Annotated in this window: 52 protein-coding genes, 1 pseudogene, 1 CRISPR repeat array and 1 riboswitch (2 of these 55 running past the window's edge); of the genes and pseudogenes, 24 read left to right on the plus strand and 29 right to left on the minus strand. The window is 60.4% G+C overall.

The window, feature by feature from the left end; all coding sequences use genetic code 11:
* On the minus strand, positions 1 to 840 hold the 5' portion of the coding sequence (gene lgt / locus CYA_RS05105) for a prolipoprotein diacylglyceryl transferase (RefSeq protein ID WP_011429964.1). The gene continues 15 nt to the left of window position 1, outside the view; the window shows 840 of its 855 coding nt (coding positions 1-840); its start codon is at positions 838 to 840; the stop codon falls past the left edge of the window.
* A 253-nt stretch (positions 841 to 1,093) separates the two neighbouring features.
* Here lgt and recA point away from each other — a divergent pair, with 253 nt between their 5' ends.
* Positions 1,094 to 2,218, plus strand: a complete 1,125-nt coding sequence (gene recA, locus CYA_RS05110) for a recombinase RecA (protein ID WP_049749737.1) — start codon at positions 1,094 to 1,096, stop codon at positions 2,216 to 2,218.
* Between the two features lie 15 nt (positions 2,219 to 2,233).
* Here the strand turns inward: recA and CYA_RS05115 are convergent, their stop codons facing one another.
* The 3 genes and pseudogenes from CYA_RS05115 to CYA_RS14675 form a co-directional block, all read right to left on the minus strand.
* Positions 2,234 to 3,046, minus strand: a complete 813-nt coding sequence (locus CYA_RS05115; RefSeq protein ID WP_011429966.1) for a TrmH family RNA methyltransferase — start codon at positions 3,044 to 3,046, stop codon at positions 2,234 to 2,236.
* A 33-nt stretch (positions 3,047 to 3,079) separates the two neighbouring features.
* Entirely contained in the window at positions 3,080 to 4,426 is a 1,347-nt protein-coding gene (locus CYA_RS05120; RefSeq protein WP_011429967.1) for a 16S rRNA (cytosine(967)-C(5))-methyltransferase, read from the minus strand.
* Between the two features lie 136 nt (positions 4,427 to 4,562).
* A pseudogene (locus CYA_RS14675) lies at positions 4,563 to 4,694 on the minus strand (IS200/IS605 family transposase); the annotation flags it as partial.
* A 349-nt stretch (positions 4,695 to 5,043) separates the two neighbouring features.
* Here CYA_RS14675 and CYA_RS15720 point away from each other — a divergent pair.
* Complete coding sequence (locus tag CYA_RS15720; protein WP_369781491.1) at positions 5,044 to 5,259, plus strand: hypothetical protein; 216 nt, start codon at positions 5,044 to 5,046, stop codon at positions 5,257 to 5,259.
* 400 nt (positions 5,260 to 5,659) lie between these two features.
* Here CYA_RS15720 and CYA_RS05125 read toward each other — a convergent pair whose 3' ends face one another.
* The 4 genes from CYA_RS05125 to CYA_RS05140 form a co-directional block, all read right to left on the minus strand.
* Positions 5,660 to 6,049 (minus strand): SOS response-associated peptidase, encoded by a 390-nt coding sequence (locus tag CYA_RS05125; protein ID WP_011429968.1) that lies wholly within the window; start codon positions 6,047 to 6,049, stop codon positions 5,660 to 5,662.
* 35 nt (positions 6,050 to 6,084) lie between these two features.
* Complete coding sequence (gene treS, locus CYA_RS05130; RefSeq protein WP_228375459.1) at positions 6,085 to 9,489, minus strand: maltose alpha-D-glucosyltransferase; 3,405 nt, start codon at positions 9,487 to 9,489, stop codon at positions 6,085 to 6,087.
* Between the two features lie 244 nt (positions 9,490 to 9,733).
* Positions 9,734 to 11,047 carry a DNA double-strand break repair nuclease NurA gene (locus CYA_RS05135; RefSeq protein WP_011429970.1) on the minus strand — a complete coding sequence of 438 codons (1,314 nt, stop codon included), beginning with the start codon at positions 11,045 to 11,047 and terminating at the stop codon, positions 9,734 to 9,736.
* Positions 11,031 to 11,984, minus strand: coding sequence for a 6-carboxytetrahydropterin synthase (locus CYA_RS05140; protein ID WP_011429971.1), 954 nt, complete (start codon positions 11,982 to 11,984; stop codon positions 11,031 to 11,033). Before CYA_RS05140 ends, CYA_RS05135 begins: the two co-directional genes overlap by 17 nt.
* 202 nt (positions 11,985 to 12,186) lie before the next feature.
* Here CYA_RS05140 and CYA_RS05145 point away from each other — a divergent pair, with 202 nt between their 5' ends.
* The 3 genes from CYA_RS05145 to CYA_RS05155 are packed head-to-tail and all read left to right on the plus strand — an operon-like array spanning position 12,187 to position 16,036.
* A complete protein-coding gene (locus CYA_RS05145; protein ID WP_041438218.1) occupies positions 12,187 to 13,482 on the plus strand; it encodes a homoserine dehydrogenase in 1,296 nt (431 codons plus the stop codon).
* A gap of 39 nt (positions 13,483 to 13,521) precedes the next feature.
* A complete protein-coding gene (hemG, locus tag CYA_RS05150; RefSeq protein WP_228375460.1) occupies positions 13,522 to 14,991 on the plus strand; it encodes a protoporphyrinogen oxidase in 1,470 nt (489 codons plus the stop codon).
* A 16-nt stretch (positions 14,992 to 15,007) separates the two neighbouring features.
* The gene (locus tag CYA_RS05155) at positions 15,008 to 16,036 is read left to right on the plus strand and encodes a DUF3326 domain-containing protein (protein ID WP_041438220.1); all 1,029 of its coding nucleotides are present in this window, start codon (positions 15,008 to 15,010) and stop codon (positions 16,034 to 16,036) included.
* On the opposite strand, the gene CYA_RS05160 is transcribed toward CYA_RS05155, so the two are convergent.
* The 7 genes from CYA_RS05160 to CYA_RS05190 form a co-directional block, all read right to left on the minus strand.
* Entirely contained in the window at positions 16,033 to 16,506 is a 474-nt protein-coding gene (locus CYA_RS05160) for an MAPEG family protein (protein WP_228375461.1), read from the minus strand. The genes CYA_RS05155 and CYA_RS05160 overlap by 4 nt on opposite strands.
* A 56-nt stretch (positions 16,507 to 16,562) precedes the next feature.
* The gene (locus tag CYA_RS05165; protein WP_228375462.1) at positions 16,563 to 18,599 is read right to left on the minus strand and encodes an ArsA family ATPase; all 2,037 of its coding nucleotides are present in this window, start codon (positions 18,597 to 18,599) and stop codon (positions 16,563 to 16,565) included.
* A gap of 48 nt (positions 18,600 to 18,647) precedes the next feature.
* The gene (locus tag CYA_RS05170) at positions 18,648 to 19,301 is read right to left on the minus strand and encodes a hypothetical protein (RefSeq protein ID WP_011429977.1); all 654 of its coding nucleotides are present in this window, start codon (positions 19,299 to 19,301) and stop codon (positions 18,648 to 18,650) included.
* Positions 19,302 to 19,304: 3 nt separating this feature from the next.
* Positions 19,305 to 20,174, minus strand: coding sequence for a (2Fe-2S) ferredoxin domain-containing protein (locus CYA_RS05175; RefSeq protein ID WP_011429978.1), 870 nt, complete (start codon positions 20,172 to 20,174; stop codon positions 19,305 to 19,307).
* 9 nt (positions 20,175 to 20,183) lie between these two features.
* Positions 20,184 to 20,600, minus strand: a complete 417-nt coding sequence (locus CYA_RS05180; protein ID WP_011429979.1) for a DUF1636 domain-containing protein — start codon at positions 20,598 to 20,600, stop codon at positions 20,184 to 20,186.
* Positions 20,601 to 20,697: 97 nt separating this feature from the next.
* The gene (locus CYA_RS05185) at positions 20,698 to 22,641 is read right to left on the minus strand and encodes a TonB-dependent receptor (protein ID WP_011429980.1); all 1,944 of its coding nucleotides are present in this window, start codon (positions 22,639 to 22,641) and stop codon (positions 20,698 to 20,700) included.
* Between the two features lie 39 nt (positions 22,642 to 22,680).
* A riboswitch (cobalamin riboswitch) is annotated at positions 22,681 to 22,822 on the minus strand.
* Between the two features lie 91 nt (positions 22,823 to 22,913).
* Entirely contained in the window at positions 22,914 to 24,704 is a 1,791-nt protein-coding gene (locus CYA_RS05190; protein WP_228375463.1) for a DUF1565 domain-containing protein, read from the minus strand.
* Between the two features lie 163 nt (positions 24,705 to 24,867).
* Between CYA_RS05190 and CYA_RS05195 the strand changes: the two genes are divergently transcribed.
* The 3 genes from CYA_RS05195 (at position 24,868) to ald (ending at position 29,529) form a co-directional block, all read left to right on the plus strand.
* Positions 24,868 to 26,085: a pentapeptide repeat-containing protein gene (locus tag CYA_RS05195; RefSeq protein WP_011429982.1), complete on the plus strand. Its 1,218-nt coding sequence runs from the start codon at positions 24,868 to 24,870 to the stop codon at positions 26,083 to 26,085.
* A 188-nt stretch (positions 26,086 to 26,273) separates the two neighbouring features.
* A complete protein-coding gene (locus CYA_RS05200; RefSeq protein ID WP_011429983.1) occupies positions 26,274 to 27,404 on the plus strand; it encodes an LptF/LptG family permease in 1,131 nt (376 codons plus the stop codon).
* A gap of 58 nt (positions 27,405 to 27,462) precedes the next feature.
* Positions 27,463 to 28,102: direct repeats of the CRISPR family, unit length 37 nt; unit sequence GTTTCCGTCCCCTTGCGGGGAAAAGGTAGGGATCAAC.
* Between the two features lie 335 nt (positions 28,103 to 28,437).
* Entirely contained in the window at positions 28,438 to 29,529 is a 1,092-nt protein-coding gene (ald, locus tag CYA_RS05205; RefSeq protein ID WP_011429984.1) for an alanine dehydrogenase, read from the plus strand.
* Between the two features lie 9 nt (positions 29,530 to 29,538).
* On the opposite strand, the gene CYA_RS05210 is transcribed toward ald, so the two are convergent.
* The gene (locus CYA_RS05210) at positions 29,539 to 30,171 is read right to left on the minus strand and encodes a ribonuclease D (RefSeq protein WP_011429985.1); all 633 of its coding nucleotides are present in this window, start codon (positions 30,169 to 30,171) and stop codon (positions 29,539 to 29,541) included.
* A gap of 239 nt (positions 30,172 to 30,410) precedes the next feature.
* Entirely contained in the window at positions 30,411 to 30,716 is a 306-nt protein-coding gene (gene rpsN, locus CYA_RS05215; RefSeq protein ID WP_011429986.1) for a 30S ribosomal protein S14, read from the minus strand.
* A gap of 144 nt (positions 30,717 to 30,860) precedes the next feature.
* On the opposite strand from rpsN, the gene CYA_RS05220 reads away from it, so the two are divergent.
* Complete coding sequence (locus CYA_RS05220) at positions 30,861 to 31,184, plus strand: hypothetical protein (protein WP_011429988.1); 324 nt, start codon at positions 30,861 to 30,863, stop codon at positions 31,182 to 31,184.
* Here CYA_RS05220 and CYA_RS05225 read toward each other — a convergent pair.
* Both CYA_RS05225 and CYA_RS05230 read right to left on the minus strand, forming a co-directional pair.
* Positions 31,181 to 32,701 carry a YcjF family protein gene (locus tag CYA_RS05225; protein WP_011429989.1) on the minus strand — a complete coding sequence of 507 codons (1,521 nt, stop codon included), beginning with the start codon at positions 32,699 to 32,701 and terminating at the stop codon, positions 31,181 to 31,183. The two genes, CYA_RS05220 and CYA_RS05225, sit on opposite strands and share 4 nt — an antisense overlap.
* Positions 32,702 to 32,781: 80 nt before the next feature.
* A complete protein-coding gene (locus CYA_RS05230; protein WP_011429990.1) occupies positions 32,782 to 33,273 on the minus strand; it encodes a cytochrome c oxidase assembly factor Coa1 family protein in 492 nt (163 codons plus the stop codon).
* Between the two features lie 512 nt (positions 33,274 to 33,785).
* Between CYA_RS05230 and CYA_RS05235 the strand changes: the two genes are divergently transcribed.
* The gene (locus CYA_RS05235; protein WP_041438224.1) at positions 33,786 to 34,100 is read left to right on the plus strand and encodes a hypothetical protein; all 315 of its coding nucleotides are present in this window, start codon (positions 33,786 to 33,788) and stop codon (positions 34,098 to 34,100) included.
* Positions 34,101 to 34,122: 22 nt separating this feature from the next.
* Here the strand turns inward: CYA_RS05235 and recJ are convergent, their stop codons facing one another.
* Positions 34,123 to 36,351, minus strand: coding sequence for a single-stranded-DNA-specific exonuclease RecJ (recJ, locus tag CYA_RS05240; protein WP_011429992.1), 2,229 nt, complete (start codon positions 36,349 to 36,351; stop codon positions 34,123 to 34,125).
* Positions 36,352 to 36,464: 113 nt separating this feature from the next.
* Positions 36,465 to 36,632 carry a hypothetical protein gene (locus tag CYA_RS14045; protein WP_083759159.1) on the minus strand — a complete coding sequence of 56 codons (168 nt, stop codon included), beginning with the start codon at positions 36,630 to 36,632 and terminating at the stop codon, positions 36,465 to 36,467.
* Positions 36,633 to 36,895: 263 nt separating this feature from the next.
* On the opposite strand from CYA_RS14045, the gene CYA_RS05245 reads away from it, so the two are divergent.
* From CYA_RS05245 to CYA_RS14395, 5 genes are all read left to right on the plus strand, one after another.
* The gene (locus CYA_RS05245; protein WP_011429994.1) at positions 36,896 to 37,819 is read left to right on the plus strand and encodes a metallophosphoesterase family protein; all 924 of its coding nucleotides are present in this window, start codon (positions 36,896 to 36,898) and stop codon (positions 37,817 to 37,819) included.
* Between the two features lie 75 nt (positions 37,820 to 37,894).
* Positions 37,895 to 38,641, plus strand: coding sequence for a phosphoadenylyl-sulfate reductase (locus tag CYA_RS05250; RefSeq protein WP_011429995.1), 747 nt, complete (start codon positions 37,895 to 37,897; stop codon positions 38,639 to 38,641).
* 28 nt (positions 38,642 to 38,669) lie between these two features.
* Complete coding sequence (locus tag CYA_RS05255) at positions 38,670 to 38,957, plus strand: antibiotic biosynthesis monooxygenase family protein (RefSeq protein WP_011429996.1); 288 nt, start codon at positions 38,670 to 38,672, stop codon at positions 38,955 to 38,957.
* Between the two features lie 131 nt (positions 38,958 to 39,088).
* Entirely contained in the window at positions 39,089 to 39,433 is a 345-nt protein-coding gene (locus CYA_RS05260) for an ArsR/SmtB family transcription factor (protein ID WP_011429997.1), read from the plus strand.
* A 620-nt stretch (positions 39,434 to 40,053) separates the two neighbouring features.
* Positions 40,054 to 41,000 (plus strand): IS630-like element ISSoc15 family transposase gene (locus CYA_RS14395; RefSeq protein WP_148203181.1). Its coding sequence is split into 2 segments (ribosomal slippage): positions 40,054 to 40,390 and positions 40,390 to 41,000, totalling 948 coding nucleotides; the frame shifts between segments, so codons are not numbered across the junction.
* A gap of 130 nt (positions 41,001 to 41,130) precedes the next feature.
* Here the strand turns inward: CYA_RS14395 and tnpA (CYA_RS05275) are convergent.
* The gene (gene tnpA / locus CYA_RS05275) at positions 41,131 to 41,607 is read right to left on the minus strand and encodes an IS200/IS605 family transposase (protein WP_011429998.1); all 477 of its coding nucleotides are present in this window, start codon (positions 41,605 to 41,607) and stop codon (positions 41,131 to 41,133) included.
* Between tnpA (CYA_RS05275) and CYA_RS05280 the strand changes: the two genes are divergently transcribed.
* Positions 41,563 to 42,867, plus strand: a complete 1,305-nt coding sequence (locus CYA_RS05280; RefSeq protein ID WP_228375464.1) for an RNA-guided endonuclease InsQ/TnpB family protein — start codon at positions 41,563 to 41,565, stop codon at positions 42,865 to 42,867. The genes tnpA (CYA_RS05275) and CYA_RS05280 overlap by 45 nt on opposite strands.
* A 140-nt stretch (positions 42,868 to 43,007) precedes the next feature.
* Complete coding sequence (locus CYA_RS05285; protein WP_011429999.1) at positions 43,008 to 44,198, plus strand: MFS transporter; 1,191 nt, start codon at positions 43,008 to 43,010, stop codon at positions 44,196 to 44,198.
* Here CYA_RS05285 and CYA_RS05290 read toward each other — a convergent pair.
* The 6 genes from CYA_RS05290 to CYA_RS05315 all read right to left on the minus strand — a co-directional run bounded on the left by CYA_RS05290 (position 44,149) and on the right by CYA_RS05315 (position 48,790).
* Positions 44,149 to 45,219: an EAL domain-containing protein gene (locus CYA_RS05290; RefSeq protein WP_011430000.1), complete on the minus strand. Its 1,071-nt coding sequence runs from the start codon at positions 45,217 to 45,219 to the stop codon at positions 44,149 to 44,151. The two genes, CYA_RS05285 and CYA_RS05290, sit on opposite strands and share 50 nt — an antisense overlap.
* A 170-nt stretch (positions 45,220 to 45,389) precedes the next feature.
* Complete coding sequence (gloB, locus tag CYA_RS05295; RefSeq protein WP_011430001.1) at positions 45,390 to 46,148, minus strand: hydroxyacylglutathione hydrolase; 759 nt, start codon at positions 46,146 to 46,148, stop codon at positions 45,390 to 45,392.
* Between the two features lie 6 nt (positions 46,149 to 46,154).
* Positions 46,155 to 46,418, minus strand: a complete 264-nt coding sequence (locus tag CYA_RS05300; protein WP_041438969.1) for a DUF3143 domain-containing protein — start codon at positions 46,416 to 46,418, stop codon at positions 46,155 to 46,157.
* A 127-nt stretch (positions 46,419 to 46,545) separates the two neighbouring features.
* Positions 46,546 to 46,944: a J domain-containing protein gene (locus tag CYA_RS05305; RefSeq protein WP_011430003.1), complete on the minus strand. Its 399-nt coding sequence runs from the start codon at positions 46,942 to 46,944 to the stop codon at positions 46,546 to 46,548.
* A gap of 94 nt (positions 46,945 to 47,038) precedes the next feature.
* Entirely contained in the window at positions 47,039 to 47,221 is a 183-nt protein-coding gene (locus CYA_RS05310) for a 50S ribosomal protein L32 (RefSeq protein ID WP_011430004.1), read from the minus strand.
* 297 nt (positions 47,222 to 47,518) lie between these two features.
* Complete coding sequence (locus CYA_RS05315; protein WP_011430005.1) at positions 47,519 to 48,790, minus strand: RNA-guided endonuclease InsQ/TnpB family protein; 1,272 nt, start codon at positions 48,788 to 48,790, stop codon at positions 47,519 to 47,521.
* Between CYA_RS05315 and tnpA (CYA_RS05320) the strand changes: the two genes are divergently transcribed.
* The 7 genes from tnpA (CYA_RS05320) to CYA_RS05350 all read left to right on the plus strand — a co-directional run bounded on the left by tnpA (CYA_RS05320) (position 48,746) and on the right by CYA_RS05350 (position 55,412).
* Positions 48,746 to 49,222 (plus strand): IS200/IS605 family transposase, encoded by a 477-nt coding sequence (tnpA, locus tag CYA_RS05320; protein ID WP_011430006.1) that lies wholly within the window; start codon positions 48,746 to 48,748, stop codon positions 49,220 to 49,222. The two genes, CYA_RS05315 and tnpA (CYA_RS05320), sit on opposite strands and share 45 nt — an antisense overlap.
* Before the next feature lie 87 nt (positions 49,223 to 49,309).
* Positions 49,310 to 50,404 carry a CsgG/HfaB family protein gene (locus CYA_RS05325; RefSeq protein ID WP_011430007.1) on the plus strand — a complete coding sequence of 365 codons (1,095 nt, stop codon included), beginning with the start codon at positions 49,310 to 49,312 and terminating at the stop codon, positions 50,402 to 50,404.
* A 244-nt stretch (positions 50,405 to 50,648) separates the two neighbouring features.
* Positions 50,649 to 51,308 carry an SDR family oxidoreductase gene (locus CYA_RS05330; protein ID WP_011430008.1) on the plus strand — a complete coding sequence of 220 codons (660 nt, stop codon included), beginning with the start codon at positions 50,649 to 50,651 and terminating at the stop codon, positions 51,306 to 51,308.
* 114 nt (positions 51,309 to 51,422) lie between these two features.
* Positions 51,423 to 53,957, plus strand: coding sequence for a dynamin-like GTPase family protein (locus CYA_RS05335; RefSeq protein ID WP_011430009.1), 2,535 nt, complete (start codon positions 51,423 to 51,425; stop codon positions 53,955 to 53,957).
* Between the two features lie 47 nt (positions 53,958 to 54,004).
* The gene (locus CYA_RS05340) at positions 54,005 to 54,415 is read left to right on the plus strand and encodes a KGK domain-containing protein (RefSeq protein ID WP_011430011.1); all 411 of its coding nucleotides are present in this window, start codon (positions 54,005 to 54,007) and stop codon (positions 54,413 to 54,415) included.
* Positions 54,416 to 54,738: 323 nt separating this feature from the next.
* Complete coding sequence (locus tag CYA_RS13730; RefSeq protein WP_049749739.1) at positions 54,739 to 55,155, plus strand: KGK domain-containing protein; 417 nt, start codon at positions 54,739 to 54,741, stop codon at positions 55,153 to 55,155.
* A gap of 2 nt (positions 55,156 to 55,157) precedes the next feature.
* Positions 55,158 to 55,412, plus strand: a complete 255-nt coding sequence (locus CYA_RS05350) for an HNH endonuclease (RefSeq protein WP_011430012.1) — start codon at positions 55,158 to 55,160, stop codon at positions 55,410 to 55,412.
* 65 nt (positions 55,413 to 55,477) lie between these two features.
* Here the strand turns inward: CYA_RS05350 and CYA_RS05355 are convergent, their stop codons facing one another.
* Positions 55,478 to 56,270, minus strand: partial view of a YgfZ/GcvT domain-containing protein gene (locus CYA_RS05355; RefSeq protein WP_011430013.1) — the 3' portion only. Its footprint extends 176 nt past the window's final position; only the last 793 of its 969 coding nucleotides appear in the window; the start codon falls outside the window, past its right edge; the stop codon is at positions 55,478 to 55,480.

The following is a 56,270-nucleotide window of genomic DNA, read 5'->3' on the forward strand; positions in this document are numbered from 1 at the left end:
GGGGTGCTCAGGGGCAGGGATCCCTGTCGAGAGAGCGGGTGAGGGCCTCACTGGGCTCAGGTGAGCAGAAGCACGTCTTTGAGCGGTCAGCATCAGGGCCAGGCCAGCTCCGATGAGCAGTAGGCTCACCCCCTGGGCCACCCGCAGGGGCCCCAGCATGAGGCTGTCGGCGCGCAGCCCCTCGATCCAGAAGCGTCCAAGACTATACCCCAGCAGGTAGAGGCCCAGGAGGCTACCGGGCGGAGGCTGGCGCCGATAGTTCAAAAAGAGCAGGATCCCGAAGAGGCCGAGGTTCCAGAGGGATTCGTACAAAAAAGTGGGATGCACGCGGGATCCGTCGGGGAGCTGCAGTTGGATCCACAGAGAACTAGCCGGAGACAAAGCCTTTCCATAGGCCTCGTTGTTGAAGAAGTTGCCCCAGCGACCGATGCTCTGGCCAAGGCTGAGGGAAGGAACGATGCAATCGGCCAGCAGCCAGAAGTTGAGCCGATGCCGGTGGGCAAACAGGTAAAGCGCTGCAGTGCCCCCGAGCAAAGCGCCATGGATGGCCATTCCCCCCTGCCAGAGGGCCAGGACTTTCCACCAAGGGCCATCTCGATATCGCTCCCACTCAAAAGCCACGTAGTAAAAACGGGCAAGGGGCAGGGATCCCACCACCAGCCACGGCAGCAGATCGGACATGGAATTGGGGGGAAGACCGCGCCGTGCCGCCAGGTGGCGAGCTAGAAACAGGCCCAAAACGGTTGCTAAGCCGATCAGCAGGCCATACCAGCGTAGGCTGAATGGCCCCCAGCTAAACACAATTGGACCGGGGGATCGCAACACCAGGGTCGTGAACACGGCAGTATTCCTAAACCGGTCTTTCTAGCTCACTCTACCTGTTCTGCGACCCTCACCCCCAACCCCTCTCCCTCAGGGAGCGGCCCTCACCCCCAGCCCCTCTCCCTCAGGGAGAGGGGAGCTTGGAACCGAGGCAAGGTACGAGCTGACTGCAATTGGAGGGAGATCAAGGGATCCGCTGGGGGCAACAAGGCGACAATGTTAGAATGCAGGCTTGATTTTCCACCGCGACTCCTGGGGGAGGGTGCTGGTTATGGCCCGCAAAGCTGCCGACGTGAACAACGGCGACGACTTGGACAAGTTGAAGTCGGAGAAACGCAAAGCTCTGGATCAGGTGTTGGGCCAGATCGAGCGCAATTTTGGCAAAGGGGCGATCATGCGCCTGGGAGATGCGGCCCAGATGCGGGTGGAGACCATACCCAGCGGCGCTATCACCCTCGACTTGGCCATGGGCGGTGGCTACCCCAAGGGGCGAATCATCGAAGTCTTCGGGCCGGAATCTTCTGGGAAAACCTCGGTTGCTCTGCACGCCATCGCTGAGGTGCAAAAACGAGGGGGAACGGCTGCTTTTGTGGATGCCGAGCACGCGCTGGATCCCGCCTACGCGGCGGCTTTGGGGGTAGATATCCAGAATCTGCTCATCTCCCAGCCGGACACGGGGGAGGCCGCCCTGGAGATTGTCGATCAACTGGTGCGCTCTGCTGCTGTGGACATTGTGGTGGTGGACTCGGTGGCAGCGTTGGTTCCCCGCGCCGAGATCGAGGGGGATATGGGAGACGCCCATGTGGGGTTACAGGCCCGCCTGATGAGCCAAGCGCTGCGCAAGATTGCCGGCAACGTCAGCAAAACCGGGTCAATTGTTCTGTTCCTCAACCAGTTGCGCTCCAAAATCGGCGGCATCGGCTACGGCCTCCAGGAAACCACCACTGGCGGCAATGCCCTCAAGTTCTATGCGTCGGTGCGGCTGGATATTCGCCGCGTGCAAACTCTGAAGAAAGGTGCTGAAGAATACGGGATCCGGGCGCGGGTCAAGGTGGTGAAAAACAAAGTTGCTCCCCCATTCCGGCGGGCAGAATTCGACATCATCTTCGGCCAGGGCATCTCCAACATCGGCTGCATTGTCGATCTGGCCGAGGAGATGGGCATTCTCAAACGACGCGGTTCCTGGTACAGCTACAAAGAGGAAAATGTGGCCCAAGGGAGAGACAATCTGGTCGTTTACCTGAAAGAAAAGCCGGAGATCCTGGCGGAGGTGGAAGCGGCTGTGCGGGAAAAACTTTCTGCAGGGGTAACGGTTTCTGCCAGCCGACCGGGGGGGATAGAGGAGGGAGAGCAGGAAGAGGTTGAGGCCCCCATCTTTGCAGATGAGGAGTTTTGAAACGAGGGCGGCTCTTCAAGCTGTGCCTCTCAACTGGGCTCGCTGCTGGCGCAAAGCTTCGTAGAGCAGCAATCCCCCGGTCATGGCCACGTTGAGGGACTCGACGCCAGCAGCCATCGGGATCCGCACCTGGGCATCGGCCAGTTGGATCGTCGATTCCTGCAGGCCAGCCCCTTCGTTGCCCAAGAGAAAAAGGGTTGGCCGAGTGAGGTCGTGATCCCAGTAACAGGTGGCCAGAGGGGCGAGGGTGGCGGCCAAAACTTGGATCCCTTGGCGACGACAGGACTGGATCCAGGCGGGCAAGTCAGAGAGAACCTGAGGCGGGCGGCGAAACCACTGGCCGGCGGAGGCCCGCAGGACTTTGGGGTTTTCCGGATCGACGCTGTCTGCGCTTAGCCAGAGGCCATCGGCTCCGGTGGCCGCCACGACGCGGATCAGGGATCCCAAATTACCTGGATCTTGCAGCGTTTCGACCACCAAGCCCAGGCGCAGCGCCTCTGGGGGAGGGGAGGCGATTTGCCGGCTAACGGCCACAGCTACAACCCCTTCCGGAGACTCGGTCGTAGAGAGGGCCGCCATCACTTCCAAGCTGACGGCCTGCCGCCGCAGATGCTTGGGCAGGCTGGCCAACAAGCGGGGGTGACGCTCAGCCCAGTCGAAGGTGTAGCAGACAGCTCGCAGAGGCCAGCCGACCCCCAGCGCCTCTTCGAGGAGGTGGGATCCCTCGACCAGGAAGGCGCCCTGTTCTCGCCGGCCTTTGCTGCGGTGCAACTGCCGCAACTGTCGGATCCAAGGGTTTTTGGGGCTGGTGAGCAGCTCAGAAGCCATGCGGAGGAAGAGGAGAGATGGGGCGGGGAAGGCTTAATCGCGGCGACGCAACCGTTGGATAAAAAATCCATCCCGATCCTGGCGATGAGGCCAGATGAGCAGGGGATCCCCTTCGGCAGCCCAGTGGGGATGCCGGTTCAGAAAAGACTGGATGACTGCCTCGTTTTCGGCAGGATGCAGGGTGCAGGTGGCGTACACCAACAGTCCGCCCGGCTTGAGCCACCGGGCTGCCACCTGCAGAAGCTGAGCTTGCAGATGGGCCAGCTCTTGAATCTGGGCGGGGGTTTGCCGCCAGCGGGCGTCGGCGTGGCGGTGCAGGGTGCCCAAGCCGGAGCAGGGGGCATCCAACAACACTCGGTCGGCGCTCTGCCACGGGGGCAGGGGTGCAGGAGGTTCGGCAGCGGCGTCCAGGGAGAGCAGGTCGATGGCCAGGGGACGGATCGAGCTCAAGCCCAAGCGCTGCACATTTTCCTCTAGGCGGCGCAGGCGGTGGGGATGGCGGTCCAGGGCCCAGATCTCGCCGCGATCCTGCATCTGCTCGGCCATATGCGTGGTCTTGCCGCCCGGAGCGGCGCAGCAGTCGATGACTCGCTCTCCCGGCTGGGGATCCAGATAGTGCACCACCTGCTGGGCGCTGGCATCCTGAACGCTCCACCAGCCTTGGGCAAAGCCGGGCAGGGCCGTGATGTCGCCGGCATGTTGTCCCAGGCGCAGGGCGCCCGGCACCTCAGGGATGGGTGAGGCAGGGATCCCCGCTTCTGCCAAGGCTTGGATGACTTTGTCCACATCCGCCCGCAGCGGGTTGACCCGCAGATCCAGGTGGGGCGGCTGGTTGAACCAGGCGCACAACTGCTCGGTCTCGGCTGGTCCCAGGCGCTCCCACCAGAGGCGCACCAGCCAATCGGGAAAGCTATGCCGGATCCCCAAGGCCTGAATCGGGTCAGTGGGCAGAGTGTCCTGCAAGGGCTTGAGGGGATCCTTTTCCGCCCCATCCAACGCTTGCCGCTGGTAGGCGCGCAAGATGCCGTTGACTACCCCCGTCAGGGATCCCAGGCCCACCTGGCGGGCCAGCTCCACGCTGGTGTGAATGGCGGCCCTGGGCGGGATGTGATCCAGAAAAGCCAGTTGGTAGAAGCCAAGGTAGAGAATCAGCCGCAAATCGAGCGGTTGCTGGTGGGCGGGGCGCCGGGCAAAGCAGTCGATCAGGGCATCAAGGGTGCGGCGACGGCGGGTAATCCCATACACCAACTCGCTGACCAGGTGGCAGTCGGCAGGGATCAGGCGGCTATGGGCCAACAAGTGTTCTAGCACCACGTCGGCATAGGCGTTGTGCCGCTCGATCTTCTGCAGAGCCAAGAGGGCCAGTTGACGCGCGTTCATGGCCGCTCCAAAAAAGATCAGGTTGCTTCCCGACACAAAAGGATAGCTTGGTAGCCCCGCACTTGAGTGAGCGCCGGAAAAGCCCGCTAGCCACTTTAGTCGCTTACCCATGATGGGGGTCGTTGATATAGTTTCATAGCTCAAACAACCTGTTCCTGACTTCTCCCACCAACACCTTTTTCCTTCTCTTTGGCCAAAAAATGAGATGAACAACCGCTAGCCCCACACCATGGTTGTAGTGATTGTACCGTTGACTTTCCTCTCGCACTATCGCTTGCCCATGTCAGACTGCGGTTGTCATGCCGCTTGCCAACAATGATGAAGTACGGCTGTCAGCAGGTTCGAGTCAGGAACAGGAAGCTAGTCCCCCTATTAGAATACTTGTGTCAACAGTCTAATAAGCAACTGTGCTCTGTACTATGCGAGACAAGTCTATTTCAAAACGAAGCGATGGGCAAGCTATGGTGCGCTTTGCGCTGAGATGGGGAGAACCCAAAACAAGCACTTCATCGCAATGTATGTCTCCGCCGCACAACAGACGTGTAAGTCTGTAGCTGGAGTGGGTCTATGCCAAGCCTGCCCAGCCCAAATCACTGGATCCGAGAAAAGCTCTAGCAATTGACCACGGAGTCAACAACTGGCTTACGTGCGTTAGCAACTTAGGACATAGCTTCATCATTGATGGCCGCAAAGTCAAGTCCTTTAACCAGTGGCACAACAAGGAGCTGGCTAGGCTCAAGACTCACAAGCCGCAGGGGTTTTGGTTGCAAAAGCTTGACCGAATTACGGAAACCGGAGAATGCGGTCCACAAAGCTGCGCGCAAGGTCATTGACTTCTGTTTGCACCACTCAATTGGGAGAATCCTCTTCGGTTGGAACAAAGAACAAAAACAAGAATGCGGTTTTAACCAAAACTTTGTTTTCGTCCCAACAGGTCGGTTCAAGGAGCGTATTGCGCAATTATGTCAGCATTATGGCGTTGAGTTTATTGAGGTAGAGGAGGCGTAAAGATCGCAGGCAAGCTTCCTAGATGGAGATGAGCTACCTAATTATGGTGAAAAACCCGACGGGTGGAGACCCTCTGGAAAGCGTGTCAAGCGGGGCCTGTACCAAACGGCAAAGGGGTGGTTGGTCAAGGCTGAGGCAAATGCTGCCGCCAATCTGCTTAAGAAAGTCAGCAGAACCTTGGGGCTTTGCGTGAAGGAACTGTCTAGAGGCGCTTTGACAACGCCGTTACGGGTTCTTTTGTGGGCTGCGTAAGAATCCCCTGGGTGGGAGTGTCAACAGTCGCTCCACTAGGTAAAACCAGTAGGGTTGCCTCCCCTGCTTGCCCCGGCCGACCCACTCATAGAAGCCATCTGCCGGGATCAGGAGGCGGCGGCGGCAAAAGGCCTGGCGGAAAGAGGGTTTTTCGGCCACCGTCTCGGCGCGGGCATTGATCCACCCAGCCTGGGGAGCTTGGCTCCACCTAGGGATCAAGCCCCAGCGGAAATGGACTGCCTGACGCTGCAGGGATCCCGCCACCACCGCCAGCACCGGCTGAGAAGGGGCGATGTTGTCGCGGGGCTGGAGCGACTGCCCCCCTCTCGATTGGAAAATGCTGCTGCAGCCGTTCGGGGGCAACTGCCAGGCTAAACCGTCCGCACATCTGGGATCCCTCAGACCTTGGTGGAAATGCCCAGCAACTGCAGGATCCCCCGCAGCGGGATCTCCACCCACTCGGGGCGGTGGTTGAGCTCGTAGCCCAGCTCGTAGATGGCCTTCTCCAGCAGGTAGGCCTCGAGCAGCACTTCCAGCTCCTGCGGGCTGCGGGGCAGAAAAGCCCCTTGAGAAGCCACCTGCAGATATTCGGCCAAGAAGGCGGCGCAGACCCAGCGGTGCCAAAACTGGGCCCAGCGCATCATGTCAGGGCACTTGTCCCCGCAAACCAGCCCGCTTTCCAATTGCTGGCGCAAGCCGGTGTGGACGGCGTAGTGGAAAGAGCGCAGCATTCCCGCCACATCCCGCAGGGGGCAGCGTTTGAGGCGGCGCTCTCCTAGCGACCGGGCCGGCTCCCCTTCAAAGTCGATGATGACAAAGTCCTTGCCGGTAAACAGCACCTGGCCCAGGTGGTAATCCCCATGGCAGCGGGTGCGCAAAGCCGTGATCTTCCGCTCCAGGATGAGGCGGAAGCGGCTCATGATCCCCCCTTCTTGGTCGCGAACGGTGCGGGCCAACTTAGCCTCCAGTTCGGGCAGCTTGGGGATCTGCTTGTTGAGCAGCGGAAACACCTGCCCCACCAAATTGCGCATCGATTGATAGATGGAGCGCTGGTAGAGACTGGAGAAGGGCTCGGGGGCAAAGTCCTTGTTCTCGGTGTCGGCGGCCAAGGCAAAGTGCAGCTCGGCGGTGCGCTTGGCCAAGATCCGCACCGACTCCAGGTAGCTGCCGATGGTGGCGTAGGCCAGCTCCGGCAAGGGAAGGTGCGAGAGTTCCAGAAAGGATCCCCGCGGCACGGGCACCGCTTCCGCCTCTGCGTGATGAACCAGCACCGTCTCGAAAAACTGCCCCAGGCTGTCCAGCGTGTAGTGCCAGGCATCCCCCTCGTTGGGGATGTACTCCTGCAAGATGGCCAACGTGATGGGCTGATCGCCGGGATCAAAGCCCCGCGCCCCACGGCGGCGGCGATACTCCAGGGATCCCAACAGCCGCGGCACCCGCACCTGGGGATGGTGCTCCAGCAGATAGCGGCCGATCTCCAGCTCTGGATTTACCCCCTCGGCCACCTTGCGGTAGAACTTGAGGATGTACTGGCTGCCGTAGACCACCGAGGTGTTGCTCTGCTCCGCCTTGAGGATGCGGGGTTCCAGGCCGAGGTGGTACTCAAAAGGGGCAAAGGTGGTGGCCCACAGCTCCCCTGAGGAGTGGCGCAGACGGCCCTGCTGGGCGATGATCTGCAGCGGCAACGACAAAAAGCTTTTATCGGCCAGGGCGTCGAACAGCACGCCCGGCGGCTCCCCAGCCACTTGCACAGGGACAATCGCCGCCTGGGGCGCCTCTACGCGCAGGTGCATGGCCGCCTCCTGGATGGCATAGCCCACGGGTAAAGAGTAGAGTTCTGCCTCCCCCTCGGTAAACTCGACCTGCAAAAGCAAAATCTGGCCCCGAAAGGGGGGATCCCCTTCCCGGTTACAGGGAATGGCATCCAAGATCTGGGCCGACTGGATCTGGCGGGCTTTGGAGCCGAACCAACGGCAGCGGTAGAGGTAGTCGCCCAGCACCGCCTCCACCTGCTTTTGGCTTTCCCCCTGGAAGAGGCTTTCCCAACTGCCGTTTTGAACCAGCAGGGTGGGCAGGCGATCCAACTCTTCTGGCTTGCTGTGGCTGGGGTGGATCCGCTCCGTTTGTCGCTGCGGCTCGAGGGAAAACCAGTAGAAGGAGTGGGGGCCCAGGGTCAGGAAATAGGGCAGTTGGCCGATGGGAGGAAACGGCGTGCGCCCGAAGATCTCCACCGGGATCAGCCCCTCCCAGTGGGCCAAGTCCAGCTCCACAAACTGCGCGTAGCGGGAGAGGTTGGCCACCACCAGGATGCGCTCGTCGCCGTAGGCCCGCATAAAGGCCAGCACCTTGCGGTTTTCCGGGTGCAGCAGCTCAAAAGAGCCCCGGCCAAAGGCTTGGAAGCGCTTGCGCACCGCGATCATCCGTTTCATCGTCCACCACAGGGAATAGGGGTTGTTCCGCTGCGCTTCCACGTTGACGGTTTCGTAGTGGTACTCGGCGTCGATGACGATGGGCAGGTAGAGCTTCTGCGGGTTAGCCCGAGAGAAGCCGGCGTTGCGGTCGGCGCTCCACTGCATCGGCGTGCGCACGCTGTTGCGATCCCCTAAGTAGATGTTGTCCCCCATGCCGATCTCGTCGCCGTAGTAGATGACCGGCGTGCCGGGCAGAGAAAACAGCAGGCTGTTCATCAGCTCGATGCGGCGGCGGCTGTTGCCCAGCAGGGGCGCCAAGCGGCGGCGGATGCCCAGATTGACCCGCGCGTTGGGATCCTTGGCGTACACCTGGTACATGTAGTCGCGCTCCTCGTCAGTGACCATCTCCAGGGTGAGCTCGTCGTGGTTGCGCAGGAAGATGGCCCACTGGCAGGTTTCGGGAATGGGGGGAGTCTGCTGCAGGATGTCGATGATGGGGAAGCGATCCTCCATCTGGATGGCCATGAACAGCCGCGGCATCAGGGGGAAGTGAAAGTCCATGTGGCACTCGTCCCCGTCGCCGAAGTAGGCCACAGCATCTTCCGGCCACTGGTTGGCTTCTGCCAGCAGCATGCGGTTGGGATATCTTTCGTCAATGTATTTGCGTAGGGCCTTAAGGAAGGCGTGGGTTTCCGGCAGGTTCTCGCAGTTGGTTCCCTCCCGCTCGTATAGGTAGGGCACGGCGTCCAGCCGCAGGCCGTCCACCCCCATGCTCAACCAAAAGTCCACCACCTCGAAGATGGCCTTCTGCACGGCGGGGTTGTCGTAGTTGAGATCCGGCTGGTGGGAGTAGAAGCGATGCCAGTAGTAGGCCTTGGCCACCGGATCCCAGGCCCAGTTGGAGGTTTCAAAGTCTTGAAAGATGATGCGGGCCTCTTTGTACTTTTCCGGGGTGTCGCTCCAGACGTAGAAGTCCCGCTCAGGGGTGCCGGGGGCGGCGCGCCGAGCCCGCTGAAACCAGGGATGCTGATCGGAGGTGTGGTTGAGGATCAGCTCGATGATGACGCGGATCCCGCGTTGGTGGGCGGCATCTAGAAAGATTTTAAAGTCCTCTAGGGTGCCCAGCGCGGGGTTAACGTTGGTAAAATCAGAAACATCATAGCCATCATCCCGCAGCGGGGAAGGGAAAAAGGGCAGCAGCCAGATGGCCGTGATGCCCAGATCCTGCAAATAGTCCAGCTTTTCGGTCAAACCCTGGAAGTCGCCCACGCCATCGCCATCACTGTCGAAAAAGGCGCGCACCGGTAGCTCGTAGATGATCGCGTCTTTGTACCAGAGGGGGTTGTAGGTTAAGGGAGAGACGAGGCTGCGCAGAGGGGCTTGGCTCATCATATCGGCAACAGAGACAGGATTTGGACACCTTGGCAACCCTAACCGTTGAACAGGGATCCCCTCAATAGGCTGCAGCCTTTTCTGGGGTGCCAGGGATCCCGGTAGGCGATGCGGTTTTGGGTCTGACAGGGTGATTTTAACCCCTCACCGCCAGCCCCTCTCCCAGGGGGAGCCCTCACCCCCAGCCCCTCTCCCTGAGGGAGAGGGGAGGTAGGGAGGAAGGGTTTTGCAGCACTGGCACCAATTAGGCGATGCCGGTTCGCTTCTGGGCTTCCTTACGGGAGACGGCTACATGGCGCAGGCCGGCGCGGATCAGCTCCTGCTCGATCAAGGCGAAGAAGCGCTGCCGATCCCCGCTGCGCACCACGGCCAGATGGTGGGCTTCCGCCAGGGCGATGGGGTAGCCAAAGCCCTTTTGCACCTGGCTTAGCACTCCGGCCAGGGCCCGCTGCAGCAACTCGGCGTCTTGAGCCACCCAGGCGGGAAACTCTAGCCGGGCGATCTCCGGCAGGGATCCCTCCCCAGGGTTTGCGCCGACATTCAAGTAACAGCAGTGGATGTGGTGTTCCCCAAAAGTCTCCAAGACGCTGGCGCCACTGCGCCAGAGGGGGCTGCGCTCTCCCGGCTGCAGCAGGGATCCCCAAAAAACGCGATCTGCTAGGGGGGCAAAGGGCTGGCAGGGGGGAGTTTTCTCGCCGGCGCAGTAGCGATAGCAGTCGCAGCCCAGGTAGGGACACAACCCCAGGCGCAGATAGTTGAGGGTTTCGCTGCTGCGGGAAGCGCTGATGTAGCCCACCAGGGGGATGCGAGCTGCCCGCAACTGCTCCAGAGTTGCCAGGATGGGATCCAGCCAGGGACGCTGGGCTGGCTTGGGCAGCGGCTCCAGCCCCCAGGGGATGAGGGATCCATCCAGCAGCGCTAGCACGGGGCGACTCCTAGGCAGCGGCAGGGCCAATTGGGCCAGCTCCTCCAGCTCTGCCTGAGCCCGCCGCAAAGCCAGCACCGCTTCGGCATCCAACGCAATCTCCCCCCCCTCCCCGCGATCTTCTTCCCCAAGGCCTACGGCCTGCCTACGCGATCGGCTGGGTCGGTGGCGAAGAGGGTGGAGGGCTGTTCCTGGAAGAGAGTTGGATCGCTCAGGTTGAGCAAAGGGCTCCTGCCCGTAGATCAGCAGGGGCTGGCTGTCCAGCAGCGGCCACTCTTGCGTGCCGTAGTGGAGAGCCACCCGCCCGATGTTGATGAGCGAGCAGTAGGCAATCTCGTGGTGGCTGGGCAGGATCTGGGAGCCGTCGGTGGCCACCACCGTGTGCGGCCCCTGCAAGGGCTCGACTTTGGGCAGGGATCCCCAGGTTTCCGGCGGCTCGGCGGGGCTGGCGCAGGTAAAGGCGAGATGGGAGCTCCACTCCGCCCAGCGCGACTGCCAGGTTTGGGGTTCTCGCTGCAGGCGGGCAAACTCCTGCAAGGCCAGGCGCAGACGCTCTTGGTTGGCCTTCGACTCCTGCTGCAGGTGGCGGGCAAAGGCGGGAATCTGCCCGCTCAGCTTAACCAGATCCAGCATAGGCGGCTGGCTCAGCCCTGCCGGCGGCCAGGGGCTCCACTTCGGAGGGATCCCTCTTGCCCTCGCTCGCGGGGTATGTGGTGGCAGCGGTAGCTGCGCCCAGCTCCTCTAGCGGAAACTCCCCGTAGACTTCGCTGCTGTTGTTGGGGCTCTCTTGCAGGCGAACCCGATGCAGTTGCACCCCCAGCTCGCGCAGGGGCAAAGTCAGCAGCCGCTGGACGTAGAGGGCGATGTTTTCGGCGGTGGGCACCACCTGGGCAAAGTAGGGGACGTCTTTGTTCAAGAAAGTGTGATCCAGGGGCTTCACCACCTGCTCCTCAATCACCCGCTGCAGAGCTGCCAAATCCACGATCATCCCTGTGCGCGGGTCGATGGATCCCTTGACGGTAATCTCCAGGCCGTAGTTGTGGCCGTGGCCGTGGGGGCGAGCGCAGAGGCCGTAGATGGCAGTGTTCTCTTCCAGGCTGAGGTGATCGAGGGCCAAGCGGTGGGCGGCGCTAAAGTGGGTGGCAACGGTCAAATAGGCTTGCATCGCTTCTCCTCGGTATTCGGCCCAAAGCTGGGGATCTTCGTAGAGGCGCACACTGCTGAGCGGCAGCGCGTCGGCTAGGCGCTGCCAGATGGTGTAGGCAATGAACTCGGTGGTGGGCAGGGTTTGGGCAAACTCTGGCCAGACTTGGTTGAGGTAGGCGAAGTTCAGTTCTTGAATCACCCGCTCCCGAATTACCTGCTTGACCTGGGAGAGGTTGAGCACCATGCCGTACTCGTCTACCTCCCCCGTCAGGCCCACCTCCAGCACGTAGTTGTGGCCGTGGCCGGGAAAGCGGGCGTGGGAGCCGAAGCGGGCCAGGTTCTCAGCTTCGGAGAGCTCCGGCAGCCAGTAGCGGTGGCTGGCGGCAAAGTGGGCGCGGCGGTAGATGGTACAGGTTCTGGACATGAGGGCTATGAGAGAAAGGGATCCCTCCTTCAGCATAAACTCCAAACCAGCACTGCCCCTGCGGCGAGGGATCCCTGCGCCTGGCTCGGCGCGCCTTCCTCCTGAAGCCCTTGGGGATGGATGGCCAAAATCTCGCCCTAGGGGGCCAAGAGTGTGTCAACCTGGTAAAGGTAAGAAAGTCTTTGGGCCCGAGGGAGCGGCTGTGGTCTATCGGGTTGGGCTATTGGGGCTGGGTACGGTCGGCACGGGCGTGGTCGAGATTCTACAGCGCCCTCCTCACCCCCTCTTGCAGGCAGTTGAGATTGCGGCGGTGGGGGTGCGCTCCCTGGACAAGCCGCGGCAGGTGGCGATCCCGCCCGAGCGCCTGACCACGAACCTAGAGGGGATTGTGTCGGATCCCGAAATTGACGCGGTGATTGAGCTCATGGGCGGCTTGGAGCCGGCCCGCAGCCTGATCCTAAAGGCCATCGACCACGGCAAGCCGGTGATCACAGCCAACAAGGCGGTCATTGCCCGCTATGGCGAGGAGATTTTCCAGGCTGCCGCCCAGGCCAGGGTGGCGGTGTTGCTGGAGGCAGCGGTGGGGGGTGGGATCCCCATCATCCAGGCTTTGCAACAGTCGCTGCGGGCTAGCCACATCCAGGCGGTCTGGGGCATCGTCAACGGCACCACCAATTTCATCCTCAGCCAGATGACCCAGGAGGGCAGCTCCTTTGCCGAAGCGCTGGCCCAGGCCCAGGCCCGCGGCTACGCCGAGGCGGATCCCAGCGCCGATGTGGAAGGATGGGATGCGGCGGACAAGATCGCCATTCTGGCCAGCCTGGCTTTTGGGGTGTCGGTACCGCGACAGGCCATCCCCTGCGAAGGGATCGGCAGCATCAGCTCCACCGACATCCGCTACGCCCGCGAGTGGGGCTATACTTTTAAGCTTTTGGCCATCGCCCAAAGGGCCGAGGGGCAGGGAGGTGAACCAACCCTGGATATTCGCGTCCACCCCGCCCTGCTGCCGGTTACCCACCCGCTGGCCAACATCCACGGGGTGGACAACGCCGTCTGGGTGCAAGGGGATCCCTTGGGGCAAGTGGTGCTCTCAGGGCCAGGGGCGGGCCGGGGGCCAACCGCCAGCGCGGTGGTCGGGGATCTGCTCACCCTGCTTGCCCACCTGCAGACAGGGGCCCATCTCCCCAATCCTCTGTGGGGATTGCCTGCCTCTCCCCCTATTGCCTCGCTGCTGCCGCTGGCGGAGGTGCAGTCGGAGTTCTATGTGCGGGTGTTGGCCCAAGACCGGCCAGGGGTGATGGGGGCCATCGGCACCTGCTTTGGCCGCCATGGGGTAAGCCTGGAGAGCATCACCCAAAAGGAGTGCCACCAGGAGTTGGCGGAGATTGTGATCCTCACCCACAGCGTGCGCGAGGCCGACTGCCGCCAGGCGCTGGCCGAGATCCAGCAGCTTCCCCAGGTGGCCGAGATCCCCAGCCTATTTCGCGTACTGCGCTAACGAAGATTGGCCCCCCGGACGTGATGGAGGAAAAACACCTTGGAAGCGGCAGTGAATCCTGCAACTCCTGAACCCCTTAACGCGGAGGTGGTGGTCATTGGGGCGGGCATCAGCGGCCTGACGCTGGCCTGGCGCCTGCAGCAGGGTTTATCGGCTAGGGGGGGATCCCCTCAAGCGGTGCTCCTGGCGGAGGCCAGCTCCCGCGTCGGCGGCTGCATTTCCACCCAGTCCAAAGACGGCTACCGCTGGGAGGAAGGCCCCAATAGCTTTACCCCCACCCCTGCCCTGCTCAACCTCATTGCTGAGGTGGGCCTGACCGACCAACTGGTGCTGGCCGATGCCAAGCTGCCCCGCTACATCTACTGGGAAGGAGCGCTGTTGCCGGTGCCTCTGAGCCCCGCGGCAGCCCTGGGATCACGGCTGCTCAGCGTGGGCGGCAAGCTGCGGGCTCTGCAGGGCCTGCTGGGGTTTGTCCCGCCGCCGCCAGGGCACGAGGAAACCGTGCGGCAGTTTTTCCGGCGACAACTGGGATCCGAAGTGGCCGAGCGCCTGGTGGAGCCCTTTACCTCGGGGGTTTATGCGGGGGATCCGGATCAGCTCAGCGCCGTGGCGGCTTTCCCTCGCGTGGCGGGCCTGGAGGAGCGCTATGGCAGCCTCTTTGCCGGCGCCCTGCAGGCTCTGCGCCAAAGACCCCAGCCTTCTCCTGCGGCCATCCAACCCCCGCCCAAACGGGGCCAACTGGGCAATCTGAGGCAGGGGCTGCAGCAGTTGCCAGAGGCCCTAGCCCAAAAGCTGGGCGACAGCCTGCGGCTGGGTTGGCGAGCGCTGCAGCTGAAGCGGGCGGGAGAGCTCTACTGGGTGGGCTTTGAGACCCCAGAGGGATCCCGCTGGGTGGCTGCCCGCCAGGTGGTGCTGGCCCTCCCCGCCTACGAGGCTGCCGCGCTGCTACAGGAGCTCAACCCCCCGGCCAGCCAGCTCTTGGCCGAGATCCTCTATCCGCCGGTGGCGGTGGTGGCTCTGGCCTATCCCCAAGAGGCCCTGCCCCAGCCGCTGCGGGGCTTTGGCCACCTCATCCCCCGTTCCCAGGGCCTGCGCACCCTGGGCACGATCTGGGCCTCCTGCCTTTTTCCAGAGCGGGCTCCCCAGGGCTACCACAGCTTCCTCAGCTTCCTGGGCGGCGCCACCGATGCGGCCTTGGCCCGCCGGCGGGGGATCCCGCCCATCCCTGCGCTGTCTCCTGAGGAGCGAGCGCAAATTGCCCACGCCGAGCTTAGCCAGGTTCTGCTCACCCGCCGCGCCGAGCCCGTCTACCTGGGCGAACGTCTCTGGCCCCGCGCCATCCCCCAGTACACCCTTGGCCACCGGCAACGCATAGCCCAGGTGCAGGCCCACCTGGCCTCCCAGACGCCAGGGATCTGGGTATGCGCCAACTACCTCGATGGCGTGGCCCTGGGCGATTGCGTGCGGCGGGCCGAGGCGCTGGCGCAGCAGCTGTTGTCCCAGGTCTAGTCCTCCCAAGTGGCCAATGGGTCGCCCCTACACGGCGCTGCTTTTGGTTCCCACGGGCATTGGGGCCCGCGTGGGTGGCTTTGCCGGCGATGCCCTGCCGGTGGCCCGCGCCTTGGCCGCTGCAGTCGACTGCCTCATCACCCATCCCAATGTGCTCAACGGCGCCACCCTGTTTTGGCCGATGGGGAATGTGCTCTACGTGGAAGGGTACGGCCTGGATCGCTTCTGTGCCGGGGAGTGGTTCCTCAGGCCGGTGCGGCAAAACCGCGTCGGGGTGGTGCTGGATGCCGGGATCCCAGAAGACTTGCGCCAACGCCACCTGCAGGTTTTGCAGGCCGCCCAGGCCACGCTGGGGCTGGACATCGGCCCCTTGCGCTTGACTCCTCGACCCCTGGGCGTTGCCGTCAGCTTCTCCCCTGCCGGGGCCAGCCAGGGATCCCTAGAGGATCCCGAGGCGCTCCTGGAGGCCGCCCGCGAGCTGCTCTGCGCGGGAGCCGAGGCCCTTGCCGTGGTGGCCCGCTTCCCCGACGATCTGGACTTCAGCCGGTACGAGCAGGGGCAGGGGGTCGATCCCCTGGCTGGGGCCGAGGCCATCCTCAGCCACCTGGTGGTGCGGGAGCTGGGGATCCCTTGTGCCCACGCTCCTGCCTTCTACCCTGATCCTGACCCTAAGCCGGTTCACCCCCGGGCTGCCGCTGAAGAGGTGGGGTTTACCTTCCTGCCCTCGGTTTTGGCGGGGCTGAGCTATGCCCCCCAGTTTGTCAAGAGGGGGGATCCTCCCCAGCCGGGCGACCTGACGGCCGAGCAGGTGGATAGCGTCATTGCCCCGGCCACTGCCTTTGGCGGCCCCGGCCTGCTCTACCTAGCTAGCCGCCCCCGCCCGCCCCTGTTTATCGCCGTCGAAGAGAACGCCACGGTGATGCAGGTCCACCCTCGCCAGTTGGGGATCCCCCATTTGGCAGTTAGCTCCTACCTAGAGGCCATTGGCGTGGTGGTGGCCCACCGGGCTGGGGTGGCCCTGTCTTCCCTGCAACTGCCCGGCTAGGCCAGGTTCTGGCCCAGAAACGGCAACAGGCCAATGAGCAGCAGGCCCAGCGTGGCCAGCGACCCGACCAAGAAGGAGAGGGAGCGCCCGATAGGAATGTCGCCAATGTAGAAGAAGTTGTAGAGCAGCCGCGCCAGCAAGAAAACGCCGCAGAGCAGGGCCACCCCTTCGTCGCCGCTGAGCCCAAACAGCCAGGGATCCGGGTGGGGGCCGGTGACGTAGGCTACTAGAGCTGAGGGCGCAAAGGTGCCCAGGGCCTCGAAGCCATTGGCGTGGGCCCAGGTAGCCCGCTGGCCGTAGGGAGGCAGCCGGTCGAACATCGCCCGCGGCGCATGGGGATCGTAGCCGACGCGGGCGCGGGCATAGCCCACCACGCCCATAGGCAGGTACACCAACAGGATGGCCGCTGCGATGGAGAACAGAGGAATGGCTTGCAGGGGGAGGTTGAACACCATAGGCAAAAGCAGCAAGGTGAGGGGGAAAAGCCGCACTGGCACCTTTTCCAGGCTAGCGGCTCTGCCAGGCGCTAGGTGGAGGTTTCTGGCAACATCGGGCTAGAGGAAGCCAGCAGGTAAGCCCCGATGGCCTCTAAGCTGGGTGGGTGCAGAAAAGGGACGGTGACAATGGCCTGCTGGGGAAAGCGCTGGGGCAACTGGGCCAGGATGGCCTGGTGGCGGCGCCGAAGAGCTGCACCAAAGGGGGTGGAATCCTCCGGCCACACGCGGTTGAGAACGGCATAGGGATGAGGGATCCCCAGGGCATCCAGTTCTGCCAGAAGGCGCTCAGTTTCCGCCAGAACTGCCTGTTCGGGGTTGAAGACGGGGATAAAGCTAGCAAACTGGGGATCCCGCAGCCGCTGCCGGAGCTGCCGCACCTGGGCCAAGAGATCCCGCAGCCGCTGCGCCCATTCTGGCCGGCCCACCACGTCGCGGTACTTTAGCCACAGCTTGAGGGCCAGGCTTACCCAGCCTTCCAGGGCCTGCGGCATCTGCAAAAAGCGCAGGAGATGGCCGGTGGGGGCTGTATCCACCACCACCAGGTTGAACTGGCCGCTGGCCTCCTGCTCCAGCACCGTCAGCAGGGCCATCACCTCGTCCAGGCCCGGTGGAGCCATCTGCAAAAGCTGCCGCCAGGCCTGGGGGTCGTACTGAACCTCCACCCCCGCCGTCCCTTCGCCGGCCAAGATGGCCGCCACCTCTTCCAGGTACTCCTGCCGGAAGCGCTCCAGCACTGCCGCCGCCTCGATCTCCTGCCCCAGCAAATTGGGCAGCAGCGGCAGCGGATCTTGCCCCAATTTCACCCCGAACAGATCCCCCAGCGAGTGGGCCGGGTCGATGGAGACCAGCAAGAGCTGCCGGTCGGGATGGCGTTGGGCCAAGTTCCAGGCCAGCGCCCCGGCCACCGTGGTCTTGCCTACCCCGCCTTTGCCTCCCACCAGCAGCAGGCGGATCCCTTGGGCCAAAAAATCTGGCAGGGCCACCCTTGGGGGGGAGGGGATCCCGCCGACAGGCTCCCCTGGGCTAGCGGGAATCTCTTCCAACTGCAGCAGCACCTCTGGCAAGGGACGAAGCTGCTGCACCAGCTTGTCCAGGGCCGCCGGCCCAATGGGCTCCTCCAGTTGATAGGGACAAACCCAGATGGGATAGCCAGGCAGCTCCTCTTGGAGCGCTTTTAGCCAGCGCCGCTGTTCCTGCTGGCGGGCCAGGTAGAGGGGGGACGGCGGGATCCCAGACGACGCTCTCCCGCTGGCTCCCAACAACACCTGGTTGACCAACAGGCCGCCAATGGGCACCCGGCGGCTTTGCAGTTGTTGACAAAAGCGGCGCGTCTCCGCCACGCTCAACGGCTCCGGGATCAGCACCAGCCAGGCGGCAGTGCTCTCCGGGTCGGTGAGGCGGGCTTTGCCCCCCTCCAGCTCGCTCTGCAAGCGGGCCAGGAAGGCGTCGGCCTCATCCGGTCGATAGGCGCCCGTGAGGGATTGGACAACCTCGCGGTGCTTGGCCTGGAAGGTGGCAAACACCGCCAGCAAATTGTCGAGAAAGTCGGGCAGTTCCAACAGCCGCAGGGTGTGGCCGGTGGGGGCGGTATCCAGGATAACTGTATCCACCTCTTGGCCCGCCAGCAGCCGGTTGACCTCTAAGATGGCCATCAGCTCGTCCACCCCCGGCCAGTCCAGATCCCAAAGGGGCAGGAGATCTTCCTTGGCCAGCCAACTGCCCCGCTCGGCAATCAGCTCCAGAGCCGGGCCGTAGGTCTGCTTGAAATCCTGCAGCAACACCTCGGCCTGGAGAGCCCGCACCTGCAAGTTGGGCCAATCCGGCAGGGGCTGGGGAACGTCGGCCACCGGGATCCCCAGCACATCCCCCAGGGAGTGGGCCGGATCGGTGGACAGGAGCAGCAGACGGCGCTCTGGTTGCGCCTGGGCCAGGTGACGGGCCAGGGCACAGGTGAGGGTGGTTTTGCCTACGCCCCCCTTGCCGCTAAACAGCAGCAGACGCTGGCAAGGAGAAAGGAGAGACAGGCGGAAAGCGCTCCCGCCACAATCGAGTTGAGCAGGCTGCAAAGGGATCCCTTCTGGCACAGGTCACCCCCATTGTGGCCTGGATCTCCCTTAGGGATGCTCCAGATCAGCGAAGTTTCCCCTCTCCCACCACAACCGGCGTCCTCTGTCCCACGCCAGCAGCGCGTGGATCCCAAGCCAAAATCCCGTCCACAGCCAGTTGTCCAGCCAGATCTTGGCCAAGATGGGCAGGGTCAAGCCCTCCGTTCCGCCCAGAACCAGGCCGGCTGCCAAGATCAGCCCTTCAAAAGCAAGGAACCCTAGGATCAGCATGGCTGGGATCCAAAGATAGTTCAGCAGCAATTGCCTTGGCCTAATAGGTTTGGACTGAGAAAACAGAGGTCGGTAGCCGGCAGCAAAAGCGACCCCCACCGTGCCGATCCCCAAGACCAACCCCCAAGCAAAAGAATCAGGTGTACGGGGATAGTTGTGCCAGGTGTAGCCAAAGATTTGGTTGGCCAGCCAAATCATCGAAGCGCTAATAATTGCCCTTTGGCGAGTTAACGTGGTGCCCGCGATGATGCCAACAGTTACAAAAGGAAGCGTGCAGGTATAGGCAATGTTGCTCAGGCAGCCGATGGTGGTAAATAGGCTGGGCCAAAATCGACCTTGGGCTAGATCTCGGCTGGCTTGGATCCAAATTACTTCTGGGATCCCGCGGCGAGGCTTGGGGATGGACTGGACAAGAGCTTGTAGGCTAACCATAGGCTAATCTCCAGGAAAAAGGTGAGCTTTCAAGGGGCAGTTCTTTAGCAGATGCTCCTGGACAATTTGCCGCGCTACTTGGGGGGTAACCCGCTTGTACCAGGTGCGATCTCCGGAGTAAAAAACCACCGGCCCTTGTTGACAGACTTCTAGGCATCCGGAAGTAATGACCTGAATATCCAAATTGGCTTCCCGCAGGGCCGATTGCAGAGCTTCCACAACGGGCTGATAGTGGCGAGAAGGATAGCAGCGGCTGGAACGGCAAACCGCCAAATAGGGCCGCTTGAGGGGGTTATCTTCATACGGGATCCGCTCTTTTCCCTCGACGTAAATGGCCCGCAGGCGTTCATAAAGGGAGAGCTTCTGATAGTCGGCTTTGCCTTCGGGCAGGTAGTCTTCTCCTGGCCCCAAAAAGGGACTGGGCAAAAAGATCTGCAGCAGCGATTCCTCTGCTCCGTTCCAAAATTGGATCCCCCATTGGCGAGGCTGGCCCTGCGGATTGAGGCGGCGATAGAGGGCGGCGCGGCCGACCAATCTTTTGCGGCGCAGCTCAGGTGGAGTTCTGCTGTAGGGGCCGCCCTGGTGCTCTTCTAGACACAGGTGCAAATGCCAAGTTTCGGTGGCCACGGTCAAATAGCCGTCGTAGAGCACACAGAGAGCAGGGGGATCCTTGAAGGCCGCCTCCAGCACTCCTCCCTCCACCACCTGGCCCACTTGGATCTCGGCCCAGCGCTCCTGAAAGAGCTCATAGAGCAATGGCCCAAGACAGTCGATGTGAGCCGGGATCCCTTCGTAAACGGTTGTCCAGCCGGTGGGGGAAACCTCTTGCCAAGTCTGGTTTAAGGGCGTGATCCAGGGACTGAAAGCGGCCATAGGTTGCTCCTATTGGATTGGCGGAATGCGGGCAATCACCCCCTTTTTGATGGGGCGCTCTGCCCAGGGCAGGATCCCATCGGGCTTTGTCAAATACAGCTCCGCCGTTTGTAAGATTGGCTCTACATCTTTTGGATCGAGATCGCCAAAGACATAGGTCATCTTCCCCGGGGCTGCTAGGGCAATCACGCAGGCATGGCTGCAGCCGCTCATACAGGCAACTGGCTTCAGGTGCAATTGGGAATTGAGCACTTGCGATTGCAAGGCGGCCAGGAGCATTTCTCCTTTGCTAGTCCCTTCTTTTTGGCCGTTCACCCAGCGAGATCCGCAGGTGGTGCAGATCCAGAGGTAATGTTCGGCCTCAGCTTGAGCCGAAGTTGTCGATGGAGAAAAGTTAGGAGATAGAGAGTTGGTTGAGATCGCCATAAGTTGCATCCAAACTAAACCGTAAAGCAGACAATCAACTTGGAAAGTTCTCGCTAAAAGTGGTCAGCCGGAGAGTTAAAAACAGCCTGGGATATCGCTAAAATTGCCCCCGCAAGTTCACCCTCAGCGTGCGGCCAACTCCGGGATAGCCGGGGAAAACTTCATACTGCTCATCCAGCAGGTTGTCGATCCCCAACTCTAGGCTCAGGGCCTCAGCCAACGGGATCCCGCCGCGCAGAGCCACGGTGGTGTAGCCTGGCAGGGATTCCGTATTGGCATTGTTGGTAAAAAAGCTCCCAATGTGATGGACCAAAATCGAGCCGTACCAGCCCTGCTCGTGGCGGTAGCTTAGGCCTAGATTGAAGCTATCGGCTCCTACAAAGGCTAGCTCTTTGCCAACTGTGGCCGGGTTAAGGGCAGCGCGGATGATGGGATCATTGAGGGTATAGTTGGCAAAAAGCGTCCAGTTTTCCCCCAAACGCAAATCTAAAGCCGCTTCCAGGCCGGTATATTCGACCAGCCCGATATTTTCATAGGTTCCCCGGCGCGGCCCAAGGCTGACAAAGGTGATGCCATCGCGGATGCGGTTGTGGGCAAAAGTTAAGCGCAGCAGGCCAAAATCTCCCAAGGTTTGATCCAGGCCGATGTCCAAGCTCTCCCCTCGCTCTGGGCGGAGATTGGGGTTGCCATCCACTTCAAAAAAGCCGCGCAGCCGGAAGAACAATTCCGAGATCAAGGGAGTGCGAAAGCTGCCGGCGTAGCTGGCCCTCAAGGTAGTTCCCTCGGCAACTGCCCACCGGATCCCCACAGCCGGCGAGGTGGCCGAGCCGTTGGCCAAACTGCTGAAGTCCTGACGGATGCCCAGGTCGAGGTGGAACTGGGGATCCGGGCTGTAGTCCAGGCGGGCAAACAGGGCCCCCTGGTTAACCGTATCGTCGTAGTTGATATTGGCAGAACCCCTGGCAAAAGAAAAAGTCGTATTGCGGGCTGAGATAGAGCGATAATCTGCCCCCAAAACTCCCTCTAGGTTTTCGCCGGCCTGCCAAGCATATTGAAGCTGGGATCCCCAGCCATTGCGCAAGATGACGTCGCGGGATCCCTGGCTTTGCGGAGCGCTGAAGCGGTAGTTGAGATCGTCCAAAAAGACTCTTGCCTGCAGGGATCCTGTTTCCTGAGTCCACAGCCAACTGAGATCCAGCAGCAGATCGTTGGTGTTTTGCTCTGCGTCGGGAGAGGGAAACTCTACACTACCGGGCACGCGAAAGGCTTTGTTGAGGTAGAGGGCGTTGGCTGTTAGGACTTGATCTTCGGCCAGTTGCCAGGTGAGCTTGGCCTGCAAGTTGTGGTACTCCACCGCCGAGTTTTCCCGCCTGCCTGACTTGCCCAGCCGCTCAATGGCAAAGGGAAAGTCGTTGTTACTTTGCAGACGGCGATAGCTGAGCACCCAGCCCAGATCCTGGGCTTGGCCGCGACTTTGGATCCCTTGCTCATTGAGACCGTAGCTGCCGACCGCCGCTTCCAGCACCGTCTCCGTTTCTGGCTGCGGCTCCACCGTGACGATGTTGATCACGCCGCCAACGGCGTCTGAGCCGTACAGGGTAGAGCCGCCGCCGGGGGAGACTTCAATTCGCTCGACGACATCGGTGGTGATTTGCGAGAGGTCAAACCCCCCGAAAAAACCCAGATCGTTGAGAGGGCGGCCATCCAAGAGCACCAATACCTGCGCCGTTCGCGCCCCTCGCATGAATTGAGAGCTAAGAGCTCCCAACTGAGTTCCCGCTGTGCCATCGCTGAGGATCCCGGGCAAGTAGCGCAGGGCTTCCTGCACCGTCCTTGCCCCTTGCTGGCGCATCTGCTGGCGGGTGATGACATAGACTGGGCGGGAAGACTCTCGCAGCAGGCCGGGACGGCGAAACGGGGTGGTGACGGGTTGATTCAAAATCTCGGCGCTGAGGCCGGTATCCAAGATTGCCTGCCCCCAGGCCGGGATCCCCAAACTCAAGATCCCCAGCCCAAGGCTGAGACATACAGTTACTTTCATCCGGTTGCTCCTGCTTCCGTGCGACGCGGAAGGGCTAAGCTTTGAGCCAAAGCCGCAGGCGGGCATCCTGACTGAGGGCCTCAGCCCATCACAGTTGCGGCACAGCGCCGGATTTGCACCGGACTTTCCCCATTGCTTGCCCTGGCTGATCCCCAGGACAACCTGACGGCACGGCTTTCCTCCCCATTGCTCTGGAAAAAGCCGTGCTAGGCATCATACATTCCCTGCTGGGGAGTTCCTATCCTGCCGGGGGGGATCCCTGGGCAGTGAGGTCAACGGAAGATCATCTCCGCCACCGCGTCAAAGCCGGCGTCCAACAGCCGATCCAAGACTGACTGGGCCTGGCTGCGGCTGTCGTAGAGGCCGGCCTGCAGCACCCTCCTGCCGTTGAACACGGTCTCCACCGCTTCGGGGACGAGCTGCCGCAGCCGCTGCAAATCGTCGCTGCCCTTGGGGGTCACCAGCACACGAAAGCGGGTGGCCGACTCTGCTGGGGCTACCGCCGGTTCTGGAGCCGCGGCAACGGGAACAGGGGGGGTTGTTGGGCTGCTGCCCGCTTGTCGGCGAGCCGGGGGTGGCAGGAGGGTAGTAATATCCGTGAGAGGAGCCACAGATTGCTGGCGGACGGGAGTGGCAGGAGCAGGCTCAACCGGTTGGGCAGGCGTGGTGGAGCCATCGGGGGTGAAGGGGACGGCAACAAACTCCTGGGGTTGAGCGCCTGCCGGCTGAGGGGGGGCACTGGGCAAAATGCGCCCTCCCGATCCCGCTGCAGGAGGGGGAACGGGGGCAGTCGATTGGGGCACCGTCACCACCGGCAAGGTGGGAGAGGCCGCCGCCGGCTGGGGATCCCTGCTGGGAGCCGGAGGCTCGGCCTGCGGAGGTGTGGGCAGCGTCAAGCCGCCTGCCGCAATGGGTGGCGGGGCGTTGCTGGGCAGCGCAGCCACCGTGGTCTGGCCGGCCAGATCCAGCTCCCCTTTGGTTTTGCCGGCCAGTTGGTTGCCATTGGCGTTGAGGCGCAGGCCGCGGGTGGCGTTGTGGATGTCGTACTGGCCGTTCCCCTCAAAGATGTTGTTGCCGGGATCCGAAGCCGTGCCCAAATCTGGCTGGGCGGTGGTGATAGCTGTCAGGCCAGTCTCCAGGTTGCGGGCAATGAGATTGTTGCGCAGGATGGGACGGGCGCTGCCGCCGACCACAATGCCGGTGCGGTTTTGCAGGATGCGGTTGTTGCGCACAATCGGCGCCGAGCGCTGGTCGATGGTGAGGCCAAAGCCGGTCTCTTGGAAGAGGTTGTTGACAATGGTGGGCTGGGAGGTGCCCAAGACGGAGATGCCGTTGGCCCCGTTTTTGTAGAAGCGGTTGCCTTCTATCCAGGGGTTGGAGGCGCCGGCGATGAAAATGCCGTCGTGGATGCTGCCCACAAAGCTGTTGTTGAGAATGCGCGGGGAAGCCGATTCTACCCAGAGGGCGTAGCCGCGCCGACCCTGGTTGCGCAGGGTAACCCCCCGCACCTCTGAGCCGGTCTCTGCCAGCAGGGCAACGTTTTGCCGGGCCAAGGTCGGGCTCATGTAGGTGCCGCCGCCATCGATCAGGTAGCCCTCTCCCAAGGTGGACTCGTCCCCGCGCAAGATAAGGCCGGCCTTGAGGCGGATGGGGAAGACTTCGCCGCTTTCTGCGCTGTACACCCCCGGCAGAAGCTGGATGATGCTGCCGGCTGGCGCCCGGCTGATGGCATGGGTGATGGTCTTGAAGGGGTTGTTGCGGGATCCATCCCCTTGGGTATCGCTGCCATTGGCGGCATCCACAAAAATGGCGGGGCGGTCGTCCGGCAGCGGCGGCGCTTGGGGCAGGGCCTGCTTCTCCAAAAGGCCGGTGTCCAGGGAAGTTTGCGCCCAACTGGGATCCCTTCCTGCCGCCAGCAGTAAGCTGGTGCTCAACAGCAAAGAGGTGGCCAGTCGCGTCAGCGTCGCGGAGCCGTGACGCTGCAACCGCAAGTCAGGCAGGACTGCTGTAAATTGGTGTTCGCCGGATTTCTGCAGACGGATGAACGATAAGGAAGAGATCATAGGAGTCATCCCCACACCAGGCTGGGCCAGAGAAGGAAGGAGGGTCGAGGCTATCCTACCAAACCTGACAGGCAGGATCCTGCCCTCTTCCCCAACTCCAAATACGGACTGACGCGGGCTTCTTTTTGTAGATCTAACGCTACCCCTAGAGTATACCCTTGCCATGACCGACGAAGCCCTTGCCCGCGAAGGCTCCTCCCAAGAGTTGCCGCTGGCTTCCCTCTCGTCTGGGCGCCCCCTGCTCAACCTGCTGTTGTTGGGGATCCCAGCCCTGCTGCTGCTGCTGGGCCAGTGGGCAGGGCAGCCGGCCCTGGGCTGGGGGGCGGTGCTGGCTTGGCTGGGCCTGGCCGGCTGGTGGGGGCAGCCGCTCTGGGTGCAGATCGGGCGCGACCTCTGGCAGTGGCTGACCACCTGGCCCAGCCTGGGGTGGGCGGCAGCAGCTCTCGGCTTGGCGGTGATGGGAGGATTGGTCTGGAGTGGAGCCTTCTCGGCCCTGGGATCCCTGAGCTGGGAGGCCATCGGGGCTTTGGGCGAGGTGTTCGGGGCTACAGGTCAGATCCTGATCGCCCTCCTGGCCGCCTACATCGCCTGGCGGCAGTACGTCATCTCCCGCGACCTCACCATCCAGCAGAACATCATCACCCAGCAGCAGACCATCGACGCCTACTTCGAGGGCATCTCCAACCTGGTTCTCTCCCCTGACGGGCAGTTGGACGACTGGCCCCTGGAGCGGGCCATTGCGGCCGGGCGCACGGCGGCGCTCCTCAACGGCGTGGATCGCTTTGGCAAAGCCAAGATCCTGCGCTTCCTCTCCACCGCTAACTTGCTTAGCCCCCTGCGCCGCGACGAACACCTGGGCCGGCCCATCCTGGACGGCAAAGGCGGCTACCAGCGGGATCGCCTCAACGGGATCCGGGTGGTGAATCTGGGCACCATGCTGGAAGGGGCCGACCTGCATGGCACCCTGCTGCGGGGGGTGGACTTCAGCGAGGCCAGCCTGGAAAGAGCCAACCTGCGGGATTGCGACCTCAGCCACACCAACCTCTGCGGGGCCAACCTGCGCAATGCCGACCTGCGCGGCGCCGATCTCTACCGCGCCCTCTTGTTTGTGGGATCCCTGCAGACGGCTTCTCCGGCTCAGCCAGGAAAAAAGCCCGATTTTAAAAGCGGGGCCTACGCCGGCGCCATCGTGGCCGGCGCGGACTTTCGCCGGGTGCGTCGCCTTTCCCCCGAACAAAGAGCCTACCTGGCCGCCTGGGGAGCCAAGCTGGATCCTGAGCCCCCGCTTCCCCTCAACTCCTCGGCCAGCCGTTTGGATCCCGGCGGCGAAACCGAGCCCTTACCCCCTCCTGCCGAGCCGCCGGCCTCCCGGAGGCCTTGATCCAGAGCCAATGGCCGGCAAACCTGGGTTCAACGCCAGCGCTGCCATGGTCATGGCAAACAGCCATGAAACAGCTTGTGAGTTGATCCCAGCTCCCCTCTCCCTCTGGGAGAGGGGCTGGGGGTGAGGGCCTGCCGGAGAACCGTTCAAGCTAGCCTGAAATAGCCCCAATCCCTCAATTGTTGGACATGGCCCGCTTGCTCACCAAGTTCTGGCTGCTGGAGCGCTACCTGTTTGGGCAGATGCTCACGCCGGTGCTGGCCGGTATAGCTGGGGGAACCCTGCTGCTTTTGGCAGGCCGGCTCTTTACCTTGGCCGAGCGGCTGGTCGAGGGATCCGTGCCGCCCCTGACGGTGTTGCGCCTTCTCATTTTGGATCTGCCGGAGATGGTGCTGCTGGGCATGCCCATCGCCGCTTTTTTTGCCACCATGCTCACCTTGGGCAAGCTGAGCGGCAACAGCGAGATTACCGCCATGCGGGCAGCCGGGATCCCGTTTACGCGCATTTTTCGTCCCCTGTTGCTGGTGGGGCTGCTCATGAGCCTGAGCGCTTTTTGGATCAGCAACGTGCTCCTGCCGGCCAGCAAACGAGAAATCCGCCAGATCGACCAGCAGGCGCTCCTGGCCCGGGCCACCACCCCGGTGCAATACGACGTCTTTTTCAGAACCGCCCGCGTTGGCGGGACGGAAGACAACCTCTGGTTTTTCATCCGCCAGGTGGATCCGCGGCTGAACACCATGCAGGATGTCACCATCTTGCAGGTGGATCCCTTGCCGGGGGGCAAGTACCAGTTGGCAGAGGTGACCCTGGCGGCCCAGGCGGTGTGGAATGGCCTGGACTGGACCCTCAGCGAAGGGGTGACCCACCGCTACGGCCCTGACGGCCTCAGCCTGGCCGAAGAGCCCTTCGACCGCAAGCCGCTAGAGGTCTCCCAAGATCTGGCCGCCCTGATGCAGCCGCCGGTTCCGCCCAACGAGCTGAGCCTGCCGGAGCTGGCGGAGCGCATCTCCCGCCTGGCCCGCTCCAACCTCAATACCCAGCCCCTGCGCACCGAGTTCCACATGCGCTTTTCCCTGCCCTTGGCCAGCTTTTTTGCCGTCTTGATCTCCCTTCCCCTGGGATCCACCACTGCGCGGCGGGTGGGCCGCTATGGGGGTGTCGTCTTCGGGATCCTGTTGGTGTTTGCCTACTACGTGGTGCTGAGTGTGTCTCGCAGCCTGGGCGAAGCAGGAGCCCTTCCCCCCTGGGCGGCAGCCTGGAGCTTCAACATCCTCTTCGGCGGCCTCGGCCTGCTGCTGTTGGCCCGCTTCCTGCGCTAGGGATCCCTTCTGGGCAGAGCAACCCCCGACCTAACCAGGGATCCACCGGATCCCTATAGTTTCCGTCCCCTTGCGGGGAAAAGGTAGGGATCAACCTGTGCAAGCAGCCATTCGGGGGTCCGTGCTCCGAGAGCTGTTTCCGTCCCCTTGCGGGGAAAAGGTAGGGATCAACAACGGTTGGCTAATCCGGGAAACCGGATGGGAAATAGGGTTTCCGTCCCCTTGCGGGGAAAAGGTAGGGATCAACCAAATCCAGAACCAGGTGCTTATAGCACTTGTAAAGGGTTTCCGTCCCCTTGCGGGGAAAAGGTAGGGATCAACGGCGAAAGCCTGCGGATTCCGCTTGCTCCCCGCGTACGTTTCCGTCCCCTTGCGGGGAAAAGGTAGGGATCAACCTGTAATAAAACTCGGGAAGCGGCTCCGACTATACCGGGGTTTCGGTCCCCTTGCGGGGAAAAGGTAGGGATCAACTCGGGGCACCCCCTCTGGAAATGTAGATGCCAGTGTGGGTTTCCGTCCCCTTGCGGGGAAAAGGTAGGGATCAACTCATCGACGACTAACTTTAAGGAAGGCTACCTTATTGGTGTTTCCGTCCCCTTGCGGGGAAAAGGTAGGGATCAACTCATCGACGACTAACTTTAAGGAAGGCTACCTTATTGGTGTTTCCGTCCCCTTGCGGGGAAAAGGTAGGGATCAACCCTACCCCCGGAAAAGGCTGAATCCATAAGGTTTTCAAGGTGCGTTTGCGAGGGAGTACGGAGACTTCCCGAAACAGATATTAACACTGCTTCGCCGGATAAGCGCAAGTCGGGAAATTCGCTGTTTTGAGGGCATTATGTCACGTTTTTGGGTCAATTTGGGCAGGCAGTTCTAGATTCCTCTTAAAGCCTGGTGTTGCCAGGGGAAAGCTAACAACGGCTCGCCCCGACAGATTGCGCACAAAACTTTACAATTCCTGCCGCCCCCCGTCGGCCAGGGATCCCATCCCAGCGCTGGTCTGTCTAGACTGGAAGACAGCCCTATGGGGATCCCTATGCGCATTGGTGTGCCCAAAGAGATCAAGGAGCAGGAGTTTCGCGTTGGCCTGACGCCGGCGGCGGTGCGGGCTCTGACGGAGCAGGGGCACCAGGTGTGGGTGGAGACCCAAGCTGGCCAGGGGGCGGGCTTTAGCGACGAAGACTACCAAAAAGCGGGGGCCAAGCTGGCCGCCACCCCTGAGGAGATCTACCGGCAGCAGTTGGTGGTGAAGGTCAAAGAGCCCCTGCCCGCCGAGTATCCCCTGCTCCACCCGGATCTGATCCTGTTTACCTATTTGCACCTGGCGGCCAGCCGCGAGCTGACTCAGGCCCTGCTGCGTTCGGGGGCCACCTGCCTGGCCTACGAGACGGTGGAGCTGGCCGATGGATCCCTGCCCCTCTTGATGCCCATGAGCATGATTGCCGGGCGGCTGTCGGTGCAATTGGGCGCCCACTACCTGACTCGCCAGCAGGGAGGGCGAGGCGTGCTGCTGGGCGGGATCCCAGGCGTGCCGCCGGGGCGGGTGGTGATCCTGGGCGGGGGCACGGTGGGCACCGAGGCGGCCAAGATGGCCGTTGGCCTGGGGGCGCGGGTGCAGATTTTGGACATCAACCTGCAGCGCCTCAACGAGCTGGAGCTGATCTTCGGCTCGCGGGTGGAGCTGCTCTACAGCACCGCCCAAAGCATCGAGGAATGTGTCCGCGAGGCTGACCTGGTGGTGGGAGCGGTGTTGGTGCCGGGCAGACGCGCCCCGGTTTTGGTGAAGGAAGAGCTGGTGGCCCAGATGCGGCCCCGCTCTTTGATCGTGGATGTGGCCGTGGATCAGGGGGGGTGCATCGCCACCACCAAGGCCACCACCCATGCCCAGCCGGTTTACGAAGCCTATGGAGTCTTGCACTACGGGGTTCCCAACATGCCGGGGGCCGTCCCCTGGACCTCGACCCAGGCGCTGGTCAACGCCACCCTCCCTTACATCTTCAAGTTGGCCAACCTCGGCTTGAGCGCCGCCTTGGAGCAGGACCCGGCCCTGGCCAAGGGGCTCAACCTCTGCGGCGGCAAGCTCATCCACCCGGCGGTGCGGGCCACCTTCCCCGACTTGGCCAACTGAGGGCCTTCGCTACTGGTGCTCGAAGACGTTGCCATATCCCAGCAGATCCAGCTCCACCAGGGTGGGGAGGTGTTGAAAACAGCGCTGTGCCAGCTCCCAGCGCTCTTCCCGCTGCAGCATTTGGGCCAACTTGTGGCGCACCGGGATCAAGTAACGAACATCGTTGGCCGCGTACTCCAACTGCTCCGGCGAGAGGGCCTGGACGTTTCCCCAGTCGGAGCTCTGGGCAGTTTTATTCAGCTCCACCCCGCACAGCTCGCCCACCACGTCCTTCAGGCTGTGCTTGCTGGTGTAGGTGCGGGCCAGCTTGCTGGCAATTTTGGTGCAGAAGACCGGCCAGGCCTGGATCCCCAAGTGGTAGCGCAGCATGGCCAGGTCAAAACGGGCGTAATGGAAGATCTTTTCGATGTTGGGATCCGTCAGCAGCCGCGCCAAATGGGGGGCCTGCTTCACGCCGCGGCTCAGCCGCAGCAGCACCACCTCGCCGGCAGCGTTGGCTATTTGCACCACACAGAGCCTGTCCCGCTGTGGGATCAGCCCCATTGTTTCGGTGTCCACAGCCAAGAGGGTTTCCCCGGCCAGCGCCTCTGCCACTTCGGGGGTGAGATCTTCGTCGCAGATCTGGAAAGGCTCTAGGGCCACAGGGATCCCTCGCTAACTTGGCGAGAGCAGCCGCCCGGCTGAGATACTTCCCTCGCCTGAAGACAAAAGTTTTTGACATCTCAACCAGCGCCGCTGGCCGACCAGCCCTGAGCAAACTCCACCCCCCTCGGAGACAGGAGATGCCCTCCCCTCGACTGAGACGGCCAGCAGCCTGGTTTTCGCTCACAACGCTCCGCTCCTGCGGGCGGGGTTGTAACCAGCGGCTGGCAAGCTTGGCTCTACCAGCTTGCCTTGACCACGCCCGGCAGCAGGCCGCGGTGGGCCATTTCCCGCAGGCTGTTGCGGCAGAGGCCGAAATCCCGGAAATAGCCGCGGGGACGCCCGGTTTTCCAGCAGCGGTTGCGCAGGCGGGTGGGCGAGCTGGCCCGAGGGAGTTTTTGCAGTTGGGCGTGCAGCTCCATGCGGGTGGCCTGGTCGATGTTGGGATCGGCCATGGCCGCCTTGAGTTGTTGGCGCTTCTCCCGGTATTTTTCGACCAAGCGTTGGCGCTTTTTCTCCCGCTCGATCATGCTTTTTTTAGCCACGGCTCACCTGTTTCCCCAATTTTTCGGCTTTACTAGGATAGCGGGCAACAACAATCTGCAGCAAGGGATCCCCGGTGGGATTCCCGTGGTCGACTGCTTGCCCTTGCGGCGATCTAGCTGTACAGGCCAAGTTGAGGGTGGGGGATGGCCCTTTCCAAAGTAATTTCGTTCATCGCTGCCAAGTTCAAGGTTTCCCCGGAGCAGATCGAAGCCGCCCGCGTGGTCATTTACAGACCGCCGGCGTTGCTGGCCGTGCTCAAGTCGGTTCCGCCGCTGCCCAAAGAGGTGCTGGCGGATCCCAGCTTGACCTACGCCTACCCTGCCCCCTTTATCGAGTGGTCGAAGCGGATGCACGGCCTGGCGGAATGGGACGATGTGCCCGCCCTCAGCTACGCCGACTACGTGGCGCAGATGGAGCTGGCCTTCATGCCGACGGACATTGCTGTCGAGGCCACCAACAAGGACTAGCGCAGGCGAAAAACCCGTTCTGAGGCCTGGCGGACAAACTCCTTGAGCCAGCCCGATTTTTGGGCGCTCTCCACCTGGGCCTTGACCACTGCCTGCATCCCCCCTTCCCCCCAGCTTTGGTTGCGCTGGAAATACTCGATGAAGCTTTTGCCGGCAATGCGGGTGAGATAGCCGGCGCTGGCCGCCTGGATGGGGGCTGTCGCCAAAAAGCCAACCACGCTCACCTCAGCCACGGTGGCCAGGAGCCCGGTGGTCAGTTGGAGCGCCCCCTCCACCAGCCCCAGGCCGGCCAGGGTCTTGGCCAGCGACAGGGCCAGCTCCCGCCCCTGCTGCAGGTTCATCTTGCAGCCGTAGAGGGATCCCAGCTCCACCACCATCTGAGCGTTGATGGCGGCAATGGCCAGCAAATCCAGCGCCGGGATGGGGTTGGCAAAGACCACGCCGGTCACGATCCACTGAAAGCGGTCGATCACCTCCTCCGCCTGGCGGCGCAACTGCGCCTGGATGATCCGCTTGGCCTCTTCGCCCAGTTGCTGGGATTGCAGCAAGGCATTGTCCAACGCCAGGGATCCCCCCTCGGCGTAGAGCACCGCCTGGACGCGATCCCGCACCGCCGCCACCTCCGGTTCCGGCTGCCAGGTTTGGGATCCCACCTGTACAGGGGCTGGAGCAGCGGCGGCCGGCAGCACATCTTCCGGTTGGATCAAGGGGTAAACCCGTTCCCGCAGCCGTTGCAGCAGGAGCCGCCGTTCTTCGGGGGTGTAACGGTCGATTTTGTTGAGCACCAGCAGAGCCCGCTTGCCCAGGGCGATCAACCGACGCAAGGGATCCACCTCCGACCGGCGCAGATCCCCGTCCACCACCACCAGCAGCAGATCGGCAGCTTGGGCCTGGGCCTGCGCCTCCTCTTCCCGCATCGCCCCTGCCGGCCCGATCTCCAAAATGCCCGGACAGTCCACGATCTGCACCGGGTGGGGGATCCCGGGCAGGTCCCAATCGTAAACCGCCACCGCCTGCGTGGTGCCCAGCGTTGCCCCCACCGCCCCCACCCGCCGCCCCAGCAGCGCGTTCACCAGCGAGGTTTTGCCCGCCGATCCGGTGCCGAAAACCACCACCTTCAGTTGCGGCTGGGCCAACTGTTGGGCCAGCCGGGCCGACCGTTCCGCCAGCGCCGCCCGCGCCACCTGATCCTGGATCTGCGCCATCTGAGCTTCTAGTTGCGCCAGGTTGCGCCGGGCTGCCTCCCACTTCTCGGCAGGAGTTGCCGGGGGAGCTGGCCTGGGAAGCCTCTCGGTTTTAGGGGCGGGGCGGAACAGAAACAAGTAGTAGATGGAAGCGGCCAAAAACACCAGCAGCAGCAACACCAGCACCCCGATCAACAGCCCCCCCAAAATCGGGTGGTAGCGGGTGGCGTAGTACAGATCCAAAAACGATTGGATCAGCCAGACGATCAGGCCCGCGAACGAGGCCAACAGCGCCAACAGCAGCAGCAAGCGCAGATAGGGAACTGTTCGCATAGGGATCCAGGGCCACAACCGTTCGCGTCAGCGGGACGGAGTCCTTTTGACTTTACCCGCGGCTAAGCATGTCCAACTACTCAGATCTCGCCTGTCGGCAGCACTGCCCCTGCAGCCGGCTCCTCTTGTTCACAGCGGGATCCCCCCTCCCCTTTCAGGATCTGTATGGCCTGTGGATCCCCATCCACTTTCACCTGCAGATGGCGCAACTGCCAGGCTGAGCCGGCCACCCCCCGCTCCGACTCCACAGCCACCTCGCCGGTGCGCCGGGATCCCGTGATCAAAAAGGACAGACAGGCCCAGCCGGCTTGCTCATCCTCTTGAAAGCGCAGCCGCGAGGGCCAGCCCGGACGCAGGGGATCCCCCAGCCGCTCCACCACCACCGCAGTCTGTTCGAGCCGCTCCACCGCCAACTGGTAGGTGCGATAGGCGCCTGAAGCCCGGATCCCATTCCAGACCAGGATCCCTGCCCCCGCCAGCCCCAAGCCCAGCACCGCCAGCAGGCCCAGACAGCCGCATCCACAGCAGCCCAAAGGGGCGGCACAGCCGACTTTTTGGGGGCTTTCCGACACAGCCAATCGCAGAAGTAGGACGCCCCCAAACTAACACAGAACGGCTGCGCTGCCCCCTGAGGGGGGAGCCAGCTCTCCCTTGGCAGGGATTGCAGAAAGTAAAGTCTGGACAGGCCTACGCCATTTGTCGGTAGTTGCAAGGCCTCTTCGTTTCCGTATTACTACAGACAGTGGCTCGAAAAAATAGGATGTCGGCCAAGTTAAGCAAGTTCAGACAAGCCATTTGCAAGTTTAATTTTGCACTGCCCCATCAATGGGATCCCTAAGTATCCAATTGCTGCTCCGGCTTCGAGTTAGACGTGAAAGTCTAACGCATCGCCGATCCTAGGTTTCTCTCCGCATGGGATCTGAGCAAAGTCGAAGCTTATAAACCCGTGAAAGGCCCGGGATCTTGGGCAGCGAAAAAGCCGGCAAAGTGCGTATATCCAATCCGCCATTCGGCGCAGTCCATTTCAGAGGGTCTTGCCGAGAATGAAACCAGCGAAAAGTCTCAATCCAATAGCATCCCCACCATGAGCGAGATCAAAAGCACGATTGTGCAGCAAATTATTCAAACTGCCATGATGACCGGTCTGCTTACCGCTGCTCAGGAACACGAACTTAACGTCAAAGTCTTCCAAGAGGATTGCTCCGAGGCTGACCTCTTCCTGCTGCGCCGCCTGCACCGCTGCCTACGCCAGGGATCCATCCGCCGGATCCCGGCTTTGCACAACACCATAGCCGTTGGCCGCTTTGGCCCTCCCTTGCGCCCGCTGCCCGACAGAGCCGAAGAGGCACAACTCCAGCCGGCAGGGCTAAGCGTAGTGCGCAATCCCAAAGTTGGCTGATGGTGGTGCCGGGGGGCGTCTTCTACTTCGGAGAAACAACTGCCGGCAGGGGATCCGGTCGCAGCAGCCGCTGACAGAGCTGGGCGATCTGGGTGGGGCTGGCTTCGTCCAGCCAGCGGTGAAAAGCTTGGGATTCTTGAATGCGGCCCAGCAGCCGTGTTGGGATCTGCTCCGGCCCCTCCAATTCCGCCAGCCACTGCCAGGGCAAGCCGGTTGTCGCCGCCAGGACATGGGGATCCCATTGTCCCGTCCGCCCCAATTCCTGGAGTCGGGCGATTTGGTGGGGGAGGCGCTTCCAGTGATGACCAGAAGCGGCCAGGATCAGCGTTTGCGGCTGCACCTGCTGCAGCAGTTGGGCTAGATTTGCCGGCAGCCAGGGCCAGCGGGCCAGCAGCAGAGCTGTTTTTGCCGACGGGAGGAAGTCTTGCTCGAGAGGAAGGGCCTGCCCATCGTAGCGGAAGACTTCTTGGAGGGAATCCGGCAGGGGGCGTTGCCGGTAATCCTGGATCCGAAGGCTGGGGGCGGAAACGGTGGGCGCCTGCCAGTCGCCAGAGGGGCGCACCGCCAGCACTTTGCCCTGCCAGGGCTGCTCGGCTTCCAACTGCAGGGCGATGTCCAAGGCCTGGCATGCTTGCCACCGCTCCAGCTCTTCGCCGGCTTCCCAAAACCAGAGGGCACGGGATCCCAGCTCAAACTTCAGGTGGCGGCCATTCTGGGAAGCCCTCAGCCTGACGCTGCCGCGGCGAACGTTCATCAAGGCTACGACAGGGTTGGGGTTGCCGTGGCCAAAGGGCTGCAGAAGCTGCAACTGCCGATACACCTCGTCCAGCTCTGCCACCCTATCCCGGCCCTGAGAGGCCAACCGCTCCCAATCGATAACAATCTCCACCGCCAAGGCGCGAGCTTGGCGATCCGGGCCGACCCGTGCGGCCAGCTCCCGCCGCAAAGCCAGTTGTACGGCGGCCAGGCAGGACAGATCCACTTGGATCCCAGCGGCCATGGGGTGGCCGCCTCCCCCCAGCAAGAGGGGACGCACAGCCTCGATGGCCTCCACCAGGTTCACCCCCGGAATCGAGCGGCCCGAACCATAGCCCCGTCCCGTCCTCTCGTCTTTGGCAATCAACACCGTCGGGCAACCGTACTGCTCCGCCAAGCGCGCCGCGGCGATCCCCAAAACCCCCGGATTCCAGCCGCTTCCGGCCAAAACAATTGCCCGCTCCCGCGCCAGATCCAAGCTCTCCACCTGTTGGCTGGCCTCTTGCAGAACCTGTTGGGTGAGTTGCCGACACTCCTCATTGAGGGCAACGAAATGCTCCACCAGCGTCTGGGCCCGCTGCGGATCCGAGGTGGTCAACAGCTCCACCGCTAGGCTGGCATCGTCCCAGCGACCAATGGCGTTCAGCTTGGGGGCAAGGCGAAAGGCGATGTCCTGGGCTGTCGGCGTTCCTGAGGATTGGCTGTTGCTCACCCAATCCAAAAGAGCCCGCAGCCCCGGACGCTGGGTGTTGGCCAGCACGGGCAGGCCCCGCTGCACCAGGTAGCGGCACTCCCGCTGCAACACCGCCACATCGGCCACGATCCCCACCGCCACCAGATCCAGGTACTCTTCTACACCAGGGATCCCCAGCGCTTGGTAGAGGGCCTCCGCCAGCTTGTAGGCCACCCCCACCCCCGGCAGAAAGCGCAGCGGGTGTTCCTCTGGCAGGCGCAGCGGGTTGACCACCGCATAGGCAGGGGGCAAGGGATCCGGCAGGGCGTGGTGATCCGTCACGATCACGTCCATCCCTTGGGCTTGGGCCAGAGCAATCTCGGCAGCATTGCCTATGCCGCAATCCACCGTCAGGAGCACCTGGCAGCCTTGATCCAGCACCTGCTGCAGCCGCTGAGGGTTCAAGCCATGCCCTTCGGTGCTGCGCAGCGGTAGAGTGAACTGGACTCGGAAGCCCAAGGTTTGTAGCGCCGAGAGCAAGAGGCTGGTGGCGGTAACGCCATCGCAGTCGAAGTCTCCCCAAATGCAGAGGGTTTCTCCTCTTTTTCTTGCCTGCAACAGCCGCGCCACCGCCCGCTCCAGATCCGGCAGGGATCCCGCTGGCGTGGGAGAATACTGATTAGGATCGACAAAAGCCCGCGCCTGTTCTCGGCTGTGCAACCCCCGCAGAGCCAGCACCTTGGCCGCATACTTGCCGTACTCTCGGCTCAGCTCCGGATCAAATTGAGGCGGGGTGGGCAGCAGATCCCAGCGGTATTCCATGCAAGCTCGACAGGAATAAAACTCCCTGGGAGCCTATCAAAAACTGCTCAGGGAGAAAAGCAGCTTGGGATCCCGGAAAGCAAAAGCCGGGGTGAGCGATCCCTGCCAACCTGCTATTGACAGCAGTGAGAGGCCACGCAGCAAGGGGAGGGGTGGGCGTGGTCATGGGTGGCACAGGCTTGGCTGCAGTAGAGTTGGCCTTCGTAGCGATAGCCTTGGCTGCTTTCGAAGCTGCAGTTGCAGTGGTCACAGGCGCAACGAACAAGGGTGGTAGCAGACATGATTTTTTCTCCTTGCTTGAACTGAGGGATCCTCTTGTCGAAGATCCGTGTTGCTATACCCTAGCAGTTGCTCGGCAGCGGCGCCGGAACAAGAATCAGACTCATTTGTGACGATTCCAAATCGCAGCAACCACAACTCCCCTCTCCCAAAGGGAGAGGGGCTGGGGGTGAGGGTATCCTGGCTGAGGTTAAGAGAAGCCCATAGCCCTCTAGCCGGTTATTGACTATGATGCGGGCGTGAGGTGTGAATAAGTACCTAGGTGATGGCCACCCAAAGGATTTGCTTTGCCCAAGTCTCAGATGTTCACCTAATGCCGGAGACAGGGTGCCGCTGCTGGTGGATGTCCGATTCCCCCCGCCGCCAGTTGGAAGCTGCCGTTGCCCATCTCAACCAAGTGCCGGATCTGGACTTTGTGGTGTTCACCGGCGATTTGGTGGATCAAGCCGATCCGGAGAGCTTTGAGGTGTTCCAGGAGATCCTCGCCCAACTGCGGGTGCCCTACTACCTCAGCCTCGGCAACCACGATATCGACACCTTGGGGAGGGAGGGGCGCTTCAACCGGGAGCAATTTATCCGCTGGTGCCAACGTCAATTTCCGTTGCCCCTTGCCCCCACAGGCTATGTCGATTACAGCCTTTCCCCCCTGCCTGGGATCCGCTTGATTGCCCTCGATGCCAGCCTGGGCCAGTTCCCTCTGCCCCAGGGCGTGCTGCGCCCCGCGCAACTGCGCTGGCTAGGCGAACATCTACAAGCGGTGCCGGAGGAATGGCTGATCCTGCTCATCCATCAGCCTCCCTTTATCTCCCCCACCCAAATGGATGCGGTTTTGTTCCGCAAGTACCGGCTTCGCAGCGAGCAAGCTGTAGCTCTGCATACCCTCTTGGCCGACCACGGGCGGGTGGTGGCAGTGTTGAGTGGACATCTGCACGTGCCGAAGGTCTATGTGCAGGACGGAATCCCCTACCTGACAGCGCCGCCTCTGGTGGGGCCGGTCTCCGCTCTGCGCGTGTTTGAGTTGGACGTCAACCCACGGCGAGGGGTGTTGCGCTACCACTGGGTTCACCTGCCGGAGCCGGATCCCAGACCTCTCTGGCATGGCCTGGTCATGGGAGTTCGGCGGGATCGCTGGGGACAAATCCCCCTGCGGGCCAAAGGATCTCGATCCCTGCCCGCCGTTGCCCAGTAGCCAAAAATCCTAAACCTTGACCGAATTAGTGTAGATTAAAAAGGCAAAGAGCCTTGGATTCGATGTCTTCCCCCTATGACTGCAACCCTTTCTTCCTCCGGCCACTGGGAGCTGGCGGCTCAGGCGTTACGAGAGCAGTATCAGCCGCAGGTAGCTTCTCTGAGCGAGCGATTTGAGCCTTTGTCGGCGAGCGACCTGCTGGCCTGGGCCGTTGCGGAGTTTGGGGACGGGCTGGTGCTGGCCTGCAGCTTTGGACCGGAAGATCTGGTTCTCATCGATCTGCTCACGGCCATTCGCCCCCAGGTGCGCGCCTTTTTCCTGGATACCGATTTTCACTTCCCGGAAACCCTGCAACTGCAGCAGCAGGTGTTGGCCCGTTACCCCCATTTGCAGCTGGAGATCTTCAAACCGCTGCTCACCCCCGAAGAGCAGGCGGCGCAATATGAGCCGGAGCTGTACCGCACCAACCCTGACCTCTGCTGCAGCCTCCGCAAGGTAGAGCCCCTGAATCGCGCCCTGGCCAACTGCACCACCTGGATTACGGGGATGCGCCGCGAGCAATCCCCCACCCGCGCCGATATCGGCAAGGTGCAGTGGGATGGCAAGCGCAACCGCCTCAAGCTCAACCCGCTCGCCGACTGGACAAACGGCCAAGTCTGGAAGTACATCCTCGACCACGGGATCCCTTACAACCCCCTCCACGACCGCAACTATCCCAGCATCGGCTGCATCCACTGCACGGCGCCGGTGGAGCCGGGAGCGGATCCCCGCTCTGGCCGCTGGAAGGGCACAGCCAAAACCGAGTGCGGCCTGCACACCTAGCCTATGAACCCTTCGCCTGTCCTATGAGGTGGCTCAGTTTGAAGTCAGCCCCGGCTCTGAAGCCGCTTTTGAGGCTGCCATCGCGCAAGCCTTTGTCTACCTACAACAGACCGATGGCTATCGGCAGCACCAACTGCAGCGCTGTTTAGAGCACCCTCAGCAATACCTGTTGCTGGTACACTGGGGATCCCTGGAGGCCCATTTGGTTAACTTCCGCCAATCGGAAAACTTTGTCCGCTGGCGCGCCCTCCTCGAGCCCTACTTTGCTCGGCCACCGCAGGTGTTGCATTACCAACTGCTGCCGGGGTTGACCTGATCAGAGGCAGCGCGAGCCTAGGGTTGCGCTGGTGCTGCAAAGCAATGGCGGCCTTCCCAGTCCAGGAGCAACTGGGGTGGGGGGAGTGCTTGCCGACGGGAGCGCAAAGCTCTTGCTACCCTAGTCGAAGGATGGTTTCGTGGTTGGCCAAGGTAGAGGAGGATTTGCTGTGTGAGCAGGTACGGGAGGGATTTCACGCTCTCTCCGATCCGATTCGCCTGCGCGCGCTGCAACTGTTGCGTGGGCGGGAGCTGTGCGTTTGCGATCTCTGCGAAAAGCTGCAGGTAAGCCAATCCAAGCTCTCGTTTCACTTAAAGACCTTGCGAGATGCGCAGTTGGTCAACGCTCGCCAGCAGGGGCGCTGGATCTACTACAGCCTCAACCCACCTCGCTTTCAGCTCTTGCAGCATTTTTTGGATAGCCTAGGACAAGCTGCGCCCTCTGAGGTTGCCGTTCCCTGTGCGGAGGATCCCTAGGTATTTATCCTCGATTGAGGCGCAGGTTGCTTGCCCTGCCGCCCTAGCCCTGGGGGGGGACGCCACAACCCCCGCTACAGGGCCTACGGCCCGCTGACGTGAAGGAATCTCAAACTGCCTCAGCAGATACTTCCTCCTCAGATTCACCCCCCACCCTGTCTTGGTGAAACCTGACCAGAAGTTTCCGCATCTGAGAAGCCGTCTGCCGACACTCTCGGCGAACAGCTACCTTGACACTCCCACCGCCTAAAGGCGGGGGATTCTTACGCAGTCCACAAAAGAACCCGCAACGGCGTTGTCAAAGCGCCTCTAGACAGTTCCTTAACGCAAAGCCCCAAGGTTCTGCTGACTTTCTTAAGCAGGTTGGCGGCAGCATTCGCCTCAGCCCAGAGGGTCTCCACCCGTCGGGTTTTTCACCATAATTAGGTAGCTCATCTCCATCTAGGAAGCTTGCCTGCGAGCTGTACGCCTCCTCTACCTCAATAAACTCCATGCCATAATGCCGACATAATTGCGCAATACGCTCCTTGAACCGACCTGTTGGAATGAAAACAAAGTTTTGGTTACAGCCTTTTAATTTAAAATAGGGTACAGGTATTCAAGAGGAAGGAGAGAAAGGAATGCCGACTCATTCTTTGGATTTGCGGCAAAGAGTTGTAGCAGCCTACCAGGCAGGTAACACCTCCATCCGCCAGGTAGCTAAACGCTTCATGGTGACCAAAAGAACAGTACACCGCTGGGTGCGTCAGTACCAACAAACTCAAGATTTAGCCCCTAAGAAAGCAGGCACCAAGCGAGTGGGCATTTTGGAACAACATCGGCAGGAAGTGATGGCAATTATTACAGAACACCCAGACTTCTACCTGTGGCAGTATCAAGAACTGTTGCGCGAGCGCTTAGGAATCAATGTAAGCATCGTCACGATACATAATTTCTTGAAAAAGCAAGGAATGACTCTAAAAAAAAGACCTACCGCAGTGCAAAAGTCAAAGAAGAGGAGGTGCAAAGGGAACGACTAGCTTATAGTCAAGAAGTCAGGAATATTCCAGCGGAGGATTTGATTGCCATCGACCAGACGGGAGTCTGGGAGGGAATGGAGCGGAGAGTATCTCGGAGTTTACGTGGTCAAAGGGCTTATCATTATCGTCAGAGATACAAGGGTGAAAAGTATACGGTTATTGGAGCTATTTCCTTGAGAGGTGTAGTTGGCTGTCGTGTCATCAAGGGTGGGATGAAGAAAGGAGATTTTTTGGAGTTTTTGAGAAGCGAGCTATGTCCGAAGCTAGATGCGAGGAAGGTTGTGATTATGGACAATTTAAATATCCACAAGAGTCGGGAAGTTGAGGAATTGATTAGGGGGACAGGAGCACGAATCCTATACCTGCCTGTGTATGCGCCGGAGTTGAATCCCATTGAGATGATGTGGTCGGTGTTGAAGCATTTTATTCGGCAGCTTTGCAGAATTGGGAAATATAGCATGGAGCAGATAGTGAAGACTTCTTTACTACTGATCAATCCATCCTCCTTCCGAAGTTGGTTTGCTAAGTGCTGCTATTGTACCCCTTGAGCCCTTAACAGGCTGTACTTGCCACAGCGTCCAAGTATTCCATCAAAACCTCCGGGGTACTCCCGCCACAGCGCAGCTTGGCGGGATGGGGGATAGGCGGTGAGACGAAGGGGTTCAATGCCCCTGAGTCTCACAATCTGGGCGTTGCCTGCTGCTCGACATACTTCTTCAACTCCTCAACGGTGACCCCACCACAAGAGGCAACAAAATAGGCCCCTGTCCAAAATACAGGCTTGCTGTAGAACCGTGCCACCTCTGTGGCGAACTCTTTGCGAATCAACCGGCTGGAGACTGTTTTCAGGTTGTTCACCAGCCTTGAGACCTGGACATCCGGCGGAAAACTCACCAACAGATGCACATGATCCGCCTCACCGTTGAACTCCACCAAGGAACAGCGCCACTTTTGGCAGGTCGCTCGAAATATATCTTCCAGCCTCTGCAACATTGGAGCAGTTATCACCCGACGACGGTACTTTGTCACCAGCACCAAGTGGATTTGTAGGCTGTAAACAGAACGATGGCCTATGTTGTAGCTCGTTGCGCTAAATGCTAGAACCGTCTCATGATTCTCACCCACGAGTACCGGATCCTGCCCAGCGACGACCAAGCCGCTCTGATGACCGAGTGGCTGGAATTGTTGCGGCGGCAGTGGAACGACGCTCTGGGGCAGAGACTGGACTGGCTGACCGCAACCCGTTGTCCAATTGACCGTTGCAGTCTTGTCTCGTGCCCGTTGCCTGTGTCAGAAGCTCCGCTGGAGCCGAATTATTATCGGCAGGCGGGATCCCTCAAACAAATCAAGCAACTGTTCCCGGCCTACCGGGGCGTTTACGCCGAGGTGCTGCAGCAAAACTTGATGCGGCTGGACAAGGCGTGGAAAGCGTGGCTGGAGCCGGATAGCACAGGCAAGTGGCGGGGGCGGCCTCGCTTCAAAAAAGCGGGGGAGTTGAGATCCTTCACATTTCCCCGCATCAACGGCCCCGGCCCCCCTACATCCCCCCGCCCCCCCTGCCCCCCGTATACGGGGGGTTGGGGTGCCAGCAGGGGGGCGGGAGCGCATCTGGAAGGGGAGACTCTGCGGCTGAGCAAGATTGGCTCGATGCCTGTGGTGCTGCACCGCCCCTTGCCGGAGGGGTTTGTGCCCAAAACCTGCACAGTGGTGCGCAAGGCCGATGGGTGGTATGTCTGCATCAGCTTGGAAGACAAAAGCGTTCCTCTCCCAGAGCCTGTGCCGGTCAAAAGGGCGGTGGGCATTGATGTGGGATTGGATAGGTTTCTCACCACCAGCGATGGGGAGGTGGTGCCTATCCCGCGGTACTACCGCCAAGCTCAAAAGCACTTGGCTCGACAGCAGCGGCAACTGAGCCGCAAGGTGAAGGGATCCGCCAACTGGAAGAAACAGGCCACGAAAGTTGCTTGTTTGCAGTTGCACGTTGCCCGACAACGCAAAGCGTTCCACTACCAAGTGGCGCACTGGCTGGTGGAGCAATACGACCTGTTGGTGGTGGAGGATCTCAACGTCCGAGGGCTGGCACGGACTCGGTTGGCTAAATCGATTTTGGATGCAGCCTGGGGACGATTTCTTGACATTCTGACAGCAGTGGCGGTCAAACGCGGCAAACAGGTGTTGAGAGTGGATCCCCGTGGTACGTCCCAAAATTGTTGTGTTTGTGAGGAGCGTGTTCCCAAGGCCTTGTCGGAACGGGTGCATGATTGCCCTCGTTGCGGGTCGTGGGACAGAGACTTGAACGCTGCTATCGAGATTTTGAAGCGAGGACTCAGGTCCCCCCGTATACGGGGGGATATAGGGGGGCGGTGGGACTGCCGCTCTCTGGCTGTGGAGGATCCTGGTTTACCAGTCCGTTGAAGCAGCAACTCCGGGAAGTGATTCTCGGAAGCTCCCGTCTACAGCCCGTCAGGGCTTAGCGGGAGAGGATGTCACCACGCTCCTCAGCCCCAGCCATAGTCCCGATCCCCAGTTGGATTGCCCGTCCTCAGGAGCTGGCTATGTCCGATTCTGCTTGGCGCTTTATCTTCCTCCTCGGGATCGTCAGCCTCTGCGCTGACGCCACCTACGAGGGGGCCCGCAGCATCTCCGGAGCTTTTTTGGGATCCCTGGGGGCCAGCGGCACGGTGGTGGGGCTGGTGGCCGGCGGGGGAGAATTGTTGGCCTATGGGCTGCGCCTGGGCGTGGGCTACTGGAGCGACCGGCTCAGTAGGGATCCCTCTCGGCCCAGTCGAGGGCACTGGCAGCTCACCACCCTGGGCTATGTTGTCAACACGGCGGCGATCCCCGCTTTGGCCTGGGTGGACAGTTGGCCTTGGGCCGCTTTGCTTTTGCTGGCCGAGCGCCTGGGCAAAGGGATCCGCACCCCGCCGCGGGATGTGTTGCTCTCCCATGCGGCTCTGCAGGTGGGCCAGGGCATTGGGTTTGGCCTGCACGAGACCTTGGATCAAATCGGGGCGGTGGGGGGGCCGCTGCTGGTGGCAGGGATGGTTGCCGCCGGCTACGGGTTCCGGGGTGGATTCTTGGCCTTGGGGATCCCGGCGGCCCTGGGGCTGGGGGTGCTGGGGCTGGCCCGATGGCTCTATCCCACCCCGCGCGACTTTGAGCCGGAGCCGGAAACCGCTCCAGCACAAGGCTTTTCCAGGGTCTTTTGGCTCTATCTCATAGCAGCGGCCTGTGTGGCCGTGGGGTTTGCCGACTTTCCCCTCATTGCTTTCCATCTGCAACGACAGTCGGGGAGCGAGGAGGCAGGGATCCCCTTGCTCTACGCCCTGGCCATGGGGGTGGATGCCTTGGCGGCCTTGGGCTGTGGCTGGCTGTTTGACCGCATCCGGCTGGGGAGCCTGCTGGGGGCGGTGGTCCTGTCTGCCGGTTTTGCGCCGCTGGCCTTTTCCGGCAGCTACGGGCTGGCGGTGGTGGGCATAGTGCTCTGGGGGATTGGCTTGGGGGCTCAGGAATCGGTCATGAAGGCGGCAGTAGCCGGCATGGTGGCTCCCCAGGCGAGGGGCTTTGCCTTTGGGCTGTTTACCAGCCTCTACGGCCTGGCCTGGTTTTTGGGCAGCGCCCTGATGGGGGTGCTCTACGATCTCTTCCTCCCAGCTTTGGTCATCTTCTCAGTAGCCGCTCAAGCCGTGGGGGCAGCTATCCTATGGATCCTAATCTTGGGGGAACAGGCTGGGGCCGGGCGATGAAAAAGCCCTGCACCAGGTCCACCCCGTGGTCGCGCACCCACTGCAGCTCCTCTGCCGTCTCGATCCCTTCGGCCAGGGTGACGATCCCCAGCTCTTGGGCCAGCTCCAGCACCTTTTGGGCAATCACCGCCTTGTAGGGATCCCCATCTACGCCGCGAATGAGCTCCCTATCCAGCTTGATGACATCTGGCTGCAACCGGTGCAACAGGTTTAGGGATCCGTAGCCGGCGCCCAGGTCATCCAGCGCCACCCGAAAGCCCGCCTGCCGGTAAAACCGCAAAATCCACTGCAAATGATCCAAATCGGGGCTGCGGTCGGATTCATTGACCTCAAACACCACCCGTTCTGGCGGGATCCCGGCGCGGCTGATGGCCCAGACAGTAGAGCGCAGGCAAAAGGCTGGGTCGTAAATGGCCGTGGGGCTGAAGTTGATGAACAGATCCCCCTCGAGGCGGTGCTGGGTGGCGGCAGCAATGGCCGTGCGGCGGGCAGCCAAGTCCAGGTGATAGAGCAACCCGGCTTCGCGGGCCGTGGCAAAAAGCAAGTCCGGGCCAATGACCTTGCCCTCTCTGTCCAACCCCCGCACCAGCGCTTCGTGGCCCACCACCCAAGCGGGATCCCGCGCCCGGACAATGGGCTGGAAATAGGTGGTGAGGCGGTTTTCCTTCAACAATTCCAACAACAGCTCGGCTTGGGTGCGGTGGAACAACTGCAGCAACGACTCCACCCGGGCGCAATCTTGCCAGCAGGGATCCCTATCCCCAGGCAAAAACAAGGCGCGGCTGGCCTGCATCTCTTCTTGGGAGAGAACCTCGGCCATTGTCTCCAGGGTCTTCTTGAGGGCCCCCTGGGCAATGGCAACAACTAGGCCAAGGTCTTCCAAAAGTTGAACGGGAACCTCTGTCTTGGCCTCCAGGGCCTGCCAGATTTTCCGGTGGGTATGAGGAGTGGGCAGCCAGAGAAACAAACGCCCTGCCTCCTGCAAAAAGGTGGGCAGAGCTGGGCAGTCAAGACAAGACATGGGGGCTTAGGGAGTAGCCATGCAGGCCCACCGAGGTTACCTATCTTACTTAGCAGTATGTCCCGCCTTCCCGAAAAAAGAAGCCAATCTTACGGAAAGCAAACTGGGAATCCCCAGCGTCAGGACAGGATCCCAATCACAACTCGGCCCCGTTCGCGTTCCGGCCAGCCTTAGAATTGATCCTTCATACCCCGCAGCCGGGCAAAAACCCGCACCGGATCTTGAGCGCCCGTAGCCGCCCGCAAAGCCGGCTGATCCCAGCGCAAAAAAGGATTGGTGCGGCGCTCTTCGCCGATGGTGCTGGGGACAGTTGGGGATCCCGCCTGGCGCAGGGCCACCACCTGTTGGTAGCGCGCCTGCAAGTCGGGGTTGTCCCCATCCACCGTCAGGGCAAACTTGAGATTGTTCAAGGTGTATTCGTGGGCACACCAGACCCGCGTGGCTTCCGGCAACTGCCGCAGTTGATCCAGGGATCCCAGCATCTGCTCCGGGGTGCCCTCAAAGAGGCGCCCGCATCCCCCGGCAAACAGGGTATCGCCGCAGAAGAGATCCCCGCTTTCGGGAAAGTAGTAGGCAACATGTCCCCGCGTATGGCCGGGCACAAACAGCACCTTCGCCTGCCGGCCCGCAAATGCCACCGTCTCTCCCGCCTGCAGCTCCACCGTCTGGCCCGGGATCCGTCCCCGATCCGCCTGGCTGCCGTAGACGACGGCACGGGGGTAGCGGGCCAAAAGTTGCAGGTTGCCCCCCACATGGTCGTGGTGGTGGTGGGTGTTGAAGATGGCCACCAGCTCCGCCCCTAGCTCAGCCAGTTTATCCAGCACCGGCTCGGCCACTGTCGGATCCACCACCGCTGCCGTGGCCGTCTCGGGATCGTGCAGCAGATAGATGTAGTTGTCGCGCAGGGCAGGCAGTTGCAGAATGCGCATAGCCGGCTAGTCCTCAAAAATGGCCTGCTCTACATCCTGGCGGCTTAGCGAATAGGGAAAAGACAGAGTTTTGGTGTTGCCATCAGGATAGGTATAGCGCACCCAAATGCTGGTCTCCTCCAGGCGCAGGCAGGCTTTCCAGCCGGGCCGCTCGCAAAACCACTGCTCCACATCCTGCGGGTCACGGGTGCAGCCCTGATCCTCCAGCCAGCGTTCGATGGCGTGGAGCGGGTGATTGTAGAGAGGCGTAGTTGCAGGAGGCAAAGGCATGGCGAGATGGCGCGCAGAGAAGCCGTCGAACAAAACAAAAGTTAACAACCTATTCCATTCAAGCACCTTATCAATGGGAAGCCCTGAGCGCTTTGTCTTAACCTCATCCACAAGCAACCGGAGTTGGTCAGCCCACCCCACCCTCCCGTAGCCAGGCCAAAGCAACCGCCAACACCAAACACGCCACGAAGGTGGAGCCCATCAGCAGCAGGGCGCAGAGCTCGCCCGCCGAGAGAGGCCGGGTTTCCATGCGCAGCTCCAGAGAATCAGCACCGGGGGATCCCATGTTGGCCGTCACCGCCCGCAGGCTGGCATCGTAGATGGCCCGTTTTGCCGGGTTGCTGAGGACAAGGTAGGCTTCCTGGAGTTCTTGGAAGCAACGAATCGCCACCTCTGGCGCCAGAGGAGAAGTGTCGGGATGGTAGCGTTTGCTCAACTGCCGGTAGGCCCGCCGAATGTCCTCAGGAGAGGCCCCTGGAGACAAGCCCAGCCGCTGGTAGTAGGTAAGAGAGGTCAACGAGCGCATGCAAGTCGCTGAACAGCCAAGACTGGGAGGTAGCAGAACAGCTCTCAAGAGAGCCTGACCCCAATGTAAACCACTCTTCCGGCTATGGGGATCCCTATTCTTCTCCCTCCTCTTCTTCCGACTTGGCTTTGGGGTAGTAGAAGCCGGTGTTGCGACCGCTGAGGATGGCGCGCCCAATGGTCATCGCCCGCTGGGCCTGAAGCTTGGCTTTGCCCAGCCAAACCGCATACCGCCTGCGACTGCGGGCTTTGGAGGTTTTCTTCTTAGGAACAGGCATAGCTTGTACAAAAACACAGCTTTACTAGGCTAACACTGAGTTTGCACGCTCGATCCCAATCTAAACCCGGCCCAATAAAGCGGGTCAAGCTTTTTCCGGCAACTCACAAAGGGCGAGCATCTCTGCTCAGTCTTAACTGTTGAGATCTGTCAACTCCTCTGTGCCAACCTTCTCAATCCCTTCTCCCAATGGCCTTGGAATCGGTAGAGTATAGGACATCTTCTGGGAACAGGCGCCCAGGTGATGCCGGTCACCGCCCCGCTTTTGGGTGCAAGCTGAGAGTGACATCCTCTCCCGCTAAGCCCTGACGGGCTGTAGACGGGAGCTTCCGAGAATCACTTCCCGGAGTTGCTGCTTCAACGGACTGGTAAACCAGGATCCTCCACAGCCAGAGAGCGGCAGTCCCACCGCCCTGAGTCCTCGCTTCAAAATCTCGATAGCAGCGTTCAAGTCTCTGTCCCACGACCCGCAACGGGGGCAATCATGCACCCGTTCCGACAAGGTCTTGGGAACACGCTCCTCACAAACACAACAATTTTGGGACGTACCAGGGGGATCCACTCTCAACACCTGTTTGCCGCGTTTGACCGCCACTGCTGTCAGAATGTCAAGAAATTGTCCCCAAGCCGCATCCAAAATCGATTTAGCCAACCGAGTCCGTGCCAGCCCTCGGACGTTGAGATCCTCCACCACCAACAGGTCGTATTGCCCCACCAGCCAGTGCGCCACTTGGTAGTGGAACGCTTTGCGTTGTCGGGCAACGTGCAACTGCAAACAAGCAACTTTCGTGGCTTGTCTCTTCCAGTTGGCGGACCCCTTCACTTTGCGGCTCAGTTGCCGCTGCTGTCGAGCCAAGTGCTTTTGAGCTTGGCGGTAGTACCGCGGGATAGGCACCACCTCCCCATCGCTGGTGGTGAGAAACCTATCCAATCCCACATCAATACCCACCGCCCTTTTGACCGGCACAGGCTCTGGGAGAGGAACGCTTTTGTCCTCCAAAGTAATGCAGACATACCACCCATCGGCCTTGCGCACCACTGTGCAGGTTTTGGGCACGAACCCCTCTGGTAAGGGGCGGTGCAGCACCACAGGCATCGAGCCAATCTTGCTCAGCCGCAGAGTCTCCCCTTCCAGATGCGCTCCCGCCTTGGGGCAATTGATGCGGGGGAATGTGAAGGATCTCAACTCCCCCGCTTTTTTGAAGCGGGGCCGCCCCCGCCGCTTGCCTGTGCTATCCGGCACCTGCCACGCTTTCCACGCCTTGTCCAGCCGCATCAAGTTTTGCTGCAGCACCTCGGCGTAAATGCCCCGGTAGGCCGGGAATAGTTGCTTGATTTGTTTGAGGGATCCCGCCTGCCGATAATAATTCGGCTCCAGCGGAGCTTCTGACACAGGCAACGGGCACGAGACAAGACTGCAGCGGTCAATTGGGCAACGGGTTGCGGTCAGCCAGTCCAGTCTCTGCCCCAGAGCGTCGTTCCACTGCCGCCGCAACAATTCCAGCCACTCGGTCATCAGAGCGGCTTGGTCGTCGCTGGGCAGGATCCGGTACTCGTAGGTGATAATCATGAGACGGTTCTAGCATTTAGCGCAACGAGCTACAACATAGGCCATCGTTCTGTTTACAGCCTACAAATCCACTTGGTGCTGGTGACAAAGTACCGTCGTCGGGTGATAACTGCTCCAATGTTGCAGAGGCTGGAAGATATATTTCGAGCGACCTGCCAAAAGTGGCGCTGTTCCTTGGTGGAGTTCAACGGTGAGGCGGATCATGTGCATCTGTTGGTGAGTTTTCCGCCGGATGTTCAGGTCTCGAAGCTGGTGAACAACCTGAAAACAGTCTCCAGCCGGTTGATTCGCAAAGAGTTCGCCACAGAGGTGGCACGGTTCTACAGCAAGCCTGTATTTTGGGCAGGGGCCTATTTTGTTGCCTCTTGTGGTGGGGTCACCGTTGAGGAGTTGAAGAAGTATGTCGAGCAGCAGGCAACGCCCAGATTGTGAGACTCAGGGGCATTGAACCCCTTCGTCTCACCGCCTATCCTCCAGCCCGCCAAGCTGCGCTGTGGCGGGAGTACCCCGGAGGTTCTGATGGACTGTGGCCACCTCTTCGATCTAGGAGATCGCTCAACCAGGCGCAGCCTCTCTTCCATTCTGCTGTTCGGGATCCCGCTGCTGAGCTTGGGTTGGATGGGGATCCCGGTGGCTGCCCAATCCACCAATCCGGAGCTGTGCCAGAAGTTTCCCCAAGACCTTCGCTGCAATCTCTCTGCCCCCAGCCAGGTAGGACAAGCGCCTCAACCCACCACTCGCCCGCGCGTTGCGGTTTTGGATTTTGATTTCAGCAGCCTCAGCAATTCCTACAGCCTGCGCGAGGCATCCCGGGGGGTGAGCGATCTGCTGGTGGATCGGCTGGTGAGAGATGGCACCTTTTCGGTTATCGAGCCCTCGCGGCTGGACGCGATCTTGGCCGAGCAGAACTTGGGGCTATCGGGGCGCTTAGATGCCAACACCGCCGCTCAGGTGGGCCGGATCCTCGGGGTCGATGCTGTGATCCTCGGCAGTGTTACCCAGTTCGATGTGTCGGTGCGCCGTTCTGGGGGTGAGGCGCGGGTCTTGACCCCCTTCGGCAGCTTCCCGCTGGCGGTGGGGGCCGAGGTGGTGGATGCTGATGCCAACGTGCAGCTCAATGCCCGCCTGGTGAGCACCAGCACGGCGGAGATCTTGGCCGTGGTCGAGGGCCGGGGCAACGTCAGCCAGTCGGATAGCACCGTCACGGTTGCCGACTTTGGCGGGGGATCGGCCACCAGCAACGAAGAAAAGCTGCTGGTTTTGGCCAGCCAACAGGCGGTGGAGCAAATTGCCCAGCAGTTGGCCGGTTTTGCCAGTCGCTTAGCGGCCCAGCCCCGCTCTTTGCCGACCGTCGATGCCTTGGTGGCGGATGTCTATGGTAACCAGGTGATCTTGAACAAGGGCAGCAGCGACGGCTACCGCGTGGGATTGATCCTGTCTGTGGAGCCCGTCGTTCGCGAGGTTAAAGATCCGGCCACGGGGGCAGTCCTGCGCAAATTGACTGAGCCCGCTGGCCAGATCCAACTGACAGAGGTGGATCAGGGATCCAGTGTGGGCCGCATTCTCAGCAGCTCTGGCTTTAAGGTGGGGGATGTGGCCAAACCTATTCAATAAAGCTTCAAGACTTTCAAGATCCCTTCCCTTTGAACCGCAGGTCTACCCGGCGGTGGAGCGGAGGATGTTTTGGAGCTGGCCGGCTGCCGGGATCGAAGCTGGCGCCCGCGGTTGCCGCGACTACCCCTGTCGCATGGACAGGATCCCTGCCTGGGCGGATTTTGGGAAGATAATGGTCTTAGCAAGGCCAGCATGGAACCTGGAACCGCCACCGTCACATTAAGCAGTTTGGCAGGGGGAGAGGATGAAGGCTTTTGTTGCAGGGGCTACAGGAGAAACAGGGCGGCGCATTGTCCAAGAGTTGGTGGGCCGCGGCATCCCGGTACGGGCGCTGGTGCGCAGCCGCGAGTTGGCCGCTCGGGTTCTGCCCCCCGAAGCAGAAGTGGTGGTGGGAGATGTGCTGGATCCGGCCACGCTGGAAGCCGGCATGGAAGGATGCACGGTGGTGCTCTGCGCTACTGGCGCTAGGCCCAGTTGGGATCCCTTTCTGCCCTACCGAGTGGACTACCAAGGCACCAAGAACTTAGTGGATGTAGCCAAGGCCAAAGGGATCCAACACTTTGTTTTGATTTCTTCTCTGTGCGTGTCTCAGTTGTTCCATCCTCTCAACTTGTTTTGGCTGATCTTGGTGTGGAAAAAGCAAGCCGAAGAATACTTGCAAAAAAGCGGCCTCACCTACACCATCATTCGGCCAGGGGGCCTGAAAAACCAGGACAACGAAGATGGCGTTGTCCTCTCCAAGGCCGATACCCTCTTTGAGGGCAGCGTCCCTCGCATCAAAGTTGCCCAGGTAGCTGTCGAAAGCTTGTTTCAACCGGCAGCGAAAAACCGCATCTTCGAGATCATCGCCAAGCCCGGCGTTCCCAACCGCGAGTGGAGCGACCTCTTTGCCCTGGCAAGCTAGGTTCTGTGCTGTTAGCCATCAAAGGGTGCCTTATCTGAAGAAAAGTAGCATGAGAACCTTCCCCTTAGGGCTGAGGGCGTTATAATCTCCCCAGCCCTAGCGGAGATCCCTGAGATGGCTGTGCAACTCTTGCCTCAGTGCGAAAACTTACGGGAGCACGTTGAAACGATTCTAAACCTCTGGCAGCAGGATCCCACCCTTTCAGGAAAGCAAGATACAACCCGAATTCAAGCTTCGCTGAGCAAGGCTATTTCCCCAACCTTTGAGATTGTCTTCGCCGGTGCTTTTAGCGCCGGCAAGTCGATGTTGATCAACGCTTTGCTAGAAAGGGAGCTTCTCTACAGCGCCGAAGGACACGCCACAGGGACAGAGTGCTACATTGGCTACGCAGAGCCAAATGCTGAGAGAGTGGTGCTCACTTTTCTCAGCGAGCAGGAAGTGCAAGAACAGATGACCGCCTTCTGCGCTTTCCTAAACTTGGCTCCGTCACTCAGCAGGCTGGAAGACACTGCACTGAATCCCCTGAAGGAGCGTGCTGAGGCTATTATTCAACAGGAGGGAGGTAAAAGCAAGTCAGAGCGGGCAAAGCAGGCGGATGCCCTCCGCTTGTTGATTACAGGTTTCCAGCAGAACCGGGACAAAATTCACCCTACCGAGAACAAAGTCTTCTCGATGGAGCAGCTCAACTTCGGCAACCTAAGAGAAGCTGCGGGTTTTGCCCGGCGCGGCGCCAATAGCGCAGTTTTGCGAAAGGTGGAATACTATTGCCACCACCCCTTGCTGGAAGATGGAAACGTTATTGTCGATACTCCTGGGATCGATGCTCCAGTCAAAGCGGATGCAGAGCGTACTTATCGAAAAATTGCCGATCCGGATACGTCCGCAGTTGTTTGCGTTCTCAAGTGTGCTGCAACGGGTGAGCTGACCAAGGAAGAGACAGAGCTTATTGAGCATATTCAAAGTAATGATAGCATCAGGGATCGGGTCTTCTATGTATTTAACCGGATTGACGAGACTTGGTACAACGCACAACTAAAGCAGAGACTAGAAAACATTATCGACCAGCAGTTTCGTCAACTCCGCGTATTTAAGACAAGCGGCCTTCTCGGCTTCTATGGTTCCCAGATCAAGGCAACTACCCCCGAGGATCGATTTGGACTGGATACAATCTTTTCAGAAAGCATCAAAGAATTGGGTGGTGAGGAAGAAACGCCCCAGTTTGTCAGCGAGTTTAATAAGTACTGCACGTCGGGTAGGCTAGTTGGATCCCCGTTCCGCCCTTCTGTACATGGGTACGACACACCCATAAATAACTACGTTCGGATTCTGAGGGAGTGGGGAAAACCTTTGATTGAGTATATGATTAAAGATAGCGGTATTGAAGACTTTCGGGCTGGGATCACTCGTTATTTAACGGAAGAAAAGCGGCCACAGCTATTTTCCGCGCTGGCCGATGATTTGCAACCTCTCTGTATCGAGATGAGGAAGTCCTATCTAGATCTCTACCGAGACATTGATAGCCAGCCCAAAGAGATTGACAGCATGATTTCCTATGAGCTGACGCTGATCAATCAGCAGCTAGCCAGTATTGGCCGAGAGTTTGACGAGCATATCCAGACAGTAGTCAATAAAGTTATTAACGGAGAAAACAAAGAATTTGAGAACGATTTCCATAAATTGAAGACTAGGATGGTACGGAGGCTAGATGAGCTTTTGGATACTTTTTCGTTGGACAATGTTTACAGTCAAGCCGTTCGCATTCGTCCCCGCAACTCCACAGCTCCATTCTTAGCTGTATTGGTCGAAGCCTTTTATTATTTGTCCAACCATCTAGAGGACATCCTGGTAGAATCAGCCAGCACGCTTGTAGAGAACTTCTTTCGTCGCCTTGTTGATGAAGTTCGCAGCTCGAGCTACTACAGGCAGTTGTTTCGCCTACTGGGATCCGATGGGGACTTGGAGAAAAAGCTTCTTTTGGTTAAGGAGGTAACTTTGAGTTCTCTTGTCAATGGTGCCCGAAAAGAGTGCGACCGCTACCTCAGAGAAAGTCCCCGCTTCTACGACGAAGGAACATTCTCGATCTACCAGTTTCGAGAAGTCCTAAAGCAAACCAGCCAATCTTATGACATCTCTGCTATTCGCGACGCAGAGCCTGGAATCCGACAATTACTTAAGCTTGACTTCGAGCAGAAAGTTAACCAGACAGTGCGTTCTAGCTTCCGACAAGAGACCAACAATACTCTAAAAACTCAGCTATTGCCGGTTGCCAAGCAAGTAGCCGATGAGATTTTGCAAAAGTACCCAGAAGCAAAGCAGTTCATGGAAGCAACTCTCAGAAAAGAGGCTGAAGAGAAAATTGCGCTTAACCAACAGCGGCTGAAAGAACTGGAGGCAAGCATAGACAAGTACAACCAAGCTGTTTCTGGGATCAACCTCTGCTTGCAAGCTTTGGGCCTCAATCGTGAGATGCTGCCCTTGATTACTCGTCCTGAACCTTCCTCTGTTGGTGAGTCAGTTCAAATTTTGGCAAGTCTTCCTGAACAGCAAGTAGGTGACAGCAATGCAAGCGAAGCAGTCGCTCTTGGTCGTTCTACACCCATAGACGAGAGTTTTCCAGAGTTGGATAGCATTCTCGATGATTTGAGATAGAGCGGCTTGTCTTTGTTTTTGGCCTTTCACTTGATCCAGATAAAGTCATGGGATCCAAATCGATACCTCTACAGCAGCACCCAGAAGGGATCCTCTCTGTAAGGGAGAAAACTTTCAAGGTTGCCAACTTGGTCAAAGCAGCCCAAGAGGACTTGACCAAGAAAGAAGAGCTGCATCGCTTGTTCATTGCGGCCTTGAGATCCTCAGGGATCCTGCCGCCGGAAGACTTGCTCAACATTGCCAGTAGCCTTCTTGCTCCCAAGCCAGAAGAAAAATTGTTGCAAGAAGCGAAGTGGTTTGGGCAGGGACTTGCTTGTCAACTCTTGGTGCCAGGCAAGAAGGATTGGGAAAAAGGCAGAGTCAGATTGCGGATCATTGTAGAGTTTGAGCCAGAGGATACAGGCTCAGAGAGCAGCAGTGGATCCCCTCTGGATGACCTTCGCGAAAGTGAGAGCTAGCCTAAGCCAGAGAGACATAGAGGGGGTTGGGCAAGTGTCAAGTAATGATCAATCTCAGGAGTGCTTTGTTGAGCTAGATATTTTCCAAAATACTGTCATTGATATAGGAGGACGCCTAATCTACTCGCAAGAGTTTGCTCAGGTGTACTCAGAGATTGTTTATGAGAGTATCAGATCCTACTTATCCAGCAAACTTAGCGAAAAGGGAGTCTCGATTCTATGGAGCAACTTGAACGGAATAACTAACGTGAAAGGAATTCCTGCTAAACTCTTACGTCCTGGCTCACCGTGGATTGCTGTCTCTATGTCTTGAGGTCGATAAGATGACAAAAACATCCATTAATCTTAGCCAACTGGGAGACGGAGTTATCACTTTTATCAACAAGAACAATAAGCAGAAAGTCTACATGATTTCCAAGCTTTGCGATTCTATCAATTCTTATTTCCTGAGGTTTGACCAAATGGGAAGCGGACTAAACAGTCACTTGAGTTCGTCTGAGATACAAACAGGTATTCCCCATGAAGATCAGGTTCATTTTTTCTATAAAGGAGTTCCATGCTCGATTCTTTCTCCTAAAACTAACGGTTGGCAGACCGGTAGAGTAAAAGTAAGAGTAGAAGTTACGATTGACTTTTATCCTGACAATCCTGAATTTCTGATAAAAGAACCCGACCAAGAGATATTAGAACCTCTAGATGAAAAGTCTCCACTGGACGATCTTCGCAGTATGGATGAATAACGATGAAAGAAAGAAAATCCGGCGAAAGGATTCTAATTCCAGCAGCCGTGCGGGAGTATGTTTTCCAAAGAGACGGCTTCCGTTGTCGCGGTTGCGGAAAGTCGCCCCCAGAGGTTCAGCTTCAGATCGATCACATCATCCCCATTGCCCAAGGGGGCAGTAACGATATCAGCAATCTGCAAACGTTGTGCAAAACCTGCAACCGACGCAAAAAGGATCGACGGGATCCCCGCTTTCGCCGCCACTTTGACTGGTGAGTTGCGGTGTTTCGCCTACGCTTCTCCCTCTAGAAAAGAGAGGAGAGAGGTCTGCAAAAACAACCTCAGACAATAGGCGGAAAGCTCAAAAACGGCATTCGAGTCAGGACTCCCGGCACCGAGCCGACTTCTACTTGTAGACCTTCGGCGGGCTCAAACTTGGTGCGCACGTATCCCAATCCCAGGTACTCTTGCGAAGTTTGGCCTGCACTGGTCAGCAGCCCAATCTTTTCCCCCTGCCGCAAAATCTCTGTGCCAGGACGAGCTTCTCCTTGAAGGCGGATCCCCCACAAAGTTTGCCGAATGCGCCGGTAGGTTACCTGCTTGGCCAAGACTTCCTGGCCAACGTAGCAACCTTTGTCAAGGGAAACAGCTCGCCACAGGCCGGCTTCTAGGGGGTTGTAGTCTGAGGTCAGCTCTCGGTCGGCGGCGGGGCGACCCGCTTCTAGGCGGAGGACTTCCCACAGCTCAGGTGGGGCCAGCTTGGCTCCGGCTTGGAGCAAGCATTCTTCAAGAGCGACTTTCTGGTCAATGGTGCCCCAGAGGGTAAACCCCGGCTGGGCAAGACCCGTGCCACAAGCCAGATGGACAGGGATCCCCTGGATCTCCACGGCGCAGTGCTCATGAGGCCCGGTCGGGATCCTTTCTGAGCCCACCACCTTCTCCAGGAGAGCCTGACTCTGGGAGCCGAGCAATCCAAAGCCAAAGGTCTGATCTGTCTCATCTTGCAACTGTGCTCCCCGCACCAAAGGCAGCATGCGCCCCAAACTCTGCATCAGCAGGCTGCGCCGCTGAGGTGAAGTCCAGATCCAGCAGTCTTCTTCTCCCACGTACACCGTTGCCAAATCCAGGATGCCG

Origin of the sequence: Synechococcus sp. JA-3-3Ab, from assembly GCF_000013205.1 — a bacterium.
In the GTDB taxonomy this organism is placed as follows: domain Bacteria; phylum Cyanobacteriota; class Cyanobacteriia; order Thermostichales; family Thermostichaceae; genus Thermostichus.

Bases quoted from the DNA above. Each gene is read 5' to 3' on its own strand.
- recA (WP_049749737.1), top strand. From the start codon at position 1,094: ATGGCCCGCAAAGCTGCCGACGTGAACAACGGCGACGACTTGGACAAG.
- CYA_RS05115 (WP_011429966.1), bottom strand. From the start codon at position 3,046: ATGGCTTCTGAGCTGCTCACCAGCCCCAAAAACCCTTGGATCCGACAG.
- CYA_RS05120 (WP_011429967.1), bottom strand. From the start codon at position 4,426: ATGAACGCGCGTCAACTGGCCCTCTTGGCTCTGCAGAAGATCGAGCGG.
- treS (WP_228375459.1), bottom strand. From the start codon at position 9,489: ATGATGAGCCAAGCCCCTCTGCGCAGCCTCGTCTCTCCCTTAACCTAC.
- CYA_RS05135 (WP_011429970.1), bottom strand. From the start codon at position 11,047: ATGCTGGATCTGGTTAAGCTGAGCGGGCAGATTCCCGCCTTTGCCCGC.
- CYA_RS05140 (WP_011429971.1), bottom strand. From the start codon at position 11,984: ATGTCCAGAACCTGTACCATCTACCGCCGCGCCCACTTTGCCGCCAGC.
- CYA_RS05155 (WP_041438220.1), top strand. From the start codon at position 15,008: ATGGGTCGCCCCTACACGGCGCTGCTTTTGGTTCCCACGGGCATTGGG.
- CYA_RS05170 (WP_011429977.1), bottom strand. From the start codon at position 19,301: ATGGTTAGCCTACAAGCTCTTGTCCAGTCCATCCCCAAGCCTCGCCGC.
- CYA_RS05175 (WP_011429978.1), bottom strand. From the start codon at position 20,174: ATGGCCGCTTTCAGTCCCTGGATCACGCCCTTAAACCAGACTTGGCAA.
- CYA_RS05180 (WP_011429979.1), bottom strand. From the start codon at position 20,600: ATGGCGATCTCAACCAACTCTCTATCTCCTAACTTTTCTCCATCGACA.
- CYA_RS05185 (WP_011429980.1), bottom strand. From the start codon at position 22,641: ATGAAAGTAACTGTATGTCTCAGCCTTGGGCTGGGGATCTTGAGTTTG.
- CYA_RS05190 (WP_228375463.1), bottom strand. From the start codon at position 24,704: ATGATCTCTTCCTTATCGTTCATCCGTCTGCAGAAATCCGGCGAACAC.
- CYA_RS05195 (WP_011429982.1), top strand. From the start codon at position 24,868: ATGACCGACGAAGCCCTTGCCCGCGAAGGCTCCTCCCAAGAGTTGCCG.
- CYA_RS05200 (WP_011429983.1), top strand. From the start codon at position 26,274: ATGGCCCGCTTGCTCACCAAGTTCTGGCTGCTGGAGCGCTACCTGTTT.
- ald (WP_011429984.1), top strand. From the start codon at position 28,438: ATGCGCATTGGTGTGCCCAAAGAGATCAAGGAGCAGGAGTTTCGCGTT.
- CYA_RS05220 (WP_011429988.1), top strand. From the start codon at position 30,861: ATGGCCCTTTCCAAAGTAATTTCGTTCATCGCTGCCAAGTTCAAGGTT.
- CYA_RS05225 (WP_011429989.1), bottom strand. From the start codon at position 32,701: ATGCGAACAGTTCCCTATCTGCGCTTGCTGCTGCTGTTGGCGCTGTTG.
- CYA_RS05235 (WP_041438224.1), top strand. From the start codon at position 33,786: ATGAGCGAGATCAAAAGCACGATTGTGCAGCAAATTATTCAAACTGCC.
- recJ (WP_011429992.1), bottom strand. From the start codon at position 36,351: ATGGAATACCGCTGGGATCTGCTGCCCACCCCGCCTCAATTTGATCCG.
- CYA_RS14045 (WP_083759159.1), bottom strand. From the start codon at position 36,632: ATGTCTGCTACCACCCTTGTTCGTTGCGCCTGTGACCACTGCAACTGC.
- CYA_RS05245 (WP_011429994.1), top strand. From the start codon at position 36,896: ATGGCCACCCAAAGGATTTGCTTTGCCCAAGTCTCAGATGTTCACCTA.
- CYA_RS05250 (WP_011429995.1), top strand. From the start codon at position 37,895: ATGACTGCAACCCTTTCTTCCTCCGGCCACTGGGAGCTGGCGGCTCAG.
- CYA_RS05260 (WP_011429997.1), top strand. From the start codon at position 39,089: ATGGTTTCGTGGTTGGCCAAGGTAGAGGAGGATTTGCTGTGTGAGCAG.
- CYA_RS05280 (WP_228375464.1), top strand. From the start codon at position 41,563: ATGATTCTCACCCACGAGTACCGGATCCTGCCCAGCGACGACCAAGCC.
- CYA_RS05285 (WP_011429999.1), top strand. From the start codon at position 43,008: ATGTCCGATTCTGCTTGGCGCTTTATCTTCCTCCTCGGGATCGTCAGC.
- CYA_RS05290 (WP_011430000.1), bottom strand. From the start codon at position 45,219: ATGTCTTGTCTTGACTGCCCAGCTCTGCCCACCTTTTTGCAGGAGGCA.
- gloB (WP_011430001.1), bottom strand. From the start codon at position 46,148: ATGCGCATTCTGCAACTGCCTGCCCTGCGCGACAACTACATCTATCTG.
- CYA_RS05300 (WP_041438969.1), bottom strand. From the start codon at position 46,418: ATGCCTTTGCCTCCTGCAACTACGCCTCTCTACAATCACCCGCTCCAC.
- CYA_RS05305 (WP_011430003.1), bottom strand. From the start codon at position 46,944: ATGCGCTCGTTGACCTCTCTTACCTACTACCAGCGGCTGGGCTTGTCT.
- CYA_RS05310 (WP_011430004.1), bottom strand. From the start codon at position 47,221: ATGCCTGTTCCTAAGAAGAAAACCTCCAAAGCCCGCAGTCGCAGGCGG.
- CYA_RS05315 (WP_011430005.1), bottom strand. From the start codon at position 48,790: ATGATTATCACCTACGAGTACCGGATCCTGCCCAGCGACGACCAAGCC.
- CYA_RS05325 (WP_011430007.1), top strand. From the start codon at position 49,310: ATGGACTGTGGCCACCTCTTCGATCTAGGAGATCGCTCAACCAGGCGC.
- CYA_RS05330 (WP_011430008.1), top strand. From the start codon at position 50,649: ATGAAGGCTTTTGTTGCAGGGGCTACAGGAGAAACAGGGCGGCGCATT.
- CYA_RS05335 (WP_011430009.1), top strand. From the start codon at position 51,423: ATGGCTGTGCAACTCTTGCCTCAGTGCGAAAACTTACGGGAGCACGTT.
- CYA_RS05340 (WP_011430011.1), top strand. From the start codon at position 54,005: ATGGGATCCAAATCGATACCTCTACAGCAGCACCCAGAAGGGATCCTC.
- CYA_RS13730 (WP_049749739.1), top strand. From the start codon at position 54,739: ATGACAAAAACATCCATTAATCTTAGCCAACTGGGAGACGGAGTTATC.
- CYA_RS05350 (WP_011430012.1), top strand. From the start codon at position 55,158: ATGAAAGAAAGAAAATCCGGCGAAAGGATTCTAATTCCAGCAGCCGTG.